A 57,671-nucleotide genomic window follows, 5' to 3' on the forward strand; every position below is an offset into this window, starting at 1 on the left:
GGCAGGCAAACGTGGGTCGGCGTTTGTCGACAAATGATGCAAGCGCACGGGTGAAGGGTGGTAAAACCTGCTGTTCAAAGGCGAGTGCAGCAGCTATCAGCCTGGCCTTGTCATGCTCAGATAATGGCAATTTCAGCTGCCGCTCGTCCCCCCCTCTGCCGGACCACTCGCAGCGTTCGAACTAATGAACAGTGGTAAACGCCAACGCTCCACCGCTTCACGCACGGTCGCTTGCAGCGCGTCCTCAGGTGTCATATACAAAGCCGAAGCGAGTGCAAGATTTACCGACGAATCCAAAGGTATGGTTTGCACGCCCTCCCACATGTCTACATCGAGCGCCACGCTATAGACGATTGTCGGTGTCATGGTTTTTTCCTTTCAGGTTCCAGCGCACTGGAGCAATAAACAACATCAGCGTCATCCAGATGAAGGTCGCCGGCCCTGCAAGTACAAACACCAAACTGGCAACCAGCCCTGAAACGGCATCACCCATGACGGCCGTGAAATAGTAGAGAGAGAAATTCCTGCCAACTTCCTGCTCACCCGACAAGCACTGGATATTGGTCACGATAGCGATATCGACAAATGCTCCAATGAAGCCGACCAGAAATAGGGCCAGCAGGAATATCCAGCTGTTGACTTGCAGTGCGATTGCGGCAGCCAAAAACAATGCGCCATACAGCAGCCAATACCGCAATACCGTCCGAGTGGTAGTGCGCGGGTTCAAACGTGTGTAAAGCACACCCCCCAGCACAGTACCTGCAGCAAGCAACGAAATTACGTAACCAACCGCCGCTTCGGAGGCAAAATGTTCCAGCACCGCAGCCGGAAGGATGAAGCGAATGACCGACGTTGCAAAAAGTGCACAGAGCGTGGTGCAGCCAATAACGGCAAATAATGGGGCGTTGTTGCTCCTGAGCTTGCTCACATTGCGTGCGGCATCGCGAATTATGGCACGCCCATCAAACACCTGATGCTTGCCTCGCCTGCCAGGTCTGAGGGCGGTGATGGAAATGGCCGACAACACTAGGCACAGCACAAAAAACAGGAAAGTCGCTTCGCGCGTCAGCAGCAGCACACATGCCGAAAAAACCAGCGGACCGACAATCGAGGCGACATCTTCGATCACCTGAACCCCACTGTTCACCGAGGCCAACAGATGCTTTTCGACAAGATCGGGAAAGTATGCTCGAAAGGTCGGCGCATAAAGGCATTCCAGTGCCGTCATGACCATCGCCAACCCAACCAGCACCGGCAATACAGACGTGTGCAGACTGAACAAGGAAAAGAAGGCAAGAGCCAAAACACCTTTGCTCACCTCGACCGCCAACAGCGTTCGTTTCTTGTCGCCGTTATCTGCCAGCCAGCCGCCCAGGGGCGAAAATACCACACTCGGCAAGTAGCGGAAGAAATAGGCAATGCCGATCAAAAGCAGGTCGGCATCGGCCATGGACACGATTGCCACGGCAAATGCAGCTTCGAAGGCAAACTCACCGCATTTGGAAAAGCAGTACCCCAACGCCAGCGAACGCGTTCCGTAATTAACAGTCAACGCCTGCATATCCGGTGCTCCTTAGCCAGCTGCATAAATCAATTCACGCTCGGTGATGTCGCGCCCTGGTACATCAAGCCGCTCGAATACCAGCTTCTTTAGAATGTCCTGCTCACCTGCCGGCATCAGGTAAAACATGATGTTGCTGTACCAAAGCCAGCCAAGCCGCGTCAGCCGATAATGGTTTGTGTCCTCCAGGACCAGGCCTGCCTGGATCAAAGCATCAAGCCGATGTATCAGCGCCTCCGGCACACGGCACATTTCAACCTGGCGTTTGTCGACCACGCCGTGATACGCCAGGCGAACGACCAGCGGCTTGACCACATCCAGCAGCGAATCATGCCCACTCACCTGGCACACGTGCTCCCCTACCGCCATGCGTTGGGTATATTTTTCGCGCAATGAAATGTTGGTAATGACGTGCCCCGCCACCGACGAGATGGCGCCCACGCCAAAGCCCAGCAGGTCATGGTCGGCATAGCCGTAGACATGTTCGTGGTAGACAAATGAGTAATCGTTAGCGAATAGCAAGCTATCGGCGCCGGGCCTGTGCACATAGCCATGGCCATTATAGGGAACATAACCATACTGGCGCAGATGCTCATCGAGCATAAATTTCATGTTGAGCTTGCGCATCGCAGGCATTACGTCCGCGAAGCGAGCCTTGATCTGCTTATGTAGTTTGACGGATGTGGCAGCGTTATTAATAGGGTAGATATCCACATTACTGACGCCCATCTCAACCGCTTTATCAATGTCGGCAAGTGTCTGCTGCTCATGGCTTCCGTTCATGCCATACAGGATGTCGCAGAGCACATGCCCAAAATGGCCGCGCAGCAGTTCGGCAGCACGCTCGATCTTGCCAATGTCCGGGTCGAGATTGAACAGGTGCCGCCATTCACGATCAGTCGTTTGCAGGCCAAATCGTGCATGAGTGATACCAATGGCAGCGAGTGCGCGAATACGCTCTTCGGTGACACTGGTGACATTGAACTCGAATGAGAACTCCTGTACATCGCGCATATCGAAATGACGATGCAGCGCCTCGCCAATGTCGTAAATGTTTCGCGGCGATAGCAGTGATGGTGTTCCACCACCAAAAAATATGGCTCTGACCGGGACCGCCTTCAAGTCCATTACTTGTGCCTTGTACTCTATTTCGCCGATCAGAGCCTGCGTATATCGGTCGATGTCCTCGGCTCGCTTGTACAGCCCTCGGGTAAACGGGCAAAACGAACAAATGGACTCACAGAAGGGGATGTGGAAGTACAACGCCCGTGAACGCGCACTCTTATTCGCAGTGACCATCATCTCAGCAAACTGATTTCGTCCCGGCTGGTAAACATTGAGTGCTTGCGTTGGAAAGAAAAAATTGTAGAGCGGGAACTGATAGTCAAACTTTAACATTCCTCTATCGAGCAACTGCATGCCTAACCCCCCCTGGATCGTTCACTGCACTTCCACGCAACAACGTTCTTCGATTGATTTGTACATCCGTACCAAAAAATTCTGAAATCCCTTCATTGATCGATTGATTACTCTTCCCACACGTATACACGTCAATACTAATGTAGCCGCGCTCAGGATAAGTATGGTAAGAAAGGTGAGACTCGGACAAAAGAAAAAGCCCGGTAACTCCCTCCCCGCCTGAGGAAAACTTGTGAATCATATCGCTTATCACGGTAAACCCGGATGCCTGCAGAGCAGATAAAAAGAAGCAATGCAATGCTTTATCATTGCTCAGCAACTGCGCATTGGCACCGGTTATATCCCAGATGGTGTGGTATCCACGATCGTTCATAAAGCGTGCTCCTTCAGGAAAATGAAGGGGCGGCACGAAGCCGCCCCCTTACTTACCACATGCAAACACCTTTCGTGTCAACGCCAGCCACATCGGTCTTGAACAGTTCGATTGCAGATTTCATATGTGAACTCCTTTCAGATTATTGAGGTCGCCCGTGTATCTGCAGGGCAACTCCAACCTAAGACTTCTTTGGGGCCACACTCAACAACCAAGTTGTAACAAGAACACGACCAACGACATGCACTGACCAAGCAAGCAGAATATTCCTACACTGCTTACATGCTTGATAAGCGCACTACCCAATATTCACCCACGGTGGGATAGAGCACTTCAATGGCGCTTACTAAAATGCGCACACTCCTCGTCCCCACAAGGAGCAATGGCATCAAATTTAAACATGTTGTTTATACGTAACGAGTTGTTACCGGCCGCCACCGCCGCCGTTTTCTGCCGGTTCGGCGCCTCACGCACAGGCAGCAGAGCCCCGTCAAGCCTCTGCTACACTGACAGAGCTGAACGGAGGATCCTGCCATGTCCGAAAGAGAGCTCACCACCCTGCTGTCGCTGATGAACCAGCGCCAAGCCTGCCTGAGCAGCGCCTGCAAGGAGATTGCCGACTGGATCGACCGGCAGGGCGATGTGCCCGCCGCCGGCAAGATCCGCGCGAGCCTCAAGGCCCTGGAGGCTGACGAGGCCCAGGTACGCAAGACCCTGACCTCGCTGACGCTCGACAGGCCGCTGCCCAAGTTTCGCAGCTGAAAAGATCAGGGCCGCTGTGCGGCCCTGTTTCAAGTGTGTCAGTGGTTCATGTGCATGTGGTCATGCCCTGCGCCCACCTCGGCTGTGAGCGCCCGCACTTCAGCCTGCACGTCCAAGGTTTCCCTGGCGCCTTTGGCATCTTCGATGGTCAGGGTCAGCGGCACTTTCTCACCCTCCTTCACCTGATTGCTCAGCCCCATCAGCATCACGTGCAGGCCATTCGGATCCAGCGTCACGGCTTTGCCGGCTGGCAACTCGACGGTTTTCACCTCACGCATGCCCATCACGTCGCCGTTCATGGTCATCTCGTGCACCTGAACGGTCTTGGCCAACTTGGATGCCACGCCCACCAACTTGCTGTCGCTGCTGGCGGTCAGGGTCATGAAGGCACCGGTGGACTGCTGGTGCGGCACACTGGCGCGTACCCACGCATCACTCACCGTGGTCTGAGCCAGAGCCGGCAAGGCGAGGCCCATCAATGCCAGCGTGGCCAGGCCGCGCTTGAACGGTTGCAGTGAAATAGCCATTAGCAAATCTCCATCAGGGTAACCAGGTCTTCGGCGCATTCCTGGGCGGTCAGGGAATGGCCCAGGCTCAGGCGCAGCGTGCCGCGCGTATCGTAGACATAGCTGGTGGACGAGTGGGAGACGGTATAGGTATCCCCGGCCGGGACCTTCTCGTAGAACACCTTGAATTCCTTCGCTACCGCGGCGATTTCCTCGGGGGTGCCGGTAAGCGCGGTGAACGACGGGTCGAACGCCTTGACGTAGGCATCGAGCACTTCCGGCGTGTCGCGCTCCGGATCCAGGGTAATCAGCACCACCTGGAACAGGTCGCGATCGCGGCCTTTGAGCAGCTTGCGGATTTGTGCGGCGCGCGCCAGCGTAGTCGGACAGACCGCCGGGCACTGGGTAAAGCCGAAGAAGATCATCGGCATGCTGCCGTAGAAGCTCGACAAGGTGACGTCGTTGCCACGGGTATCCTTGAGGCGGAACTTGCGCCCGAGGATTTCGTTGCTCATGTTCTTGCCGTACTTGAACTCGAGCCCCCGGGCCGGGCTGCAGCCTGCCAGCAGGCCGAGCCCGAGAACGCCCATCCCGGCGACGACCGCGCGCCGGGTAAACAGATCATTCATGGAACCATCCTTTACAGGGAAGGTGCCGGCCCTAGGGACAGGCCGGCCGAAAAACCGGGGCATTCTGGCATGACACCCCCAGGGCATCTACCCGACGTTGGAGGTGCAGGCCTGCAGCCCTTTAAATACGGGCTGCGGCCTGTTGTCGCAGGGGTTGAATCCGTAACAGTTTGTTGCTAGGGATCAAGGTTCTGGCAGCGCCAACCTGAATCGCCCGAGACGTCTCAGTAGTACGCGTTTTCTTTCTGGCTGTGGTCGGTCACGTCACGTACACCCTTGAGCTCAGGAATGCGCTCGAGCAGGGTACGCTCGATGCCGTCCTTGAGGGTGACGTCCGCCTGGCCGCAACCCTGGCAACCGCCGCCGAACTGCAGCACGGCGATACCGTCGTCGACCACGTCCACCAGGCTGACCTGACCACCGTGGCTGGCCAGCCCCGGGTTGATCTCGGTCTGCAGGTAGTAGTTGATGCGTTCGTTGATCGGGCTGTCTTCGTTGACCATCGGCACCTTGGCATTCGGCGCCTTGATGGTCAGTTGGCCACCCATGCGATCGGTGGCGTAGTCGACCAGCGCGTCCTCGAGGAACGGTTCGCTGACCGAATCGATGTACGCGGTGAAGCTCTTGAGCCCCAGCGCGGTGTCGTCAGGCTTCTCTTCGCCCGGCTTGCAGTAGGCGATGCAGGTCTCGGCGTACTGGGTGCCCGGCTGGGTGATGAAAATGCGGATGCCGATGCCAGGCGTGTTCTGCTTGGACAGCAGATCGGCCAGGTAATCATGGGCGGCGTCGGTAATGGTTATAGCGCTCATGGAAGTTCCTCACAGACTTGCGGCCAAGTGTACGCCAACCTGGCCTTCGAACAAAGTCCTAGTAATTGACTCGGGAAAGCGCATATGCCTGGCTTTGCTCCCGTGGCGCCGCCAGCCAGGCGTGCATCCGTCGGTACAGGCCTCGCTCAAGCCACTGGTAGCTGAACCAAGACATTAGTCCAATGGACGGCACGCAGAAGGCGAAGACCAGGTAAGGGTTCAGCTTCAGCCGCTGGCTGACGAACCAGCCGCCGTAAAGCACCAGCACATGGATCAGGTACACCGAATAGGAGCAGTCGCCCAGCATCTTGAGCAGTCGATTGCCTTTGAACCAGGGCTCTAACGCAACGAATGCCAGCACCACCAGCGCGCTCGGCAGCCCCCAGTGCAGCAGGCGCTGGGAAGCGTCCAGGTGAAACAGCGCATACCCCGCCACCGCCAGTACTGCCAGCGGCAGCCATCGCCTCTCGCGAATGAGTCCGCGGCGGTACAGCACACCCAGGCCAATACCGAGCAGGAACTCGTAGATGATGTCGTTGTTGTAGAAACGGCTGACGACACCCAATCGGCCCAGCAACTCACTCACCACCAGCAGCGCGGCGGCCACCAGCAACAGGTGGTGACGCTGGCGGGCCATAAACGCGAGGCCGAACAACGCGTAGAAGAACATTTCGTAATTCAGCGTCCAGCCAACGTTCAGGGTCGGATACAGCCCATAACCTCCCGGGTTTTCGGCCGGAATGAACAACAGCGACAACAGCAAGTGTTGCCATTGGAACACCTGGTGGGGCATCCATTGGCTGGCGACGAGTAGCAGCGTGGCCATCAGCGCCGTGTAGAACCAGTACGCCGGGACGATGCGCAGCAGTCGGTTGAGCAGGAACTGCCCAGGGGCGATGGCTTTGTCTCGGGTTGAGAGGTAGATCACCAGGCCGCTGATCACGAAGAAGATGTCGACCCCCACGGCGCCTCGCTCGCTGAGCAGGCGGCCGACAGGGCCGGTGGCATGGAAGTCGAAGAAAATTTGCATGAAGTGGTGGCAGACCACCACCCAGGCGGCGAGCGCCCGCAGTGCCTGAAGCGAATACAGCATGAAATACCTGCGATCAGCCGGTGCATTGAGGCCTCGCCCGCCCGGCTCCCACAGCACCTGCAGGAGCCGGCTTGTCGGCGATGGGGCTGCAAACCAGCCCCTGGCCACCCGACCTTTGGGACCGCAGTGAGTCCGCAAAGGTCAGTCCGGCCGATCAGAGGTTCTCGTAGCGGTTCATGTCCAGTACGCCCGCCTCGACCGGATCGGTCTGTTCGATGAAGGTGTTCAGGTCATGGAAGTAGAACCAGAACCGCGGATGGCTACGCCGCACGCCCCAGCGCATGACGATGCGTTCGAACTTGGCCGGGTCGTCGCGTGCCGCCTCCATGTCCTCGACGAACTCCGGCACGTTCGACGCCGGGATGTTGAAGATGAAGTTCGGGTAGCTACTGAGCACCCCCGGGTACAGGGTCAGGGTATCCAGACCTGGCTGGTAGCGGTACGCCTCGCCCAGCAAGAAGGCCACATTGCTGTGGGCCCTGTTGCGCAACAGGCTGTAGACCTGACGGCGGCCGCCCTCGCCTTCGATGCGCAGCATGGTCGCCTCGGGCAGTTGGTTGATCACCTTCAGCCCCGCCGCCGGACGCGACACCAGTCGGCTGAGCGACTGCTCTACATCGCGGAACTCGGCATCCATCTCCGGCCGTGAACAATAAGCGCCCTTGCAGCGGTTGATCGGGTCTGGCGCTGCGTTGAGGCTGCCGGTGCGCTGCAGCAGTTTCAGGCCAAAGTCGCGCGTCGGGTCGCGAGGGTCGAGTTTCAGCCCGCTTGGGGTGTCGGTGTCGATGTCCTCGTAGTCCATCCACATCTTCACCTTGCCGCTGTTCTGGTACCAGTTGCTGAGCACCTTGCCACGCTGATCGGCCGGCATCAGGCGCAGGAAGTTGACCTCGGCGCCGTTGCGGATCAAGTCGAAGTACAAGCGCGTCTGCAACTGGTGCGAGACGTTGCCAAACACATCGAAGTTGACCGCCAACTGATAATAAGTGCGCTCGAACAACGGGTAGTCGAACAGCCAGGTGGTCAGCGGCACATCGCCGATCAACCCCTTGGTCACCGAAGCACTGTCAAAGTGGCGGAAGATGGTCAGCAAGGCATTGTCGTTGCCCGCCCACAGGGTCGACCAACTCGGCGGCGCCATCTCGGCGTAGGCCTCGCGGCGCAGCTTTTCATATTCATTGCGCTTGTCCCGGTAGGCGTGCCACAGGGTGAGCACGCTGCCCACGTCATCGATCTGCCCAGGCATCGCCAACAGCGGCGTGGCTTCGCTGCGGTACTTGGCATCGGTGATGTAGCGGTCATGCGCTGGCTCCTGGAACAGCGCCCAGAAGTTGTCGCGGATCACGTCGGTGGCGATTTGCCCACGGCAAACTGGGCCGCGGATGAAGGTCCGCACGAAGTACTCGGCGTTATCCAGCATGAACTGATAGCGTGCCACCGCCGGAATCGCCTCGAAGGTCTCGAACGGGTTGGCCCGGTGACGTGGGCCGTAACCCGGCAGCGCGGTGGCATGCCAGTCGCCCGCGTAGAACAACTGCTTGACCCGCTTGAGCTTCTGCGGACCCATGGGGTACGTGATGTGGGTCTTGTGCACGATCACGCCCTGCACCGGCACCAGGCGGTAGTAGAAGTCGGTGCCCGGCGGGTCGTTGGGGCGACGAGTGGCGATCAGGTCGACCGGCTGGCCGCTCGGCGTGCGCGAACGTACCCATTGGAAGAAGTGGCCTTGTTCGCCGCCGACGAAATAAATATGCGCGAGGAACAGGTGCTCGTACAGCCAACGACCCACCAATGCTTCGGTGGAACCGGGACGGTTGAGCAGTTCTTCCCACTCGGCGATCTGCCTGGCTTCGACCGGGCTGGGCTGGATCGGCTGGTATTCGACTGGAGCACCGGCGGCCAGCCAGGCGCGCATGGTCTGGTACTCCTGGTCGGTCAGACCGGTGACGGCCAGCGGCATGCCTTCCTTGGGATGCGCGCCGGCATAAGCGTCGAACTCATGGGGCAACGGGCACATGTTGTTGCGGTTGAGCCCAAGCACGATCTCGTCGGGCAATTTGGCATTGGGCGTGAGCGGGGTCTTGTGACCGAGTTCGAGCATTCGAGCCATCAGTGCGGCCTGGCTGCCCTGGTTGTCGAGCACCGAATAAAAGCCCTTCTTACGCCATTCGGCCTCGCTATGGGCGTCGTAGAACAGCCGTGTGGTGGGCACCGCCTTGCTCCGGTCGCCCTGGTACACCGGCACCTTGGAGGCACCGCGCACTGCACCTTCGGGGCTTTCCAGCTTGAGCTGGCACGCGGCGTCGTTGCACGCATGGCAGGCCACGCATTTCTCGGTGAAGATCGGTTGAATATCCCGGGTGTAGGAGATGCCCGGACTCGACTGGGGGCCCTGCCCAAAGGCCACGCCACTGACGAGCAGCGCGAAGCCACAAGCCAGGGCAATAAAACAGCGATGCACCATGTGCGCGAAATCCTGGTTACAGAAAGCCATCACGTTAGCCTGGTCGTCCTTGGATGCTCATCGACCCAACATGAACAGAATTCATGCAAATGGGCAGCGCGCCTAAAAACCGCGCAGCTTTGTTATGATTCGGCACCTTCTGATTTTTGCCCGACCAGGTAGTTCCTATGTCCGACCGCAGCGCTCGTCTCCAAGCACTCCAGAACGCACTCAAAGAGCGCATCCTGATCCTCGACGGTGGCATGGGTACTATGATCCAAAGTTACCGCCTCGAGGAACACGACTATCGTGGCACGCGCTTTGCCGATTGGCCAAGTGACGTCAAGGGAAACAACGATCTGCTGCTGCTCAGCCGCCCCGATGTGATCGCCGCCATCGAGAAGGCCTACCTGGACGCTGGCGCCGACATCCTTGAAACCAACACGTTCAACGCCACGCAAATCTCCCAGGCCGACTACGGCATGGAGTCGCTGGTGTACGAGCTGAACGTCGAAGGCGCCCGCATCGCCCGCCAGGTGGCCGACGCCAAGACCCTGGAAACCCCGGACAAACCGCGTTTCGTCGCCGGCGTGCTCGGCCCTACCAGCCGTACCTGCTCGATCTCCCCGGACGTCAACGACCCCGGCTACCGCAACGTCACCTTCGACGAGCTGGTGGAAAACTACATCGAGGCCACCCGTGGCTTGATCGAAGGCGGCGCCGACCTGCTGCTGATCGAAACCATCTTCGACACCCTCAACGCCAAGGCCGCGATCTTTGCCGTGCAGCAAGTGTTCGAAGAAGACGGCGTCGAACTGCCGATCATGATCTCCGGCACCATCACCGATGCCTCCGGCCGAACCTTGTCCGGCCAGACCACCGAAGCCTTCTGGAACTCGGTGCGACACGCCAAGCCGATTTCCGTCGGCCTGAACTGCGCCCTGGGCGCCAAGGACTTGCGTCCGTACCTGGAAGAACTGGCGACCAAGGCCGACACCCATGTTTCGGCGCACCCCAATGCCGGCCTGCCCAACGCGTTCGGCGAATACGACGAAACCCCGGCGGAAATGGCTGCCGTGGTCGAGGAGTTCGCTGCCAGCGGTTTCCTCAACATCATTGGCGGTTGCTGCGGCACCACCCCGCCGCATATCCAGGCCATCGCCGAAGCTGTGGCCAAGTACAAGCCGCGGGCCATTCCCGATATACCCAAGGCTTGCCGCCTGTCGGGCCTGGAACCGTTCACCATCGATCGTCAGTCGCTGTTCGTCAACGTCGGCGAGCGGACCAACATCACCGGTTCCGCCAAATTCGCCCGGCTGATCCGCGAAGAGAACTACACCGAAGCGCTGGAAGTCGCCCTGCAGCAGGTAGAAGCCGGCGCCCAGGTGATCGACATCAACATGGACGAAGGGATGCTCGACTCCCAGGCTGCCATGGTCCGCTTCCTCAACCTGATCGCTGGCGAGCCGGATATCTCCCGCGTGCCGATCATGATCGACTCCTCCAAATGGGAAGTGATCGAAGCGGGCCTCAAGTGCATCCAGGGCAAGGGCATCGTCAACTCGATCTCCATGAAGGAAGGCGTCGAGCAGTTCAAGCACCACGCACGCCTGTGCAAGCGCTATGGCGCCGCCGTGGTGGTGATGGCCTTCGACGAAGTCGGCCAGGCCGACACTGCCGCACGCAAGAAGGAGATCTGCCAGCGCAGCTACGACATCCTGGTCAACGAGGTAGGCTTCCCACCGGAAGACATCATCTTCGACCCCAACATCTTCGCCGTGGCCACTGGCATCGAAGAGCACAACAACTACGCCGTCGACTTCATCGAGGCCTGTGCCTACATCCGTGACCACCTGCCTTTCGCGCTGTCGAGCGGTGGTGTGTCCAACGTATCGTTCTCGTTCCGCGGCAACAACCCGGTGCGCGAGGCGATCCACTCGGTGTTCCTCTACCACGCCATCCAGAACGGCCTGACCATGGGTATCGTCAACGCTGGCCAGCTGGAGATCTACGACGAGATCCCGCCTGCCCTGCGCGAGAAGGTCGAGGATGTGGTACTCAACCGCACCCCGCACGGCACCGATGCATTGCTGGCCATTGCCGATGACTACAAGGGCGGTGGCGCGGCCAAGGAAGTGGAAAACGAAGAGTGGCGCTCGCTGCCGGTGGAAAAACGCCTGGAGCACGCGCTGGTCAAAGGCATCACAGCCTTCATCGTCGAAGACACCGAAGAGTGCCGTCAACAGTGCGCGCGTCCTATCGAGGTCATCGAAGGCCCGCTGATGAGCGGCATGAACGTGGTCGGCGACCTGTTCGGTGCTGGCAAGATGTTCCTGCCCCAGGTGGTGAAGTCAGCCCGCGTGATGAAACAGGCGGTAGCCCACCTGATCCCCTTCATCGAGGCGGAAAAAGGCGACAAGCCAGAGGCCAAGGGCAAGATCCTGATGGCCACGGTCAAAGGCGACGTGCACGACATCGGCAAGAATATCGTCGGCGTGGTGCTGGGCTGCAACGGCTACGACATCGTCGACCTGGGCGTGATGGTGCCGGCGGAGAAGATCCTGCAGACCGCCCGTGAACAGAACTGCGACATCATCGGTCTATCCGGCCTGATCACCCCGTCGCTGGACGAGATGGTCCACGTCGCCCGTGAAATGCAGCGCCAGGATTTCCACCTGCCGCTGATGATCGGTGGCGCCACCACCTCCAAGGCCCACACAGCGGTGAAGATCGAACCCAAGTACAGCAACGATGCGGTGGTCTATGTCACCGACGCCTCCCGCGCCGTGGGTGTCGCCACCCAGCTGCTGTCCAAGGAGCTCAAGCCAGGCTTCGTCGAGAAAACTCGCCAGGACTATGAAGAAGTGCGCGAGCGCACCGCCAACCGCAGCGCCCGCACCGAGCGCCTGAGCTACGCGCAGGCAGTGGCCGCCAAACCGAAGTACGACTGGGCCGGCTACCAACCGGTCGTCCCGTCCTTCACCGGCGTCAAGGTGCTGGAAGACATCGACCTGCGCACCTTGGCCGAGTACATCGACTGGACCCCGTTCTTCATCTCCTGGGACCTGGCCGGCAAGTTCCCGCGCATCCTCACCGACGAGGTGGTCGGGGAAGCCGCCACCGCGCTGTACAAGGATGCCCGCGAGATGCTCGACAAGCTGATCGCCGAAAAGCTGATCAGCGCCCGTGCCGTCTTCGGTTTCTGGCCAGCCAACCAGGTGGCCGACGACGACATCGAAGTGTACGGCGAGAACGGCCAGACGCTGGCCACCCTGCACCACCTGCGCCAGCAGACCATCAAGCCGGACGGTAAGCCGAACTTCTCCCTGGCCGACTTCGTCGCACCAAAGGACAGCGGCGTCACTGACTACATGGGCGGCTTCATCACCACCGCTGGCATCGGTGCCGAGGAAGTGGCCAAGGCCTACCAGGACAAGGGCGACGACTACAGCTCGATCATGGTCAAAGCCCTGGCCGACCGCCTGGCCGAGGCCTGCGCCGAATGGCTGCACGAGCAGGTGCGTAAAGAGCACTGGGGTTATGCCAAGGACGAGCACCTGGACAACGAAGCGCTGATCAAGGAGCAGTACAGCGGCATCCGCCCTGCCCCAGGCTACCCCGCGTGCCCGGATCACACCGAGAAGGCCACGCTGTTCCGCCTGCTCGACGGCAGCGCCATCGGCGAAACCGGCCCAAGTGGCGTATTCCTCACCGAGCACTTCGCGATGTTCCCGGCGGCAGCGGTCAGCGGCTGGTATTTCGCCCACCCGCAGGCGCAGTACTTTGCCGTGGGCAAGGTCGACAAGGACCAGATCGACAGCTACAGCGCGCGCAAGGGCCAGGAAGTAACCGTAAGTGAGCGTTGGCTGGCACCTAACCTCGGTTACGACAGCTGACAGTTCATCGCCGGCACGCCGGCGCCTGCAACGATGGCGCAGAGCCTGCAGGAGCCGACTTGCCAGCGATGAGGCCAGTACCTATCACCTACACTGTCCTTGTATGCCTCTGCATTGATCAGGAGCCCCCATGGACGATTCCAGCCAAGGCAAGCCGCCCACCTTCTGGCAGATGCTGCACAGCATCCTGGCCGCAGCGTTCGGCGTGCAGAGCGGCAAGAACCGGGCACGCGACTTCACTCACGGCAAAGCCAGCCACTTCATCGTGCTGGGCACGTTGTTCACGCTGGTGTTCATCCTGGTGCTGATCGGCCTCGTGCAACTGGCCGTGCACCTCACCGCCCGCTAAAACGCAATCCGCCCGCGGAAATCCCTTCCACGGGCGGCTCAGGTTGAGTCACGGTCTGAAGACTAAGGCTACTGGTGGCTGACCCAATATACGGCAGTGACCACCACCAGGACGATCAGGCAGAGGATCGCCCAGGCATCGACGCTGCTGTCAGCTTTGCGGACCTTGGTTGAGTTTCCCATTGCATTGCCTCTTGTAGTGGTTATGGGAATGCACTTCACAACCAGCAGTTAAGACGAGCGATGCCCTTCTCTCAAGCAGGGTTTTTCAATAGTCGACGGGTGACGCAAGAAACGGATACTGGAAACCGGCCGGGCGCCCTTCGGCGCTGTAACGCTGGAAATCGATCCCGTAGTCGTCCCGATCCAGCAGCTTCAGCCAACGCCGGGCCTTGTTCTCGTCGATCGATTGCAGCGCCGGCGCCCGGTACTCATGCAGGCCATCACGATCCATCGACACCCCTTGGGCATCATCATGCAGCATCACCATGGCCCAGCCGCCCAAGGTGAAGTGCCCGCCCATCAATACCCCCAGGCGTCCATCGATTCGTGCCCGCAGTGCCTCGGGGGAGCTGTTGATCGCGCTGAACACCACGTCCCGGCCCGGCTTGCGCCCAGCCGCTTCGAACGCCTGCATGGCGCCAAAAGCCATTTCGTCATTGGCTGACCAGACCAGCTTGATGTCCGGATATCGCTCAAGCAGCACCTGGGCCTGTTCGAAGGCACGCTGACGGTTCCAGCCACCGTACACGACCTGACGCAAGCGCACCTGGGGAAAGTCCGCCAACGCCCGGCGCATGCCCTGCTCGCGCAATTGCGAGGCTGGCGTGCTCTTGACCCCGGCGAATGCCACCAGGTCCACGGGCTCGTTGCTACGGGGCAGCAAAGCGACCATCTGGTGCAGCATCTGGTAACCGGCCTGTTCGTCATTGGCGGTTAGGGTACCCAACAGCTGTGCGTATTTCTCCGGCTGCGCCTTGATACTCTGGGCCTGGCTGGCGGTCAGGCCATTGTTGACCAGGAACAACTTGACCCCGGTGCCCTGGGACAGCCGGATGATTTCCGGCGCCACGTACTGCTCGTTGACCAGCACCAGGTAGTCGGGTCGTTGCGGCCCCTGGAGAATCGTCCGGGCCTGAACCAGCGCACGCTCGGCACTGCGCTCGCTGTACTCCACCCGAAGGGTCATGCCCAGGTCGTCGGCCGCCGCCTGCATGAAACGCGAATAGCTGGTCCAGAACGCTTCGCTGGACAGGCCTGGGTTGAGAAATACCACCGAAGCAGCCTGCGCACTGGCTACCAGCGGCAGGCTCAGGCACAGGCTTTGGCACAACGCCTTGAGCATGCGGTTACACCCGTCGAAACAAAGTCGCGAGTATAAACATGTCGGCGCACGGGCGAACAAATGCCAGTCAGTCTCACATAGTCCGTTTAGTTCTTTTCATATGCAAAAACATCACTTTAGCGCATAACTACAACCTGATATCGTTCCCCGGCTCCGAAACCGGAGTGCGCGGCCGTGCGCGCGAATAGCTGCATGCAGCCTGAGACAGGACTTTTATGTACGTATACGACGAGTACGATCAGCGGATCATCGAGGACCGCGTCAAGCAGTTCCGTGATCAGACCCGCCGCTACCTGGCCGGTGAGCTGAGCGAAGAAGAATTCCGCCCTCTGCGCCTGCAGAACGGCCTTTATATCCAACGTTTTGCCCCGATGCTGCGCGTCGCCGTGCCGTACGGCCAGCTGAACTCGACCCAGGTCCGCTTGCTGGCCAAGATCGCCCGCGACTACGACAAGGGCTATGCGCACATCAGCACCCGGCAGAACGTGCAGTTCAACTGGCCTGCGCTGGAAGATGTTCCAGACATCCTGGCCGAGCTGGCCACCGTGCAGATGCACGCGATCCAGACCAGCGGCAACTGCCTGCGCAACACCACCACCGACCAATTCGCCGGTGTGGCTGCCGACGAAGTCGTCGACCCTCGCCCCTGGTGCGAAATCATCCGCCAGTGGACCACCTTCCACCCGGAATTCGCCTACCTGCCGCGCAAGTTCAAAATTGCGGTCAACGGCTCGCAGGAAGACCGCGCGGCCATCGAAGTCCACGATATCGGCCTGGAGCCGGTGCGCAACGAAGCCGGCGAGCTGGGCTTCCGCGTGCTGGTCGGCGGTGGCCTGGGCCGTACCCCGGTGGTCGGTTCGTTCATCAACGAATTCCTGCCATGGCAGGACTTGATCAGCTACCTGGACGCGATCCTGCGCGTGTACAACCGTTACGGTCGCCGTGACAACAAGTACAAGGCGCGCATCAAGATCCTGGTCAAGGCACTGACCCCTGAGGTGTTCGCCGAGAAGGTCGAGGCCGAAATGGTCCACCTGCGTGGCGGCAGCACCACCCTGACCCAAGCGGAAGTCGACCGTGTGTCGCGCCACTTCGTCGACCCTGACTACAAGGCGCTGGAAAACGTCGACTACAGCGCACTGGACCAGGAGCACCCAGGCTTCGCCCGCTGGCGCTCGCGCAACACTCGCGCCCACAAGAAGCCCGGCTACGTGGCCGTGACCCTGTCGCTCAAGCCGACCGGTGTAGCACCAGGCGACCTGACCGACAAGCAGCTGGACGCCGTGGCGGACCTTGCCGAGCGCTACAGCTTCGGTTTCCTGCGTACTTCCCACGAGCAGAACATCATCCTTGCCGACGTCGAGCAGCGTCAGCTGCACACGCTGTGGATGGAGCTGCGCGAGAACGGCTTCGCCACGCCGAACATCGGCCTGCTGACCGATATCATCTGCTGCCCGGGTGGTGACTTCTGCTCGCTGGCCAACGCCAAGTCGATCCCGATCGCCGAGTCCATCCAGCGCCGCTTCGACGACCTGGACTACCTGTTCGACATCGGGGAAATCGACCTGAACATTTCCGGCTGCATGAACGCCTGCGGCCACCACCACGTGGGCCATATCGGCATCCTCGGCGTGGACAAGAAGGGTGAGGAGTTCTACCAGGTTTCCCTGGGCGGCAACGCCGCGCGCGGCGCGAGCCTGGGCAAGATCCTCGGCCCGTCCTTCGCCCAGGAAGACATGGCCGATGTGATCGAGAAGCTGATTGCCGTGTACGTGGAACAGCGTACCGAAGAAGAGCGCTTCATCGACACTTACCAGCGTATCGGCATCGACCCCTTCAAGGAACGCGTCTATGCAGCGAATCATTAAGAACAACCAACTCGTCGACGAAACCTGGCACCTGCTGCCCAAGGAAACCACCCTCGACGAGCTGACCAACTGCGACGACTACATCGTCCCCCTGCAGCTGTGGCGAGACCATGCCCACGTGCTCAAGGCCCGCGACGGTGGCCTGGGTGTGTGGCTGGACAGCGACGAAGAAGCCGAGGAGATTGGCGACGACGTCGACCAGTTCCAGGTCATCGCCCTGAATTTCCCGGCCTTCACCGACGGGCGCAGCTACTCCAATGCGCGCCTGCTGCGAGACCGCTACAAGTTCAAGGGCGAACTGCGCGCCATAGGCGACGTGCTGCGCGACCAGCTGTTCTTCATGGCCCGCTGCGGCTTCGATGCCTTCGCCATCCGCGCCGACAAAGACCCGGAAGATGCGTTGCAAAGCCTGAAGGACTTCTCGGTCACCTACCAGGCCGCCACCGACGAACCGCTGCCGCTGTTCCGCCGCCGCTGATTCGACCGTGTTTGCCACAACGGCCCGCCTCCTTGGCGGGCCGTTGCATTTCCGCAGGCCGCTTCTTCAAGCGTGGCTGCGGCCTTGTCGACTGAGCGTATCGAGTTGCAACTGGACGGCTTGCAACCGGGCCATGGCTTCAACATCCAGCGGATTACGAAAAAGATTCAGTCGGGTCGGGTGATTTCGAATCCACTGCAGCGCCTGCTGACTCAGATCGACGATCAGGTTCTCGGCAAGGTCGACATACAGGTCAGGATGACGTTCGAGGAAAGCGAGCGGCAGCTCGGTCAGGCCAGTGGCGCGCAACGACAGGTGGCTAAGGTGATCCAGGTTGCGCAGCGCGGGAACAGTGCCGATCGGGTTGCCCCCCAGGTGCAGGGTTCGCAGTGCACTGAACGCTTCCAGGCGCTGGGCACCCGGCCCATCTATGACGATCTGGTTGCCTGTCAGGTACAACTCCTGCAGTTTCCTCAAGCGCTCCAAACCCTCGGGAATGGCGGTCAGCTGGTTGTCACGCAGGTCCAGAACGCTCAGCTGGCTTAGCTTGGCGAGGTCCCCAGGCACACGGATCAAGCGGTTGTCGCCTACATTCAACTGCCTGAGTCGGCTCAGCTCTCCCAGCCCTTTTGGCAGCTCGGCAAGCTGGTTATAAGAAAGGTCCAGCTCGAGCAGCCCTGTCATCTGCTCGATCCCGGCAGGCAGACTTTCGAATCGGTTTCCACTGAGGCTCAGGTACTGCACGCGCACGAGTCTGTGAATCGAATCAGGCAACCGGATCAGTCGGTTGTCGCTGAGGTCCAGACGAGTCAACAGGGTCATCTGTTGCAAACCCTCGACATCAGCCAAGCGGTTGCGCTGTAGATCCAGCCGCGTCAACCGCTGCAGGCCCCCCAACCCAGGTAATGCAACCAGCTCGTTGTCGTTGGCGATCAACTCGGCCAGGCCGGTAAGTTGCCCCACACCGTCGATGGCCGTCAGTTTGTTGAACTGCAAATCGAGCGTGTTCAGATGCCTCATGCCATCAAGCCGGGGCACGCCGACCAGTTTGTTGCCGCCCAGTTGCAACTGGCGCAGGTTGGGGAAGCGACTCAGAAATGCGTCATCCAGCGACTTCAGGGCCACATTGACCAAGCTCAACCGGTGTATGTGCTTGAACGCTAGGTCCGCTGGCAGCTCTGGCCAGGTGCCCATGGGCAGGTTGCGCACCACCAGTTCGCTGACACCATGCGGCCCGAAAAACTCCGGCTCCCAAGCCTCGCGAATCAACTGCCCCGCTTGTTGCCGACTGCGGTACGCAGGGTCCAGGTACACGCCTCGCCAGGCCCTGAGGCTCGACTCCAGCCTATCCACCTGCCTGGCCAGTTCGCTGAAGGCAACCCAGATCGACTGCCCGGGCCTTCGCGCCAACTGGAAAATCAGCCAGTGGATGTCCGCGGCAGAGCGGTGCGGAAACAGGTGCCATACGCCGGCACGAATCGACTGGCGCGCCTGGGCAGCGCCGGCATTGACTGCCTCGCCCCTTGGCAGCCAGCCAATCTCCCCGCCACTGAGCGGATAGCCCAGCCGGCCATCACCCAGGCGTACCGGCGGACGCACTCCCAGAGCACTCGGCGCCATGCCCAGCAGGTGAGCGGCCCGCTCGCGTTGGTCAGAGGCCCTCAGGGCAAGGGCCTGGCTCAAGGACTCGGGCGAGCGGCCCGCCTCCCCCAAGTCATGTTTCTGGGCATCGACCAACTGCAGCCACAACGCTTTGAATAAGCTGTCGTCCACCTGCGCCGAAGGCAACCCGGTGCCATGGCCATCCACTGCCTGGTAGCCCTGTCCACGTTTGATGATGTAGCCCACCTGCGTGGCATCCTGGGCAGCGCTGCGCGCTCGAAGCTCTCCAGCGACGCCGCCCAGGCGAATTTCGATGCGCAGCGTGTCCGGCCAGGCTGACCAATGGTCAATCAAACCCAGTGCTAAGCGTTCGCTGTCAGGGTTGATCGCGTCCGCCTGGTAGAAACCGACACAAGCCCGATCCAGGCGGCTGTCGCGCAGCGCCCAACGCGCCTGGGTGGCCAGCGGCAACGGAACACGGCCGCTGTTGACCAGGGTTTCGATCTGCTGCGTGCCGGCGTGCTCGACGATTTCCTGCGCGGCGCGCGCCGACAAGCCCGGAAAATCCCTACGCAACAATTGGGCAGCTGGCGTCGGTGCGGCCTGCATCGCGGCGAAGTGCTGCTCGAACGCCTCGCCGATCAGGCCAGGCTGGCGCTCGTGCAACTGGTAGCGCTGCAAGGCATCCCACAAACGCGCAGGTGCAGGCGCATGCTCCAGGTGCAACTCGCGCAGCCGGTCCTCGTCGAAACCGGCAATATGCATGACCCGTTCGGCTGTCTGCCGGTCGAGTGTGGCCCATTCACTGCCCAACCGCTGCATCAGGTAGTGCGGATCCTGCCAGTCCCGTGGCGTTTCCAACTGATGGCGCCAGCCGCCCTCACCGTTATCATCGAGCCAGGGCGAGTACGCAGACGACCTGCGAGGGTGCTGGATGCGAAAACCGCCGTGCTCCTCACGTACCTGATAAGTCGCCTGCAGGGTACGCACCCTCGTCGTGCCCGCCACCTGGGTGCGTTCACCGACCGCCACGTCCTGATCAGGCACTGCGTAGCCCGGCAGGCTGGGGTCGATCAGCCGGACCTGCTCGCCAGCCGTCAGCACCGGAACCAGCCTGTCCACCTGGGCAGAACGCTCGATCAGCCTGGCCGCAACCTGTCCAGCGCCAGCCAGGGTAATGCCTGCGGCTACGTTTTCGGCCACACCCCACACATGCTTCAAGGCCCCTTCCCGGTCACCCAATTGCCAATCCTCATAGCCTTCGAAGACCGCATCGGCGATCTGCAGGGCCGCGATGCCCAACAGGGGCAGGCCCAGGGCTGGCACGAACAGGCTAGCCAGCCCCAGTACGTTCAGGCCTGCGTTTGCGTATTCGGACATTCGCTGCTCGCGTTCGGCCTTGGCCGCCTGCGCGCTAGGGACAGCCAGAAGCGCTGCATCGTCCAGCATCGTGTCCACGCGAACCTCGCGCAGATGTCGAAACAACGGCGCATTGATCCGGTGGCTGCGGCCATCGAGTTGGATCGCCCCATGGCCTGCGGCACTTCGGATCAAGCCATCGAGTGCCTGGACGAACCCTGGACGGTCGCGCTCACTGATGAACCGCGCGAAGAAGGCCGCATAGTCCGGCGCCTTGAAACGCCGCCCAAGCCCCTGCCAGAGGGCCGCCCAGGTGTCGAAGCGTTGCAACGCGCCATGCGGATCGTCCAGAACCCACAGCACTACCCCCTGCAGCGGCGCATCCGACTGGAGGCCATGGCGAATCTCGAATGCCACGCCACCACGCACTCGCTTGCCGAGCACGCGAAAGTCGAACGGCACGGCGCGCCCGGAATTCGGGCCGACGATGGGCGCCACCGAGATGATAGGCAACAGCGAGTAGTAGGTTGCCCGGTCGATTCCGCCACTGAGCAGGGCCAGGCGCACGGAGGCCTCCAGCGCCGCACGGGCGCCCTCTTCCAGCAATTGGCGCATGTCGGCCGGCCTCGCAATAACCTCATCGAGGTGGCGTTGATAGGCATCGCCAACATCCACCTCGCGGCAAAGCTGCATGAAGGCGGCAGGTTGCAGCGCCAACGGCTCATCCTGCGCATCGACGATCACCGAGGTGTGCAGCGCGCCGGACGGCGCTGTTTCGTGTTCGGCGAAATTCTGCAGCGCAGCCGCCAGTAAAGTCACCTCACTGACCTCTTCCACGCGCCGGCCCAATGCGCCCGGAGCGCCCTGTGCGGGAACCACGATCCGGGTGTGGCGCAGTTTGGCCCTGCGGACATCCGTTCGCGGCCACGCGCGCGCTGCCAATGCCTGCCCAAGCAGCGCTTCGCCGAAGGTATCCAAAGGCGCCACCCTGGCGAAGCGAGCCGCCAGTTGGTGCTGGATGCGTTGCTGCTGCAACAAACTCGTACGCAACCTGCTCAGATCATCCAGCGAGGCAGCGGTGAGCCATTCCGGCAACCTGCTGGCGATCAGGGAGTCGACATCGTGTGGTGGGGAGGGTTCGAAGGTCATGGAGGCGGTCCTTTGGGTGAAAACCCAAGCTAAACAGGCTACCGCTCCACCCAAGCACTACTTATGTGATGCACCGGCGATTCGTGACTGCAAGTCAAATATCCTTGGCCGCGCATGCCCTTAATCATTTCCCGGGAAACCCGCACACTGCTCGCCACTGGCAACAACGACGAACTTCATTGATCAGGAGCCTACATGAGCATTCCATCCTTCGGCCTCGGCACATTCCGTCTTACCGGCCAGGCCGTCATCGACTCGGTCACCTCCGCCCTGGAGCTGGGCTATCGGGTGATCGATACCGCGCAGATCTACAAGAACGAAGCCGAGGTCGGCGAGGCCATCGCCAAGAGCGGCGTACCTCGTGACGAGCTGTTCATCACCACGAAGATCTGGGTCGAGAACTATAGCGCCGAAAAGCTGGTTCCCAGCCTGCGCGAAAGCCTGAGCAAACTGCGCACCGCGTACGTCGATCTGCTGCTGATTCACTGGCCGGCCCCCGGCAACGGTGTCGAACCGAGCGAATACATGACGGCCTTGGCCGAGGCCAAGAAACTGGGCCTGACCCGCCAGATCGGCATCTCCAACTTCAACATCGAGCTGACCCGACAGGCAATCGAGGTGGTCGGCAAAGGCGAGATCGCCACCAACCAGATCGAACTGAGTCCTTACCTGCAAAACCGCAAGCTCGCGGCGTTCCTCAAGGAACAGGGTATTACCGTCACTTCCTACATGACACTGGCCTACGGCAAGGTCTTGAAAGACCCGGTACTGTCCGAGATCGCCAACAAGCACAAGGCCACCGTGGCACAGGTGGCATTGGCCTGGGCCATGCAACTGGGATATGCGGTGATACCGTCGTCCACCAAGCGCGAGAACCTGGCAAGCAACCTGCTGGCCCGCAGCCTGCGCCTGGACGATGGCGACATGGCGCGCATCGCTACCCTCGAGCGCAACGGCCGAGAAGTCAGCCCGGACAACCTGGCGCCCGCCTGGGACTGAAACCAGCAGCGGGCTGGGCCGCGAAGCACGCTGCGCAGTGGGTGGCGCGGGCAGTGCCCGTGTTCGCGGGCAAGCCCGTTCCTGCAGTGATCACGCTCGCTTTCAGACGACACCGTTTCACCTGCGATCTTCCCTATTTTCAAACCGGAGCTGCCGATGAGCACGCTTTCCTCCAAACGGGTTCTGTTCGCCCTCGCCATCGGCGCATTCGGCATCGGAACCACCGAGTTCACCCCCATGGGCCTGCTGCCGGTGATCGCTGACGGCGTTGGGGTCAGCATTCCCAGCGCGGGCATGCTGATTACCGCCTACGCCGTGGGCGTCATGGTCGGTGCACCGATCATGACCCTGCTGTTCAGCCGCTTCGGCAAGCGTGCCGCATTGATGGGGCTGATGAGCATCTTCACCCTGGGCAACCTGTTGTCGGCGCTGTCGCCGGACTACTACACGCTGCTGGCCTCGCGCCTGGTCACCAGCCTCAACCATGGTGCCTTCTTCGGCCTGGGCGCAGTGGTGGCCGCCAGTGTCGTACCCAAGGACAAGCAAGCGAGTGCCGTGGCCACCATGTTCATGGGCCTGACCATCGCCAACATCGGTGGCGTGCCCGCCGCCACCTGGGTGGGCCAGCAGGTCGGTTGGCGCATGGCCTTCGCTGGCACCGCCGTGCTCGGCCTGCTGGCGATGGCGACGCTGTGGTATGCACTGCCCAAAGGTGAACGCGGCAGTGTGCCTCACGTGCGCAAGGAGTTGGCAGTGATTGCCCGCCCCAGCGTGTTGCTGGCCATGGCCACCACCGTATTGGGCGCAGGCGCCATGTTCACCTTATACACCTACGTAGCGCCGGTACTTTCCGAGTTGACCGGGGCCTCGCACGCCTTCGTCACCCTCGCCCTGGTGCTGATCGGCGTGGGTTTCACCTTTGGCAACAGCCTCGGCGGACGCCTGGCCGATTGGTCGCTGGACGGGGCGGCGAAAATCTTCCTGGGCGTGCTGGCCGTGATCATGCTGCTGATGCCCCTGGTGCTGGCCAGCCATGTCGGCGCCGCTGCCGCCCTGCTGATCTGGGGGGTGTTCACCTTCGCCGTGGTCCCACCGCTGCAAATGCGGGTGATGATCGCCGCCAGCGAGGCGCCAGGACTGGCATCGTCCATCAACGTGGGCGCCTTCAACCTGGGTAATGCGTTGGGTGCGGCATTGGGTGGGGCGGTGATCAGCGTGGATCTGGGCTACGCTGCAGTGCCCATGGCGGGTGGTTTGTTGGCAGGCGCCGGGCTGCTGCTGGTCTGGCTTGGCCAGCGTGGCAAGGCCGGCCAGGCCTCCCTGAGCGACGCCGCGTAAACGGCTGGCGGGGGCTGCGTTACCCGCGCAGCCCCGGCTGGTCATCCTCGCAAGCAACCGCGCATTATTCCACCGGCCGCAACTATGAAGTGCCGGTCGCGCGGATTCTCCGCCAGCGTGCGCAATAGTAGCCTTCATCGTGCCGATCGACGAAATGGCCACACATCGTCGCCAACAGATCCGTTCCTTCCCTTCATTAGAGGAATACCACGATGTCCCGTCCTCCACCGCCACCGTTCACCCAGGCCTCGGCCATCGAAAAAGTCCGTCTCGCCGAAGACGGCTGGAACAGCCGCGATGCGGCGAAGGTCGCGCTTGCCTATACCCCGGACACCCGCTGGCGCAACCGCGTCGAGTTCGCCACCAACCGTGAACAGGCCCAGGCCTTCCTGACCCGCAAATGGAACCGCGAACTGGAATACCGCCTGATCAAGGAGCTGTGGGCGTTCACCGGCAATCGCATTGCAGTGCGTTACGCCTATGAGTACCGCGACGACAGCGGCCAATGGTTCCGTGCCTACGGCAACGAGAACTGGGAGTTCGCCGAGGACGGGCTGATGCAGAACCGCCACGCCAGCATCAACGAAATGCCCATTGCCGAAGCGGAGCGCAAATTCCGCTGGCCACTGGGCCGTCGTCCGGACGATCACCCAGGCCTCAGCGACCTGGGGCTCTGATCAATCGATCGGCAACGTGACCCTGACCTGCAGCCCACCCTCTGGGCGGTTGGTCAGGGTTACGCTCCCCCCTTGCTCAAGCACGATCGCACGCACCGTCGCCAACCCAAGCCCCACCCCTCCGGTAGTCTTGTTACGCGAGCCTTCGATACGGAAGAACGGCGCGAAGACCTGCTCATGCAATTGCGGGGCGATGCCTGGCCCACGGTCGAGCACTTGGATTTGCAACTCATCAGCGCTCACGCGCAATTCAAGCCTCGGCTCCCGGCCATACTTGGCGGCGTTGTCGATGAGGTTGACCAGCACTCGCTTGAGCGCAATCGGCCGCCCGACGTAAACCCAGTGACGCGGGCCGTCGAAAGCCACCTCCACACCGGCATCCTTGTAATCGTCCACCACCGTCTGCAGCAACTCGCCCAGGTCGAATGCTGTGGTCTGCTCGAACCGCGCATCGTCCCTGAAGAACTCGAGTGCGGCGTTGACCATGGACTCCATTTCGTCCACATCCTTGAACAGCTTCGCCTGCAATTGGCTGTCTTCGACGAACTCGCCACGTAGTCGCATCCGTGTCAACGGCGCCCGCAGATCATGGGAAATGGCGGCCAGCAGCTGCGTGCGGTCATTGAGAAAATGCTTGAGTTGCGCCTGCGTGGCGTTGAACGCGAGTATCGCCTGGCGCAGGTCATGGGGGCCGACCACCGGAATGGGCGGTGCGTTGAAGTCCTTGCCGAATCGCCGCGCACCTTCGGCAAAGCGCTCCAGTGGACTTGCCAGGTAGCGGCCAGCCAGCACGGCCACGGCAACGCTGGACGCCAGCATCAGTACGAGGATTATCAGGTAGCGGGGCAACTCATCCAGCCCCCAATTGCGCGAGGGAGCGCGAAACACCACCCATGAACGATCCGACAACTCGATCATCAGCGCATAACCCTGCCCCGCCAGCTCGGGCGGCAGGTTCGGTGGCCCGTAGGCTTCGATCCTGGCATCGGGCCGACCCAGCAACGCACGCAAGATCGGCTCGCCCTCGGGAAAGCCTGCATCCCTCACCCTGGGGATACCCGCGTCGGCATGCCGCTGCAGCCATTGCACGCGGTAGGTAGTGTCACCGGCCGCTTGGGCAATCGTCGCGCGCTGCTCCACAGGCGCGACGTCGAGGATGCGAGTGACGGAAGCGATTCGCTCGATGATTCCGCTTTGCAGCAAGGGCGGTTGCGCCCAGGTTTCCAGCACGAGACTGAGCAGGCCACGCACGGCCAGCAAAGCCAGCATCGCGACCAGCGTCGTCATCGCGATCCAGCGGGTGATGGTGATGCGGGGACGCCACCCTTTCTGACGGCCTAGCGCCCTTGCCTTCACCGCCTTACCACCGTTGGCGTGAACAGGTAACCGACGTTGCGCAGCGTGCGGATGAGCGGTTCGACCTGGCTATCGGTCTCCAGCTTGCGACGCAAGCGACTGACCTGCACATCGACGCTGCGGTCATACGCTTCATGCGTCTCACCGCGCGCAAGGTCGAGCAGTTGCTGACGGCTCAGCACTCGCCGTGGGTGCTCGGCGAACACCAACAGCAATTCGAACTCGCCATTGGACAGCGGTATCATCACCTGCTGGGGAGAGCGCAGTTCGCGCCTCACCACGTCCAGCTGCCAGCCCGAGAATTCAAGAATCGTGCGCGAATTGCCCGCCGGCACCGGGGCTTCACCGGCACGTCGCAAGACCGCCCTGACCCGGGCCAGGAGCTCACGAGCGGCAAACGGCTTGGTCAGGTAGTCATCCGCGCCCAGCTCCAGCCCTACCACGCGATCACTCAGCTCGCCCATGGCGGTGAGCATGATCACTGCCAACTGGTGCTCGGCGAGCAGTCGCTGGCACAACACCAGGCCGCTTTCGCCGGGCAGCATGACATCGAGGATGACCAGATCCGGTACCCGTCGCGCCAATGCCCGCCACAGGCCTGCACCATCGCTGGCCACCTCCACGTCATAGCCGTGCTGGCGGAGGAATTTCTGCAGCAGGTCCAGCACTTCGACATCGTCGTCGACAATCAGCAAATGACTCACACAATGGCACCACGGGAATAGGCAAGATGGCGTATTTAAGACCATCCGACCGGTGCCGTCATATATTTCAACCCGGAAACAATGCATCAGGACGGAGACAAAGCGGACATGCCCAGGCAAAAAAGCACCCGCAGCATCTGCACCCGTTCTCGTCAGGAATGCATCCATGTCTGCTTCTGTTTTGCTATCGGCATCTGCCCGCAGTGCGCTGCTGGCCCTCCTGTTGCTCAGCGCCGGGGGCTGTAGCCAACGGGCCGCTTCAACGACCCTCGCGTGCAGCGACCCCCGCTACCAGATCAGTGACCCCGCCGAGCCGGCCAACCGCGCGGTGTTTGCCTTCAACCGAGGCGTCGATGACTACATCGCGGCGCCGGTCGCCCGTGGCTATACCCAACTGCCCGAAGCCGCCCAGCAGGGCGTGCACAACTTCGTCGCCAACTTCGGTGAACCCAAGGTATGGGTAAACGACTTGCTGCAAGGCAATGTCGAACGCTCGATGACTACCCTGTCGCGGTTCATCTTCAACACCACCTTCGGCCTGGCCGGCCTGATCGACGTTTCCGGGAAGATGGGCCTGGAGCGCCACAGCGCGGACTTTGGCCAGACCTTCGGCGTCTGGAGCATCGGTGCCGGGCCTATCGTGGAACTGCCGCTGCTGGGCTCGCATAACCTGCGCGACGCCACGGGACGCGTACTGAGCCTGGCCATCGACCCGTTCGGCGACAACAGCGACACGGTCCAGACCCTGAACACCGTTGCCATGACCGGTGGCGCAGTGGCAGGACGCGCCCAGGCGCTTGCGCTGACCGACGTGCTGCAAGAGGCGCCGGACTATTACCGCGCCGTGCGCGACTACACCGCGATGGTGCGCGCCCACTATGTGGCCGAGGGCAAGGCCGGCAAGCACATTGCGTGGGTTCCTAGCTGCCGGGAGCAAGGCGATGAGTGACCCAGCCAATGCGTCGATGTTGCTGTTCAGACGCCTGGAACGTGCCGCATCGGAGTCCGTTCTGCTGCATGAATTGCAAGCCAGGGTGTCCGACGATGGCCAACACCTGATCGTGAGCCGCTACCGGGAGCATCGCACCGCACAAGGCCGTCCGCACTGCCGCGAGGTTCATCGCAGCGTGCCGATCACTGCACTGCTCAAGTGGATGGCCAAGCAAGGCGCGGTTTTGAACAGCCTCTAGAACCCGCCACAGGGCCCAGCCCGCCCCAACAGGTGCGGGCTGTTTTGCATTATCATGGCGTCATTCCTTTACACGAGTTGCCCATGAAATTCGCAATTGCGGTGTTTTCCCCGGCCCACGCGCCCTCCTCGCGTCGCGCCCTGCGCTTTGCCGAGTCGGTGTTGGCGGGCGGGCATGAAATTGTCCGACTGTTTTTCTACCAAGATGGCGTGCACAGCGCCTCGGCCAATATCGTCGCACCCCAGGATGAACTGGACTTGGCCGGCCAATGGCGCACCTTCGTCGAGCGACACCAGCTCGACGCCGTGGTGTGCATCGCCGCCGCCCTGCGTCGCGGCGTGCTCGACGATGCCGAAGCCAACCGGTACCAGCGTCCGGCGGTCAACCTGCCCAAACCCTGGGCATTGTCGGGCCTGGGCCAGTTGCACGAGGCCGCTCAGCTCGCCGATCGCCTGATCTGCTTCGGAGGCGACTGAGATGAGCAAGTCCCTGTTGATCATCAGCCGCCAGGCACCTTGGAGCGGGCCCTCGGCCCGAGAGGCGCTGGACATTGCACTGGCCGGCGGCGCGTTCGACCTGCCATTGGCCATGCTGTTTCTCGACGATGGCGTGTTCCAGCTCACCCCAGGCCAGCAACCGTCCACCGTGCAGCAAAAAAATCTTGCCGCCAACCTGCAGGCCTTGCCGATGTTCGGTGTCGAAGCGCTTTTCGCCTGCGGCCACAGCCTGAACCGGCGCGGCCTGAGCGACCAAGCCTTGGCGCTGCCAGTGCAAGTAATGGAAGACGAGGCCCTTGCTGAACTGATCGCCCGTTTCGACCTGGTGGTGACCCTCTGATGACGACCCTGCATGTTATTGCCCACTCCCCCTTTGGCGATGACCGCCTGAACAGTTGCCTGCGCCTGCTGGGTGCCGGGGATGGCTTGCTGCTGTGCGGCGACGCGGTGTACGCCCTGCGCCCGGGCAGCGAACCCTATGCTGCGCTGCAGGCCAGCGGCCTCGGACAACGCCTGTTCGCCCTCGAAGAAGACCTGCAGGCGCGCGCCCTCGATAGCGACCTGGCCAAGCCTGTCGATTACCCGGCTTTCGTCGCGCTTTCGCTGGAATATGACAAGGTCAACAGCTGGCTATGAGTACCCTGACTGTCGGTGATCGCGACATCGCCCTGGACAAAGACGGCTTCCTGGTCGACCTGCAAGACTGGTCGCAGCCGGTTGCCGAAGCCCTCGCTAGCCGCGAAGGCATTTCCCTGACCGCGGATCACTGGGAAATCCTCGCTTTGCTGCGTCAGTTCTATGAGGAATACCAGCTGTCCCCCGCCACCCGCCCGCTCATCAAGTACACCGCGCTCAAGCTGGGCCCGGAGAAGGGCAACAGCCCGCACCTGAACCGCCTGTTCAATGGCACGCCCGCCAAACTCGCCGCCAAGCTGGCGGGCCTGCCCAAGCCGACCAACTGTATATGACCGAGCCGATGACCAACAGCCCGCGCCCACTCACTCTGCAAACCCCGGCCGAGCACCCTTTCGCCGAATTCGTACGCATTCTGGGCAAGGGTAAGCGCGGCGCCCGTAGCCTGACCCGTGAGGAAGCCCGCGCCGCGATGGCCATGCTGCTCGAAGGCCAGGTCGAGGACACTCAGCTGGGTGCATTCCTGATGCTGTTGCGGCACAAGGAAGAAAGTGCCGAGGAGCTGGCCGGTTTCACCGAAGCCCTGCGGGCACACCTGCAAGCACCCTCGATGGCCGTCGATCTGGATTGGCCCAGCTATGCCGGCAAGAAGCGCCACCTGCCCTGGTTCCTGCTGTCGGCCAAATGCCTGGCCCAAAACGGTGTGCGCATCCTGCTGCACGGCGGCGGCGCGCACACTGCCGGACGTCTGTACACCGAGCAACTGCTCGACCTGCTGCACATTCCGCTGTGCCGCGACTGGGCAGCGGTGTCCAGTGCCCTGGACCAGCAGCAACTGGCGTTCATCCCACTGCAAGACTGGGCCCCCCAGTTGCAACGCATGATCGACCTGCGCAACACCCTTGGCTTACGCTCACCGATTCACTCCCTGGCCCGGGTGCTCAATCCTTTGGGTGCCCGCTGTGGCCTGCAGAGCATCTTCCACCCCGGCTACCAGGCCGTGCATCGCGAGGCCAGCCGCCTGCTTGGCGACCATGCCGTGGTCATCAAGGGCGATGGAGGCGAAATCGAGGTCAACCCCGATGTCATCAGCCACTTGTACGGCACCTCCGCCGGCGAGGCATGGGACGAGGAATGGCCGGCACTCAGTGAGCGCCGTCATGTCAAGCCAGCCAGCCTGCAACCGGAACATCTAATGACGGTATGGCGGGGCGAGGCACAGGACAGCTATGGCGAAATGGCCGTGGTCGCGACGATGGCCTTGGCGTTGCGAGGGCTTGGACAATCGCGGGAGGAGGCCTTCGAAACCGCTCGCCACTACTGGACCGCGCGCAAACAATCGAAATAGCCGATCAAAGCCCCCCAGTCTTTGCGCTATTTATTCGAACGTTTTCACCTAGACTGGGCTCCAACGACAAACACTTTGTTCCGAGGAGCTCAGCATGGGCCTTTTGATCGACGGCCGCTGGCACGACCAGTGGTATGAAAACGGCAAGGACGGCGCCTTCAAACGTGAAAACGCCCAACGCCGCAACGCGCTACCCGCTCCTGAAGCCGGCCGCTACCATCTGTATGTCTCGCTGGCCTGTCCATGGGCCCATCGCACCCTGATCGTACGCGCCCTCAAAGGGCTCGAACCCCTGATCGACGTGTCGGTGGTGAGCTGGCTGATGGGCGAAAACGGCTGGACTTTCGACGTCCAGAACGGCTCCACCGGCGATCACCTGGACGCACTGAGCTACCTGCACCAGCGCTATACCCAAGACGATCCGCATTACACCGGGCGCGTCACCGTGCCTGTGGTGTGGGACAAACAGCAAAAGCGCATCGTCAACAACGAGTCGTCCGAGATCATTCGGATCTTCAACACGGCGTTCAACGAACTGACCGGCAACCTGCTGGACCTGTATCCCGAGCCGCTGCGCCCGACCATCGACGCGCTCAATGCCCGTATCTACCCTACGGTGAACAATGGTGTTTACCGCGCAGGCTTCGCCACCACACAAGAAGCCTATGAGGCTGCGTTCGACGATGTGTTCAATGAACTGGACGCCCTGGAAGACCTGCTAAGCCGCCAGCGCTACCTGGCCGGTGAGTACCTGACCGAAGCCGATGTGCGCTTGTTCACCACGCTCATACGTTTCGATGCGGTGTACCACGGCCACTTCAAGTGCAACCTGCGTCGTCTGGCCGACTATCCGAACCTGTCCAACTGGCTGCGTGAACTGTACCAATGGCCCGGCGTTGCGCAGACGGTGAACATGGAGCACATCCAGAAGCACTATTACATGAGTCACAAGACCATCAACCCGACAGGCATCGTGCCAAAGGGGCCGCTGCAGGACTTCAACCTGCCACACGATCGGCAACGCTTGGTGGGTAAAGGCATCTGGAAAGACTGAAATAACGGGGGCCGCTAAGCGGCCCCGGTTACTCAATCTTGCTGCGACCCTTCGAACCAGGCCAGCTTCTCACGCAATTTCACCACCTCCCCCACGATCACCAGGGTCGGCGCATGCACTTCGTGCCGGGCCACAAGCTCTGGCAGATCTGCTAGGGTGCCGGTGAACACCCGCTGATTTCGCGTAGTCCCCTGCTGCACCAGCGCCGCAGGCGTGCTGGCCGCACGGCCATGGCGAATCAGTTCGGCGCAAATGGTCGGCAACCCCACCAACCCCATGTAGAACACCAGCGTCTGGGCAGGCGCGACCAAGTCATTCCAAGGCAGGTTGCTGGTGCCGTCCTTGAGATGGCCAGTGACGAAGCGTACCGATTGCGCATAGTCACGATGGGTCAACGGAATACCGCCGTAGGCAGAGCAACCACTGGCCGCGGTAATGCCCGGTACTACCTGGAACGGGATACCCTGTTCGGCCAGCTCCTCGATCTCCTCGCCACCGCGGCCAAAGATGAACGGATCACCGCCCTTGAGCCGCAGTACACGCTTGCCCTGGCGGGCCAGATCGACCAGCAGGCGGTTGATCTGGTCCTGCGGCACGGCATGGTCGGAGCGGCGCTTGCCCACGTAGATACGCTCGGCATCACGCCGGCACATCTCGATGATCGCCGGGGCCACCAGACGGTCGTACAACACCACATCGGCTTGCTGCATCAGGCGCAAGGCACGGAAGGTCAGCAAGTCTGGATCGCCAGGACCGGCCCCCACCAGATACACCTCACCACCCTGCTGCACCGGCGCGCCCTCGACCATGGCCTGCAGCAGGCGCTCGGCCTCGGCGCCCTGCCCGGCCAACTGGCGCTCGGCGATGGGGCCTTGGAACACCGTCTCCCAGAAGCCCCGACGCTGATTGACATCCGGATACAAGCCCTTGACCTTGTCACGGAACCGCGCAGCCAGGCCAGCGAGTTCGCCATAGGCCGACGGAATCCAGGCCTCGAGCTTGGCGCGGATCAACCGCGCCAGCACCGGGGCATCGCCGCCACTGGAAACCGCCACCACCAGGGGTGAGCGGTCGACGATCGCCGGGAAGATCACTGTGCACAGCGCCGGGGCATCCACCACGTTGACCGGCAGGCTGCGTGCCTGGGCATCGGCCGAGACCTGGGCGTTGAGCGCAGTGTCATCGGTCGCGGCAATAACCAGACGGCAGCCGTCCAGATCGCTCATGCGATAGCCACGCACCTGCACCTCGCCGCCACCTTCATGGGCCAGCGCGGCCAACTGGCTGTCGACCTCGGGCGCGACCACCCGCAGCACGGCGCCGGCATCGGCCAGCAGGCGCGCTTTGCGCAAAGCGATTTCGCCACCGCCGACGACCAGTACGCGGCCGCCTTGCAGCTTGTGGAACAGGGGCAGGAAATCCATTTAGCGGATGACCTCGACACCACCCATGTATGGCTTGAGCACCTCGGGCACGCGGATCGAGCCATCGGCCTGCTGGTAGTTCTCCAGAACAGCCACCAGGGTGCGGCCGACCGCCAGGCCAGAGCCGTTGAGGGTGTGCACCAGCTCAGGCTTGCCGGTTTCCGGGTTACGCCAGCGCGCCTGCATGCGTCGGGCCTGGAAGTCACCGCAGTTGGAGCACGAGCTGATTTCGCGGTACTTGTCCTGGCTAGGCACCCACACTTCCAGGTCGTAGGTCTTCACCGCACCGAAGCCCATGTCGCCGGTGCACAGCGCCAGCACGCGATAGGGCAGTTCCAGCAGCTGGAGCACGCGCTCGGCATTGGCGGTCAGGCCTTCCAGCGCTTCCATGGACTTGGACGGCTCGACGATCTGCACCATCTCGACCTTGTCGAACTGGTGCTGACGGATCATGCCGCGGGTGTCGCGGCCGGAGGCGCCCGCTTCGCTGCGGAAGCAAGGCGTGTGGGCAACCAACTTGAGCGGCAATTGCTTGGCATCAAGAATCTGGTCGGCCACCAGGTTGGTCAGCGACACTTCGGCGGTAGGAATCAGGTAGAAGTCGGCTTCGCCATCGCGGCTGATCTTGAACAGATCTTCCTCGAACTTCGGCAACTGACCGGTACCCTGCAGGGCCGGGGCTTGCACCATGTACGGGGTGTAGTGTTCCTCGTAGCCGTGTTCACCGGTGTGCAGGTTGATCATGAACTGCGCCAGGGCGCGGTGCAGACGGGCGATCGGGCCACGCAGCACGGCGAAGCGGGCACCGGACAGCTTGGCTGCGGCTTCGAAGTCCAGGCCTTTGCTGATTTCGCCCAAGGCCACGTGGTCCTTGATTTCGAAATCGAAGGCACGCGGCGTGCCCCAGCGGCGCACTTCGACGTTGTCTTCTTCGCTCGCGCCGACCGGTACGCTGGCATCCGGCAGGTTGGGGATGGTCAGAAGAATGCCGTCCAGCTCAGCCTGGATACCATCGAGTTCAGCCTTGCCAGCGGCCAGCTCGTTGGCCATGCGCTCGACATCGGCCATCAGCGGCGCAATGTCCTCGCCCTTGGCCTTGGCCTGGCCAATGGACTTGGAGCGGGCATTGCGCTCAGCCTGCAGTTGCTCGGTACGGGTCTGCACCGCCTTGCGGCGCTCTTCCAGTGATTCGATGCGCGCGACATCCAGGCTGAAGCCACGGGAGGCCAGGCGATCCGCCACTTCCTGAAGTTGGCCGCGTAACAGTTTGGCATCGAGCATATCGTTCTCTCGTTATGTTTAGGTTGGTTCAGAATCGAGTCAGGGACAGGCCGGCCCAGGTTGCGAGCAAGCCCCCCATCACGCTAATACCGGTATAGCCCAAGGCGAGCGGTACCTGCCCGCTTTCCATCAGGCGCACGGTATCGAGCGAGAAAGAGGAAAAAGTTGTAAGGCCGCCGAGGAAGCCGACAATCAGCCCGGCGCGCAGCTCGACCGGCGCCAGCGGCTTGTGCAGGAACAGGCCGTAAAGCAGGCCGATCAGCAGGCAACCTACCAGGTTGACCGCCAGCGTACCGAGATAGAAGTGCCGTGGCCAGTGGGCCGATACCCAGTTCGAGGTGGCGAAGCGCAGCAGTGTGCCAGCGATGCCACCCGCACTGACGGCGGCGATGAGTGCGATCATGGTTTTCTCCGCTGCCGTGGGCTGTTGCGATCCAGGTCAGCCAGATGGCGAAGCTTTTCGCCGATTTTCAGTTCCAGGCCGCGGGGCACCGGCTGGTAATACTGGCGGGGTTCAAGCTGCTCGGGGAAGTAATCTTCACCAGCGGCGTAAGCATCCGGCTCGTCATGGGCATAGCGGTACTCTTCGCCATACCCCAGTTGTTTCATCAGCTTGGTCGGCGCGTTGCGCAGGTGCAGCGGCACCTCCAGCGAGCCATGCTCGGCGGCCTCACGCAACGCCGTCTTGAAGCCCATGTAGACGGCGTTGCTCTTTGGCGCGCAGGCAATGTAGGTGATGGCCTGCGCCACCGCCAGCTCACCCTCGGGACTGCCCAGGCGTTCCTGGACATCCCAGGCCGCCAGGCACAGGCTCAGCGCACGAGGGTCGGCGTTGCCGATGTCCTCACTGGCCATGCGCACCACCCGGCGTGCGATGTACAGCGGGTCGCAGCCGCCGTCGAGCATGCGCGCGAACCAGTACAGGGCCGCGTCGGGATTGGAACCACGCACCGATTTGTGCAGCGCCGAAATCTGGTCGTAGAACGCCTCGCCGCCCTTGTCGAAACGGCGACGGCTGTCGCCGAGCAGGCTTTGCAGCAGGTCGACACCGATCTCTCCACCGTCCTCTGCCAGGTCCGAGGCGTTTTCGAGGAAATTGAGCATGCGTCGGCCATCGCCATCGGCGGCCGCCATCAGCATCTTGAAGGCATCGTCGCCTACCCGCAGGTTGCGCTTGCCCAGGCCGCGCTCTTCACTCAACGCGCGGTCAACCAGCTTGCGCAACGCCGGCTCGTCAAGGCTCTTGAGCACATACACCCGCGCCCGCGACAGCAAGGCGTTGTTCAATTCGAAGGACGGGTTCTCAGTGGTAGCGCCGATGAAAATCAGCGTGCCATCTTCCACATATGGCAGGAAGGCGTCCTGTTGGGACTTGTTGAAGCGATGCACCTCGTCGACGAACAGGATGGTGCGCCGACCGTACTGCCCCGCCTGCTGCTTGGCCACCTCAACCGCCTGACGGATCTCCTTGACCCCAGCCAGCACCGCGGAAACCGTTTCGAAGTGAGCATCGCAGAACTGCGCCAGTAACCGCGCCAGGGTGGTCTTGCCCACCCCGGGCGGTCCCCAGAAAATCATCGAGTGCAACGCACCCTGCTCCAGCGCCTCGCGCAGCGGCTTGCCGCGCGCCAGCAGGTGCTCCTGGCCGACGTACTCGTCCAGGTTCGCCGGACGCAGGCGGGCCGCCAGGGGCTGGGCGACGGGTTCGCTTCGAAACAGGTCCATGGCGGGCTCTGGTTACTCCTTGATGACGTCCGCGCCTTTCGGGACGTCGAACTTGAACTTGCTGTCCGGCACCGCCTGGTTGGCCTTCACCCCGTTGAACAGGATATTGGTGCGCTGGCCGACACTGTCGATCAGTTGCATGTCGTTGACCAAACCCTTGCGGAAGGAAATACGCAGGGAATCGAACAGGGTGTCCTTGGTCTTGGGCTTCAAGGTGAAGTCCATGACTTCGCCCTGCTCCTTGGAGGTGATGTCGAAACTCTGGCTGATCTTCGACACATCACCGGACAGCAGCAACGCCGGGGTCTGGTTCAGGCGCACGTCGAGCTTCTTGATGGTCGCCTGCTCAAGGTCAGGGTCCCACAGGGTGACGTTCTTGCCGTCGGAAACCACCACCTGCTCCTGGGGTGCGTCGGTGTGCCAGTAGAACAGGCCGGGACGTTTTACCGTCATTTTGCCGCTGGTTTCCTGCAGGCTCGTGCCACTGGCATCCAGGGTCAGCTGAGAGAAGTTGGCCTCGATGGTCTGGGACTTCTCCAGCAATTGGGTCAGACGCTGTACATCCTGCTCACCAGCGTAAGCCGACAGGGAGCCCAGGGTAAGGGCAGAAACCAACAGCATGCGAATCGCGCGCATGGGAATCCTCATTGAGCATTGAATAGGCCGGATGCCACCGTTGGCACCCGGCAAGGTGTGATCAATCGCGTGGGCCGCCCGGGGCAATCACTTCGCGGGAACCGTTGCTGTTCATCGGGGTGACGACACCGGCCATTTCCATCGCTTCGATCATACGCGCGGCACGGTTGTAACCGATCTTCAGCTTGCGCTGCACCGCCGAAATGGAGGCGCGCCGGCTCTCGAGCACGAACTGCACGGCCTCATCATACAAGGCATCGCTTTCCGAATCGTCACCGTCGCCGCCACCGCCGCCGCCTTCGAAGCCGCTTCCGGCTTCTTCGACGCCGTTGAGGATGTCGTCGTTGTAGTCCGGCGCCCCTCGGAGCTTCCAGGCCTCTACCACCCGATGCACTTCATCGTCGGAGACGAACGCACCGTGCACGCGGATCGGCAGGCTAGTGCCCGGAGGCATGTAGAGCATGTCGCCGTGGCCCAGCAATTGTTCGGCGCCACCCTGGTCGATGATCGTCCGCGAGTCGATCTTGCTCGATACCTGGAACGCCATGCGGGTCGGAATGTTGGCCTTGATCAAGCCGGTGATCACATCCACCGACGGGCGCTGGGTCGCGAGGATCAGGTGAATGCCCGCGGCACGTGCCTTCTGGGCAATACGGGCGATCAGCTCTTCGACCTTCTTGCCGACGATCATCATCATGTCGGCAAATTCGTCGACGATCACCACGATGGTTGGCAGGGTCTTCAGCGCTGGTGGCTCGTCGTCCATGCTCTCGCGACGGTACAGCGGGTCATGGATGATTTCGCCGGCTTCCTGGGCGTCCTTGATCTTGCGGTTGAAGCCCGCCAGGTTACGCACGCCCATGGCCGCCATCAGCTTGTAGCGCCGCTCCATCTCGGCCACGCTCCAGCGCAGGGCGTTGGCGGCGTCCTTCATGTCGGTGACCACCGGGCACAGCAGGTGCGGGATGCCTTCGTAGATCGACAGCTCAAGCATCTTCGGGTCGATCATGATCAACCGCGCGTCTTCGGGGCTGGACTTGAACAGAATCGACAGGATCATCGCGTTCACACCGACCGACTTACCGGAGCCGGTGGTACCGGCCACCAGCAGGTGTGGCATCTTGGCCAGGTCGGTGATCACTGGCTTGCCGCCGATGTCGTGACCCAGGGCCAGGGTGACCGGCGACTTCTGCTCATCGTACTGCGGCGTGGCGAGAACCTCGGAGAACCGCACCATCTGCCGGTTTTCGTTGGGGATCTCGATACCCACGGTAGTCTTGCCAGGAATGACTTCGACCACCCGCACGCTGGTTACCGCCAGGGAACGCGCCAGGTCCTTTGCCAGGTTGGCGATACGGCTGACCTTGACCCCGGCCGCAGGTTGTATTTCGTAACGGGTAATGACCGGGCCCGGGTGGATCGAGTCCACCGAGACTTCCACGCCGAATTCCTTGAGCTTGATTTCCAGCAGTTGGCCGACACCGGCCAGGGACTCTGGCGAATACTCGATCTTCTTCTGCTCGGCCGGGTCGAGAATGGAAATCGACGGCAAGGTGCCTTCCACGGCGCTGTCGACGAACAACGGCGCTTGTTTTTCCTTCATCACCCGCTTGCTCGGCTCTGCTGGCTTGGCCGGCGTTGGCGCAATGATCACCGGTGCCGTTGGCTGCTCGCGCGACACTGCGGGCTCACGCGCCAGCACGGGCCGAATCGGGGTCTCGTCGCGTTCGACGCTGCGCTCGCGCGGTTGCGGTTGTGGTTGCTGCGGTTTGGCCGGCTCGCGCTTCTCGGCGGCCATCGGCGCCACATCGAAGACTGGCTCGTCGACCTCACGCAGTTGCGCCACCAGGCGCTTGCGCTCGTTGCGGGCTTCCCACCAGCGATTGGCTGCGCCCTGCACCAGCTCGAACAGGTCAAGGGTGATCTTGCCGGTCATGTCCATCACCTTGAACCACGACAGGTCGGTGAACACGGTCAGGCCGAACAGGAACAAGGCAATGAACATCAGCGTGCTGCCCTGCACATTCAACAGATTGCGCGCCAGGTCGCCGAGGCTTTCGCCCAAGGCCCCACCCGCGGAAAACGGCAGGCTCTCGGGCGGATGGAAATGGATATGCGCCAGCGCCGCACCGGACAGCACCAGGAACACCAAACCGATCAGGCGCCAGGAGAACAGCCAGCCGCTCCACTGCCAGGGCTGGTGGCGCTCACGGAAGATCTGCCAGGTCTTGATCGCCAGCAGCAGCGGGAAGATATAGGCGAAATAACCCAGCACCATGAACAGGATGTCGGCGAAGTAGGCACCGGCGCGCCCAGCGGCATTCTGCACCTGCTCGACGTTGCTGGTGTGGCTGAAGCCCGGGTCCGAGGTGTCGTAGGTCAGCAGGGCCATCCACAGGTACAGGCACAGGGCGCCGACAGCGATCAACGCACCTTCCTTAAGGCGGTAGTGCAGCTGCTGCCGCCACTGGGGCACTGGCAAAGGGGCTGGAGTTGCGGTGGATTTCTTCAAAACGCGTCTATTCCTGCGCGTGGTGCGCGTCCAATAGTGATCGGCCGGTCACTGGCCAATGAACCACTACTTTTAACATTACTGCCCGCCTGCCGCCATGGCGGCACGCCGTATGGCCGGCTTAGCGGGCGACTTTCGTATAGGTGCAATTTGAGCACGCATTTTCTTTCGTGACAAAGGCTTATGCTGTGTTTTTGCACAGGTGTGACAGCAAATGTGGTGGATGGTGCCGATGGGAACATGAATGTGTAGGAAATTACCGGCAGCCCAGCCAGACAGCGCTGGCATTGACCCCATACGCCTGGCGCGCCATGCTGCCCTCTCCCCTCCCCCACCGCACGATAGACCATGCTGACCTGGCTGACCCGCGACTCGCTCACCTTCCCTCCCCTGGAAAAGGCCCTGCATGACCCCAATGGCCTGCTGGCCGCCGGTGGCGACCTGAGCCCCGAGCGCCTGGTCCAGGCTTACCGACATGGCTGCTTCCCGTGGTACCAGGATGGCCAGCCGATCCTGTGGTGGTCGCCCGACCCCCGCACGGTGCTGTTTCCAGACGAGCTGCACATCTCCAGGTCCCTGGCCAAGCTGATGCGCCAAGGCCGCTACCAGGTGAGTTTCGACACCGACTTTCCTGCCGTCATCGCCGCCTGCGCGGCACCTCGGGATTATGCCGACGGCACCTGGATCACCGACACCATGCGCGCCGCCTACTGCGAACTGCACCGGCGCGGCATCGCGCACTCGGTGGAAGTGCGCCAGAACGGCGAGCTGGTGGGTGGCTTGTACGGCCTGGCCATGGGTCGACTGTTTTTCGGGGAGTCGATGTTCAGCCGTGCCGACAACGCCTCCAAGGTCGGTTTCGTGACGCTGGTCAACCACCTGCGCCAGGCCGGATTCGTGCTGATCGACTGCCAGATGCCCACCGACCACCTGCATAGCCTTGGCGCCCGCGCCATCAGCCGCGCCGAGTTCGCAAGCTACCTCAACCGCCACCTCGACCAGCCCAACAGCGCCACCTGGGTTCCCTAGGCGAGTTCTGCCAGCTGGCTTACACTTAAAGCAAAGTCTCACCGAGGGGGTTGATCATGACAGAGCTGGCGCGGTTGAAGTTTTATGCCACTCAACCCCACTCCTGCAGCTACTTGCCGGACGAGCAGGCGACAACGCTGTTCCTCGATCCCAGCCAGCCGATGGACGTGCATGTCTATGCCGACCTGTCGGAAATGGGGTTTCGTCGCAGCGGCGACCACCTCTATCGCCCCCATTGCCAGAACTGCAATGCCTGCGTGCCAGCGCGCATCCCTGCCGCCCGCTTCCTCCCCAATCGCCAGCAGCGGCGCATCCTGAAGCGCAACGCAGACTTGACCGTGACCGCGGCGCGCCCGGCGTTCAAGGAAGAGTATTTCGACCTGTACCGACGCTACATCGAAACCCGACACGCCGATGGCGACATGTACCCACCGAGCCGTGACCAGTTCTCCACCTTCCTGGTACGCGACCTGCCTTTTTGCTGGTTCTACGAATTCCGCCTGGGCGAACGCTTGCTGGCTGTGGCGGTATGCGACCTGCTACCCAACGGTCTGTCAGCCGTTTACACCTTCTACGAACCTGAGGAAGAGCGCCGCAGCCTTGGCCGATACGCCATCCTCTGGCAGATCACCGAAGCGCTTCGCCAGAACCTTGAAGCGGTTTACCTGGGGTATTGGATAAAGAACTGCAAGAAGATGAACTACAAGACCCAATATCGCCCTATCGAGCTGCTGATCAATCAGCGCTGGGTCACCCTCAACTGAAAGCATTGGCTTGACACACAGTTATCGGGCATAATCCACGCCACTTTTTTGCCCGGTGCAGTCATTGCGTCGGGCCAACACTGGATACCGAGGGCTTTACTGCATGTCGAAAGAAGACAGCTTCGAAATGGAAGGTACTGTCGTCGACACCCTGCCCAACACCATGTTCCGCGTGGAGTTGGAAAACGGGCACGTCGTAACCGCGCACATCTCCGGAAAGATGCGCAAGAACTACATTCGCATTCTGACTGGTGACAAGGTCCGCGTCGAACTGACGCCATACGACCTGAGCAAGGGCCGCATCACTTACCGTGCGCGCTAAGCTCAAGCCATGAAAAAGCCCGGCCATGTGCCGGGCTTTTTTGTACCTGCCAGTTTGGCAAGGGCCGCTGCGCGACCCCGCTTTCACGCCACCTCTGCCGTGGTCTCGAAGTCGAACACCAGTTCGCCATCGCGCAGGTCGATGTGCACGACACCGCCATGCTCGGCCAGCTCGCCAAACAAGATCTCCTCGGCCAGCGGCCGCTTGATCTTGTCCTGGATAAGCCGCGCCATCGGCCGCGCACCCATCTGCACATCGTAGCCGGTGGTAGCCAGCCAGCCGCGAGCCGCATCGCTGACTTCCAGCAGCACACGCTTGTCCTCCAGTTGCGCCTGCAGTTCGATGAGGAACTTGTCGACGATGCTCTTGATCGTCTCGTGGCTCAGGCGGCCGAACTGGATGATGGTGTCCAGGCGGTTGCGGAACTCCGGTGTGAAGCTCTTGCGAATGACTTCCATCGCGTCGGACGAGTGATCCTGGTGCGTGAAACCGATCGAGGCCCGCGCAGCGGTTTCTGCACCGGCGTTGGTGGTCATGATCAGAATCACGTTGCGGAAATCGGCCTTGCGCCCGTTGTTGTCGGTCAGCGTGCCGTGGTCCATCACCTGCAGCAGCAGGTTGAAGACTTCCGGGTGGGCCTTCTCGATTTCATCGAGCAGCAACACGCAATGCGGCTGCTTGGTAATCGCCTCGGTCAGCAAGCCACCCTGGTCGAACCCGACATAGCCAGGTGGCGCACCGATCAGGCGCGACACGGTGTGGCGCTCCATGTACTCGGACATATCGAAGCGTACCAGCTCGACACCCAGCGCCTTGGCCAATTGCCGCGCCACTTCGGTCTTGCCGACACCGGTCGGACCTGCGAACAGGAACGAGCCGACTGGCTTGTCCGGCGCCTTGAGGCCCGCCCGCGACAGCTTGATGGCCGTGGAGAGCGAGTCGATCGCCGCATCCTGGCCGAAAACGGTCAGCTTCAGATCACGCTCGAGGTTGCGTAGCAGTTCCTTGTCGGAGCTGGTGACGTGTTTGGGCGGAATACGCGCGATTTTGGCGACGATGTCCTCGACCTGCGGCACATCGATGCGCTTGACCCGGTTGGCTTCCGGCTGCAGACGCTGATAGGCGCCGGCCTCGTCGATCACGTCGATGGCCTTGTCCGGCATGTGCCGGTCATTGATGTAGCGCGAGGCCAATTCGGCGGCGGCGCGCAGCGCTTCGTCGCTGTACTCGATGTTGTGGTGGCTTTCGAAGCGCCCCTTCAGGCCACGCAGAATGCCCACAGTATCTTCGACCGATGGCTCGGAGACATCGACTTTCTGGAAGCGCCGCGCCAAGGCACGGTCTTTCTCGAAGATGCCACGGAATTCCTGGAAGGTGGTCGAGCCTATGCAGCGGATGTCACCCGAAGACAACAGCGGCTTGAGCAGGTTGGATGCATCCATCACCCCACCCGAAGCCGCACCGGCACCGATGATGGTGTGAATTTCGTCGATGAACAGAATGGCCTGGGGACGCTTGCGCAGTTCGCCGAGCAACGCCTTGAAGCGTTTTTCGAAGTCGCCGCGGTATTTGGTCCCGGCCAGCAGCGCACCGAGGTCTAGCGAATACACCACGCTTTGCGCCAGCAGGTCGGGCACCTGGCCGTCGACGATGCGCTTGGCCAGGCCTTCGGCGATGGCGGTCTTGCCGACACCCGCCTCACCCACCAGCAACGGGTTGTTCTTGCGACGGCGAGCGAGGATCTGCGCAACACGCTCGACTTCCTGCTCACGCCCTACCAGCGGATCGATGCGTCCGGCCCGGGCGAGTTCGTTCAGATTGCTGGCATAGGCATCCAGCGGGTTGCCCGAGGCCGACGTTTCGCCGCCCTCTTCGTCCTGCATTTCCTGGTCGTTCTCGGTGTGCGAACCATGGCCCGGCACCTTGGAGATGCCGTGGGCGATGTAATTGACCACATCGATCCGGGCCACGCTCTGCTGTTTGAGCAGAAAGACTGCCTGGCTTTCCTGTTCGCTGAAAATCGCCACCAACACGTTGGCACCGGTCACTTCGCGCTTGCCCGAGCTTTGCACATGGAACACGGCGCGCTGCAAAACGCGCTGGAAGCCCAAGGTCGGCTGAGTTTCGCGATCTTCGTCATTGACCGGAATCAGGGGTGTCGTGGAGTCGATGAACTCTTGCAGGTCGTGCTTGAGTTTCTCGAGATTCGCGCCACAGGCGCGCAGAACGGTCGCGGCAGCCTCATTGTCAAGGAGTGCTAGCAGCAGGTGTTCGACGGTCATGAACTCATGACGCTTCGAACGAGCCTCCTTGAAGGCCAGATTGAGGGTGACTTCGAGCTCGCGGTTTAACATAGCTTCACCTCATACCCAAGTGGTCGGCGATTAACCGTCCTTCTCGATTTCACAGAGTAGCGGATGCTGGCTTTCCCTGGCGTATTGGTTGACCTGCATGGCCTTTGTCTCGGCGATGTCACGGGTAAACAATCCGCACACTGCCCGCCCTTCGGTATGGACGGTCAGCATGATCTTGGTCGCCAGCTCGCGGTTCAGATTGAAGAACGTTTCGAGCACTTCGACGACGAAATCCATCGGTGTGTAGTCATCGTTGAACAAAACCACCTTGTACATCGGTGGCGCCTGCAGGATCGGCTTGGCTTCCTGAACCGCAAGACCTGAGCCGTCGTCCTCATTCGATTGCGGGCGATCCTGATTGAATGTTAGTCGAATCTCACTAGGTGCATGCATGGAAAGAATTTCATCATGATCGACAAGTTAAGGTTGTGGGTTGACCGCACAGGCCACCAACAGCGCACGCGCCGGCTGACCTTGACTATCGGCAAAACGGTGTTACAACCAATAAGAACCCACCGTGGTCGATAAAGATCCGCGCAGTCAACCAGATTTTTCGCACGGTTCGTATGCGGATGAAGTGGATGATACTCCAGTGATGGAGTCCTTTGCAGAGGGACATAGGGATGGCAAGCGGTAAAGTCAAGTGGTTCAACAATGCCAAGGGCTATGGATTCATCAATGAGGAGGGCAAAGACGAAGATCTGTTCGCCCACTATTCGGCGATCCAGATGGACGGCTACAAGACGCTCAAGGCCGGACAGGCCGTGACGTTCGAGATCATCCAGGGCCCCAAAGGCTTGCACGCGACCAACATCAGCAGCGCTGGCGCCACCCCCTCACCCGGCATACAGACCACGACCGACGATACCGTGAATGCCTGACGCACCCTACTCTGCCGGTAGACGAACAAGCCGGCCGCTTCTTTGAACGGAAGCGGCCGGTTTTCATTTAACCATCCCCCTGCAGGAGCCGGCTTGCCGGTGATGGTGCCGGCAGCCCAGCCCCCCAGGGCACAGCATTACATGTGCTTGATCATTTCATCACCGAAACCTGAGCTGCTCACCAGCGTCGCCCCCTCCATCAGGCGCTCGAAGTCATAGGTCACGGTCTTGGCCGCAATGGCGCCATTGGTGCCCTTGATGATCAGGTCGGCCGCCTCGGTCCAGCCCATATGGCGCAGCATCATTTCGGCCGAAAGGATCACGGACCCTGGGTTGACTTTGTCCTGCCCGGCATATTTCGGCGCAGTGCCATGGGTAGCTTCGAACATGGCCACGGTATCCGACAGATTGGCCCCCGGCGCGATACCGATACCGCCCACCTCGGCCGCCAGGGCGTCGGAGAGGTAATCGCCATTGAGGTTAAGCGTGGCGATCACGTCGTACTCGGCCGGGCGTAGCAGGATCTGTTGCAGCATGGCATCGGCGATGGCGTCCTTGACGATCACTTCGCGGCCGGTCTTGGGGTTCTTGAACTTCATCCATGGGCCGCCGTCCAGCAGCTCGGCGCCGAACTCGTCCCGTGCCACTTCGTAGCCCCAGTCCTTGAAGGCCCCTTCGGTGAACTTCATGATGTTGCCCTTGTGCACCAGAGTCAGCGACTCACGGTCGTTATCCACCACATACTGCAAGGCCTTGCGCACCAGACGCTTGGTACCTTCCCTGGAGACCGGCTTCACGCCGATGCCGCAATCCTGGTCGAAGCGGATCTTGGTGACGCCCATTTCCTCCTTGAGGAACTTGATCACCTTGTTGGCTTCCGGCGAGCCAGCCTTCCATTCGATACCGGCATAAATGTCCTCGGAGTTCTCACGGAAGATCACCATGTCGACATCGCCAGGCTTCTTGACCGGGCTGGGCACGCCCTGGAACCACAACACCGGGCGCAGGCATACATAGAGGTCAAGCTGCTGGCGCAAGGCCACGTTAAGCGAGCGGATGCCGCCACCGACCGGGGTGGTCAGCGGCCCCTTGATCGACACCACGTAATCGCGCACCGCATCCAGGGTTTCCTGGGGGAGCCAAGTGTCCTGATCGTAGACCTGGGTCGCCTTTTCGCCGGCGTAAACTTCCATCCAGGCAATCTTGCGCTTGCCGCCATAGGCCTTCTGCACGGCGGCATCGACCACCTTGATCATCACCGGCGAGACATCCACGCCGATACCGTCGCCCTCGATGTAAGGAATGATGGGGTTGTCGGGAACGTTAAGCGAATGGTCGGCATTGACGGTGATCTTGGCGCCGTCGGTCGGAACCTTGATTTTCTGGTATCCCATGCTTGCACTACTCCGCTGTCGGGTGTGATTGGACATCATGCGATCCACTGAGCCTAAACCACATCCGCTGACCTGCAAGGCGTTGCGCGTGCGTCGACGAGACAGGGCACGTCGCCGGGCAGGCCGTTTCCCGCAAGAAATCCGCCGCACCGCACGGCCTTGCAGGCCCCGTACGAGCCTGCGGCAACACGCCACATTGCCCCTACGTCTTTGGTCTTATAAATGCGCAGATATCACTTCGCCTTGCTGAATAGCCCGCATGGTTTGGTATACTGCGGCGCGACCGTAGGGTCATCGGGGCGAACCCTTGGAAAAATGCGGCTCGCCCTTGGCCATCGACGGCCACTAAGCCTGGGTTGTTACCGCAGCTCAGCACTTGACGCTCGACTGATGCATCCACCATCACCGCTCGCAGCCTCTCGACTATCCGCTCATGGCGTTGCCAGGGCGATGCGCCTACCCTGCGCACCTCGAGACTCGAGTACGCTCAGCACATAGAGAGTTAACCCGCATGCCCACCCGTTCCAAGATCATCTACACCTTCACCGACGAAGCTCCCGCCCTCGCCACCTATTCCCTGCTGCCGATCATCGAAGCGTTCACCGCATCGGCCGATATCGCCGTCGAAACCCGCGACATCTCCCTGGCCGGCCGTATCCTCGCAGCCTTCCCGGAGCAATTGGGCGCCGAGAAGCAGGTAGGCGATCACCTGGCGGAACTGGGCCAGCTGGCCACCACCCCCGAAGCCAACATCATCAAGCTGCCGAACATCAGCGCCTCGGTACCGCAGCTCAAGGCCGCGATCAAGGAGCTGCAAGGCAAGGGCTTCAACATCCCTGACTACGCCGACGAGCCGGCCACCGAAGCCGAGAAAGAATCCCGCGCCCGCTACGACCGCATCAAGGGTAGCGCCGTGAACCCGGTTCTGCGCGAAGGCAACTCCGACCGCCGCGCCCCGCTGTCGGTCAAGAACTACGCACGCAAGCATCCGCACAAGATGGGCGCCTGGGCCGCTGACTCCAAGTCGCATGTTGCCCATATGACCCAGGGCGACTTCTACGGCAGCGAGAAAGCCGCACTGATCGAAGCTGACGACAGCCTGCGCATCGAGCTGGTCGGCAAAGACGGCACCACCACCGTCCTGAAAGAAAAGACCGCGGTCAAGGCCGCCGAGGTCATCGACTGCGCCACCATGAGCCGCAAGGCCCTGAAAGCCTTCATCGCCGAACAGATCGCCGATGCCAAGGCCTCCGGCGTACTGCTGTCGGTGCACCTGAAAGCCACCATGATGAAGGTCTCCGACCCGATCATGTTCGGCGTGATCGTCGAAGAGTTCTACAACGACGTGCTGACCAAGCACGCCACCGCATTGGCCGAAGTCGGCTTCAACGCCAACAACGGCATCGGTGACCTGTACGCCCGCATCAAGGACCTGCCCGCCGAGAAGCAAGCCGAGATCGAAGCCGACATCCAGGCCCTGTACGCCGTGCGCCCAGCCCTGGCGATGGTCAACTCCGACAAAGGCATCACCAACCTGCACGTTCCGAGCGACGTCATCGTCGACGCTTCGATGCCGGCCATGATCCGCGACTCGGGCAAGATGTGGAACACCGCTGGCGAACTGCAAGACGCCAAGGCCGTGATCCCGGACCGTTGCTACGCTGGCATCTACCAGGCCGTGATCGAGGACTGCAAGGCCAACGGTGCATTCGACCCGACCACCATGGGCAGCGTACCGAACGTCGGCCTGATGGCCCAGAAAGCCGAAGAATACGGTTCCCACGACAAGACCTTCCAGATCAAGGCCGACGGCGTCGTGCGCGTGGTCGATGGCAAGGGCAACGTCGTTCTGGAACAGAACGTCGAAGCTGGCGACATCTTCCGCATGTGCCAGACCAAGGACGCGCCGATCCAGGACTGGGTCAAGCTGGCCGTCAACCGCGCCCGCCTGAGCAACACCCCGGCGGTGTTCTGGCTGGACCCGGCTCGCGCCCATGACGGCGTGATGATCGAGAAGGTGCAACAGTACCTGAAGGACCACGACACCTCCGGCCTGGACATCCGCGTCCTGGCTCCGGTCGACGCCATCAAGTTCTCCCTGGCCCGCATCCGCGAAGGCAAGGACACCATCTCGGTAACCGGTAACGTACTGCGCGACTACCTGACCGACCTGTTCCCGATCATGGAACTGGGCACCAGTGCCAAGATGCTGTCGATCGTGCCGCTGATGAACGGCGGTGGCCTGTTCGAAACCGGCGCCGGTGGTTCGGCTCCGAAACACGTGCAGCAACTGGTCGAAGAGAACTTCCTGCGCTGGGACTCGCTGGGTGAGTTCCTGGCCCTGGCCGCTTCCCTGGAGCACCTGGGCAACACCTACGACAACCCGCGCGCCAAAGTCCTGGCCAACACCCTGGACCAAGCTACCGGCAAGTTCCTGGACACCAACAAGTCGCCATCGCGCAAAGTCGGCGGTATCGACAACCGCGGCAGCCACTTCTACCTGACCCTGTACTGGGCCCAGGCCCTGGCTGCTCAGACCGACGACGCTGCGCTGCAGGCGCGCTTCGCCCCGCTGGCCAAGACCCTGACCGAGAACGAAGCGACCATCGTCGCCGAGCTCAACGCCGTTCAGGGCAAGCCGGCCGACATCGGTGGCTACTACGCCCCGGATGCCGAGCTGACCGCCAAGGTGATGCGCCCAAGCCAGACCCTGAACAGTGCCATTGCCGCCCTGTAAGGCTCGCTTGAAGTAACCACACAAACCCCGGCCACGCACCGGGGTTTGTGCTTTTCAGGTACACACCCAGAATCCGCAGGCGCCAGCTTGCCGGCGAGGGCAGCACAGCGGCCCCAACGATCGAAGGACTCCACCATGACCTGGCAACCCCACATCACCGTCGCCACCATCGTCGAGCACGAAGGCAAGTTCCTCCTCGTCGAAGAATTCAAAGCCGGCCAGCACGTCTTCAACCAGCCTGCTGGCCACCTCGAACCCAATGAGACCCTACCCCAGGCCGCCCTGCGCGAAACCCTCGAGGAAACCGCCTGGGAAGTCGAGCTGACCGGCGTGGTCGGCATCTACCTCTACACCGCCCCGAGCAACGGCGTAACCTACCAGCGCATCTGCTTCGCCGCCCGCCCCGTGCGCCACCACGCCGACCTGGCGCTGGACAGCGATATCGTCCGCGCCGTCTGGCTCACCCGCGAAGAATTGCTGGCCGACTCCACGCGCTGGCGCAGCGAGTTGGTACCACGCTGCATCGACGACTACCTGGCCGGACCATTGCACAGCCTCGACCTGCTGCGTGACTGACGTACGTGCGCGGGTTTGATAGAATCGGCGCTTTTCCCCCTGAAACACATCGGTAGCCATGACCAGCCCAGCATTCAAAGACCCCGCCAAGACCCGCGTCATCGTCGGCATGTCCGGCGGCGTGGACTCTTCCGTCTCCGCCCTTCTGCTCATGGAGCAGGGGTACCAGGTGGAAGGTCTGTTCATGAAGAACTGGGAAGAAGACGACGGCACCGAATACTGCACTGCCCGCGAAGACCTGGCCGACGCCCAGGCGGTGTGCGACCGTATCGGCATCAAGCTGCATACCGCCAACTTCGCCGCCGAATACTGGGACAACGTGTTCGAGCATTTCCTCGAGGAGTACAAGGCCGGCCGTACGCCGAACCCGGACATCCTCTGCAACCGCGAAATCAAGTTCAAGGCGTTCCTCGACTACGCCCTTTCCCTGGGGGCCGACCTGATCGCCACCGGCCACTACGTGCGCCGCCGCGATACCGGCGACCTCACCGAATTGCTCAAGGGCCTGGACCCGAACAAGGATCAGAGCTACTTCCTGCACGCGGTCGGCGGCAAGGAAATTGCCCGCACCCTGTTCCCGGTCGGCGAACTGGAGAAGCCCGAAGTCCGTGCCATCGCCGAGAAACACGGCTTGGCCACCGCCAAGAAAAAGGACTCCACCGGGATCTGCTTCATTGGCGAACGCCGCTTCAGCGACTTCCTCAAGCAGTACCTGCCCGCTCAGCCTGGCGATATCGAGACCACCGAAGGCGAGGTGATCGGCCGCCATCACGGCTTGATGTACCACACCATCGGCCAGCGCCAGGGCTTGGGAATCGGCGGCTTGAAAGATGCCGGCGACGAGCCGTGGTACGTGCTGCACAAGGACCTGGCTCGCAACGTGCTGGTGGTGGGCCAGGGCAACGAACATCCGTGGCTGTTCTCCCGCGCCCTGCTCGCCTCGGAAATCTTCTGGGTCAACCCGATCGACCTGAGCAGCCCGCGTAAACTCACCGCCAAGGTCCGTTACCGCCAGAGCGACCAGCAATGCACCCTGGAGCGCACCGAGACCGGCTACCGCGCAGTGTTCGACGAGCCGCAACGGGCTGTCACTCCAGGCCAGTCGGTGGTGTTCTATGACGGCGAGGTCTGCCTCGGCGGCGGTGTGATCGAAACCGCCGAGCCGTGGAGCCCGCGCGCATGAGCAACCTGCAGGAGCAACTGGTCGCCCTGGGCGGCGTGTTCCAGGCCGCGGTGCTGGTCGACCGCATCGCCCGCACCGGGCAGGCCAGCGAGGCCAACATTGGCTGCATGATCGGTAGCTTGCTGGTCCGCGACCCGAAGGACACCCTGGAAGTGTTCGGCGGCGACGACCTCAACCTGCGCGATGGCTATCGCGCCCTGGTCGGCGCCCTGGAGCGCGACCCCAGCAGCCTGCAGCGCGAGCCCCTGCGCTATGCCCTGTCGATGCTGGGCCTGGAGCGCCAGCTGAACAAGCGCGGCGACCTGCTCGACACCATCGGCAACCGCTTGCCCCAGATCCAGTCGCAGGCCGAGCATTTTGGCCTGGTCCACGAAAACGTCATCGCTTCCAGCGGCGCGTTATACCAGGACACTCTGAGCACCCTGCGCCAGCGCATCCAGGTGCATGGCGACATGCGCTTCCTGCAGCAGGCCAGCAATGCCTCGAAAATCCGCGCCCTGCTGCTGGCTGGCATCCGCGCCGCGCGCCTGTGGCGCCAGCTGGGCGGGCACCGCTGGCAATTGGTGTTCAGCCGGCGCAAGTTGCTGAACGAACTGTACGACATGATGCGCAACCCTTCCTGAGGGGGGGGGTTGACCGTTCCGGCCCTCATCCCGGCAAGCCAGCTCCCACAGGAACCGCACTCGCCTCGAGCGCGGTGCAAGTCCTGTGGGAGCTGACTTGCCAGCGAGAGGGCCGGAACAGGCAATACGCAATGCCGCACCTGATAAATGGCCTGACCTTTGGTCAGCCACCCGACCTGAGCGCATTTTTCATGTATGATATGCGCCCTTCCAAAAGCCTGACTGTCCGAGAACACCCCATGCAGCTCTCTTCGCTCACTGCGGTTTCCCCTGTAGACGGCCGTTACGCCGGCAAAACCCAGGCCCTGCGCCCTATTTTCAGCGAATACGGTCTCATCCGTTTCCGCGCCCTGGTCGAAGTCCGCTGGCTCCAGCGTCTGGCCGCCCACCCGCAGATCGGCGAAGTGCCGGCGTTCTCCGCCGAAGCCAACGCCCTGCTGGACAGCCTGGCCACCGACTTCAAGCTCGAGCACGCCGAGCGCGTCAAGGAAATCGAGCGCACCACCAACCACGACGTCAAGGCGATCGAATACCTCCTCAAGGAGCAGGCCGCCAAGCTGCCTGAGCTGGCCAAGGTCAGCGAGTTCATCCACTTCGCCTGCACCAGCGAGGACATCAACAACCTGTCCCACGCCCTGATGCTGCGCGCCGGTCGTGACGAAGTGCTGCTGCCGCTGATGCGTCAGATCGCCGACGCCATCCGCGCCCTGGCTCATCAGTACGCCGACGTGCCTATGCTGTCGCGTACCCACGGCCAACCGGCATCGCCGACCACCCTGGGCAAAGAGCTGGCCAACGTCGTGTACCGTCTGGAGCGCCAGATCGCCCAGGTTGCCGCCGTACCGCTGCTGGGCAAGATCAACGGTGCCGTGGGCAACTACAACGCCCACCTGTCGGCCTACTCGCAGATCGACTGGGAAGCCAACGCCCGCGCCTTCATCGAAGACGAGCTGGGCCTGGTGTTCAACCCCTATACCACCCAGATCGAGCCGCACGACTACATCGCCGAGCTGTTCGACGCCATCGCTCGCTTCAACACCATCCTCATCGACTTCGACCGTGACGTCTGGGGCTACATATCCCTGGGCTACTTCAAGCAGAAGACCGTCGCTGGCGAAATCGGCTCCTCGACCATGCCGCATAAGGTCAACCCAATCGACTTCGAGAACTCCGAAGGCAACCTGGGTATTGCCAACGCACTGTTCCAGCACCTGGCCAGCAAACTGCCAGTCTCCCGCTGGCAGCGCGACCTGACCGACTCCACCGTGCTGCGCAACCTGGGCGTGGGCTTCGCCCACAGCGTCATCGCCTACGAGGCCAGCCTCAAAGGTATCGGCAAGCTGGAAATCAACACCCAGCGCATCGCCGCCGACCTGGACGCCTGCTGGGAAGTCCTGGCCGAGCCGATCCAGACCGTCATGCGTCGTTTCAACATCGAGAACCCCTACGAGAAGCTCAAGGAGCTGACCCGTGGCAAGGGCATCACGCCTGAAGCGCTGCTGACCTTCATCGATGGTCTGGACATGCCAGCCGAAGCCAAGGCCGAGCTCAAGCAGCTGACCCCGGCGACCTACATCGGCAACGCGGCAGCCCAGGCCAAACGCATCTAAGCTGAGCGTCGCGTACAACGCCCGGCTTGGCCGGGCGTTTTTATTCCCGTACGAAAATTACGTTTTTTCAATAGGTTGAACATGAATCCTGATACTCCACTGCAGCTGCTCGGCGGCCTCACGGCCCGCGAATTCATGCGCGACTACTGGCAGAAGAAGCCCCTGCTGGTGCGCCAGGCGTTCCCGGACTTCGAAAGCCCTATCGACCCCGACGAGCTGGCCGGCCTGGCCCTGGAAGACGAAGTCGAGTCCCGCATCGTCCTCGAGCACGGCGCGCACCCATGGGAGCTGCGCCGGGGCCCGTTCGAGGAGGAAACCTTCGCCGAGCTGCCGGAGAAGGATTGGACCCTGCTGGTGCAAGCCGTCGACCAGTTCGTTCCGGAAGTCGCCGAGCTGCTGGAGCACTTCCGCTTCCTGCCAAGTTGGCGTATCGACGATGTGATGATCAGCTTCGCCGCCCCCGGAGGCAGTGTCGGCCCACACTTCGACAACTACGACGTGTTCCTGCTGCAAGGCCACGGCCAGCGCAACTGGAAGATCGGCCAGATGTGCAACAGCGACAGCCCGCTGCTGCCGCATGCCGACCTGCGCATCCTCGCCGAGTTCGAGCAAAGCGGCGAGTGGACCCTGGAACCGGGTGACATGCTGTACCTGCCACCGCGCCTGGCCCACTACGGCGTGGCCGTGGACGACTGCCTGACCTACTCGGTAGGCTTCCGCGCCCCGAGCGCCGCTGAGGTCCTGACCCACTTCACCGACTTCCTCGGCCAGTTCCTGCCCGACGAAGAGCGCTACAGCGACGCCGACGCGGAGCCTGCCAGCGACCCACACCAGATTCAGCACGATGCCCTCGACCGCCTCAAGGCGCTGCTCGACAAGCACATGGGCGACAAAGACCTGCTGCTGACCTGGTTCGGCCAGTTCATGACCGAGCCACGCTATCCGGAACAGGTCGTCGGCGAAGAGTTGTCCGAAGACGAGCTGATCGAGGCCCTTGAAGACGGCGCGATCCTGATCCGCAACCCGAGTGCACGCATGGCCTGGTCCGAGCTCAACGACGACCTGATGCTGTTCGCCAGCGGCCGCAGCTGCCCGCTGCCGGGCAAACTGCGCGAACTGCTGAAACTGGTGTGTTCCGCCGACGCGTTGCATATCGACAACCTTGACCAGTGGCTGCAGGACGAAGATGGCCTTATGCTGGTACAGCAGTTGGTCAAACAAGGAAGCCTGGGGTTTGCCAATGAATAAGATCAGCGTTCGCCTGGCCGACTGGCACAAAGACAACGCCGATATCCGCCGCATTCGTGAGGCGGTATTCGTCGCCGAACAGCACATCCCGCCGGAGCTGGAGTTCGACTCCGAAGACCAGGACGCCCTGCACTTTCTCGCCCTGGAAGGCGACTACCCGATCGGTACCGCCCGCCTGCTGCCCGACGGCACCATCGGACGCATTTCAGTGCTCAAGGACTGGCGCGGACTGAAGGTTGGCGATGCGCTGATGAAGGCCGTGATCGCCGAAGCGCAGAACCGCGACCTCAAGCAACAAATGCTCAGCGCCCAGGTCCATGCCACCCCCTTCTATGAGCGGCTGGGTTTCCGCGTTGTCAGCGAAGAGTTCCTCGAAGCGGGTATCCCGCACGTGGACATGGTCCGCGATTCGCGCGCCTGATGCACAACCGGCAGCGGCCCTATCACGGGTTTACCCGCGAAAGGGCCGCTGCCGGCCAAAGACATGCCTGCCCGACACAAAAACCTGTACATCCATCCAGATAAAGCTTGCCTGCGCGCCCTCGCTTGCGCATCCTAGTGCCCATCTTTCCCGATGAAGCGTTCCCGGCCATGCGCCTGTTCCTCTGTGAAAAACCCTCTCAGGCAAAAGACATCGCCAAGGTGCTAGGTGCCAATCGCAAGGGCGACGGCTGCTGGCAAGGCACCGATGTCTGCGTGACCTGGTGCATCGGCCACCTGCTTGAAACCGCACCGCCCGACAGCTACGACGCTCGCTACAAACGTTGGAACCTGGCCGACCTGCCGATCATTCCGGAAAAATGGAAAATGCTGGTCAAGCCCAAGACCGCCAGCCAGTTCAAGGCGGTCAAGCGCCTGCTGGGAGAAGCCCGGGAGCTGGTGATCGCCACTGACGCCGACCGTGAAGGCGAGATGATCGCCCGCGAGCTGGTCGAGCACTGTCGTTATCGGGGTCCGATTCAACGCCTATGGCTGTCGGCCCTGGACGATGCGTCGATTCGCAAGGCCCTGGCCCGGCTGCTGCCGGGCCAGGACACGTTCAGCCTTTATCACTCGGCACTGGGCCGCTCGCGGGCCGACTGGCTGATCGGCATGAACATGAGCCGGCTGTTCACCCTGCTCGGTCGCCAGTCCGGCTACCAGGGCGTACTGCCGGTAGGCCGTGTACAGACGCCGACTTTGCGTCTGGTGGTCGACCGCGACCGCAGCATCGCCGACTTCGTACCCGTGCCGTTCTGGTCCATCGACGTGCAGCTGGAACACGCCGGCCAGCACTTCAACGCCCAGTGGCGCGCTCCAGAGGATGCCTGCGACGATCAGGGCCGCTGCCTGAACCCGGCATTGGCACAACAAGCCGCCGCCGATATGGGCAACTCAGGCACCGCGCAGGTGCTGAAGGTAGCCACTGAGCGCGTGCGAGAAGCAGCGCCCCTGCCCTTCGACCTTGGCACTCTGCAGGAGCTGTGCTCGAAGAAGTTCGGACTCGGCGCCCAGGAAACCCTCGACATCGCCCAGGCGCTGTATGAAACCCACAAGCTGATCACTTACCCGCGCAGCGACTGCGGCTACCTGCCCATGAGCCAGCACAGCGAGGCTCCGGCAATCCTCGCCGCGCTACAACGCGCCGACGCCAGTTTGGCCCCCTTGCAGCCATACCTGACGCCCCAGCGCCGTTCACGGGCCTGGAACGATGCCAAGGTCAGCGCTCACCACGGCATCATCCCCACCGCGGCCGCCAGCGACCCGTCCCGCCTGCCGGCCAAGTACAAGGCGGTCTACACGCTCATTCGTGCCCGCTATCTGGCGCAGTTCCTGCCCAATCATGAATTCGACCGCACCCAAGCCGAATTCGATTGCGCCGGCCACGCGCTGCGTGCCGTGGGCAAGCAGATCGTCGAGCCAGGTTGGCGCCGCGCCCTCCCCGAGGCACTGACCCCGAACAAAGGCCGCGAGGCGCCACCGGCCCAGGTGCTGCCAGTCCTGTCTGAAGGCCAGGTGTGCAACGTGCACGATGTGCAACTGAAGGATCAATGGACCCAGCCCCCCAAACCCTTCACCGAAGGCGACCTGATCAAGGCCATGAAGAACGTCGCCAAACTGGTCGACGACCCTCGCCTGAAACAAAAGCTCAAGGAAACCACCGGCATCGGCACCGAGGCGACCCGTGCCAGCATCATCCAAGGCCTGCTCGACCGCGGGTACCTGGTGAAGAACGGCAAGGCGCTGAGCGCCACCCCGGCAGCCTTCAGCCTGATCGACGCCGTCCCCCGCGCCATTGCCGACCCCGGTACCACGGCGATCTGGGAGCAGGCCCTGGACATGGTGCAAAGCGGCGAAATGAGCCTGGAGGAATTCGTCGCGCGGCAATCGGCCTGGATGGGCAAGCTGGTGCAGCGCTGCAGCGGCATGCAACTGACCATCAGCGGACCGGCGGCAGGCAAGGCAGCGACACCGTGGAAGAAGAAGCGCCGGAGCAGCGGGAAAGACAAAGCGAGCGCTGGCAAACCGAAGCAGCCTCGGCGCAAGGCATCGACATAGCCGGAGGATTGATCGTTGCCTCCTCCTCATCGCCACCCTGCGTAAGAGCGGTAGCCGCGAATCTCCCATAAAAGAAAGCTGGCGCTGTGAAAAAATAATGCTACATTTTCATGAAAATAAGCACTATAAATTTCACGAGGCATCTGCATGTTCAAGCAATCCGCTCAGCATATTGCCAGCTACTACGCCCAGACCTTCCCCACCCCCATCCCCTTGCGCCCTACCCTGCAAGGCCAGCATGACACCGATGTAGTGATCGTTGGTGCTGGCTTCAGCGGCCTGCACACTGCCCTGCGCCTGGCCTTGGCCGGTAAGCGCGTGACCTTGCTCGAATCCAGTCGTGTGGCATGGGCTGCCTCCGGGCGCAACGGTGGCCAGGCATTGCTGGGTTGGTCGTGCGACATGCCGCCGCTGGAAAAATCCCTTGGCACAGAACGCGCACGTCGGCTGTGGGACAGCATGTGCTGGGCGGCAGAAGAGATGCGTGAACTGCCCCTGCGCCACGGTTTCGACATCGACTACCGGCCCGGCAGCCTGTGGGCGGCGGTACTGCCTCGCCGTGTGAAGATGCTGGAAGAAGCCCTGCACGAGGCCGAAGACAAATGGGGCTACGACGGCTTGCGCCTGATTGGCCGCGACGAGCTGGCGCAGTGGATCGGCAGCCCGCGCTACCAGGCTGCGCTGTACGACGGCAAGGGCGCGCACCTCAACCCGCTCAAGCTCGCCCAGGGACTGGCCATTGCCCTCGAAGCCGCGGGCGGGGGCATCTTCGAACAAAGCCAAGTGGTCGACTACCAGCAGACCAACAACGGTTATCGCGTCCGCACCGAGCGCGGCGAAGTGCGGTGTGACGTGCTGGTGCTGGCCTGCAATGCCTACATCGACCGCCTCGACCGCACGCTCTCACGCAGGCTGTTGCCAGTGGGCTCGTACCAGGTCGCCACCGCGCCGCTTGACCCTGCACTTGCCGCATCGCTGCTGCCGCGCAACAGTTGCGTGATCGACAACCAGTTCGTCCCCGACTATTTCCGCCTCACCCCGGACCACCGCTTGCTGTTCGGCGGTGGCTGCACCTACCTGGGCGGCATACCCAAGGACGTGGCCAGCGCCACCCGCCCCCACCTGGAACGGGTCTTTCCTCAACTGACGGGCGTGACCATCGACTACGCCTGGGGTGGCCATATCGACTGCAGCATGCGGCGCACCCCGGACGTTGGCCGGGACGGCCAGCGCTACTGGCTGCAAGGTTTTTCCGGCCATGGTGTGCTGCCGACCCTGGCGGCGGCGAAAGCAGTCAGCGATGCGATCCTGGGTGACGATGACCTGTTGGCACTTTACCAGGGCATCGACAATGGCCGCTTTCCCGGCGGCGACACCCTGGCCGCGCCCCTGGAGGCA

At 62.0% G+C, this 57,671-nt stretch carries 52 protein-coding genes (2 of these 52 running past the window's edge); 29 read left to right on the top strand and 23 right to left on the bottom strand.

All coding sequences use genetic code 11. The annotated features are described in order from the left end of the window. The 5 genes in view from VXM67_RS16215 to speD are tightly spaced (at most 12 nt apart) and all read right to left on the bottom strand, a layout consistent with a single transcriptional unit that may run on beyond the window. Nucleotides 1–130: the 5' end (the start) of an ornithine decarboxylase gene (locus VXM67_RS16215; protein ID WP_367237164.1), read on the bottom strand. 1,685 nt of this gene lie to the left of the window's left edge; 130 of the gene's 1,815 nt are visible here — the first part of the coding sequence; the start codon lies at nt 128–130; its stop codon lies off the left edge, out of view. 2 nt (nt 131–132) lie between these two features. Beyond that, nucleotides 133–366: a hypothetical protein gene (locus tag VXM67_RS16220; RefSeq protein WP_367237165.1), complete on the bottom strand. Its 234-nt coding sequence runs from the start codon at nt 364–366 to the stop codon at nt 133–135. Continuing rightward, on the bottom strand, nt 344–1,561 hold the full coding sequence (locus tag VXM67_RS16225; protein ID WP_104883575.1) for an MFS transporter: 1,218 nt from the start codon (nt 1,559–1,561) through the stop codon (nt 344–346). Before VXM67_RS16225 ends, VXM67_RS16220 begins: the two co-directional genes overlap by 23 nt. A 12-nt stretch (nt 1,562–1,573) precedes the next feature. Continuing rightward, complete coding sequence (locus VXM67_RS16230; RefSeq protein ID WP_104883574.1) at nt 1,574–2,980, bottom strand: coproporphyrinogen-III oxidase family protein; 1,407 nt, start codon at nt 2,978–2,980, stop codon at nt 1,574–1,576. Beyond that, nucleotides 2,964–3,353, bottom strand: a complete 390-nt coding sequence (speD, locus tag VXM67_RS16235) for an adenosylmethionine decarboxylase (protein WP_202675425.1) — start codon at nt 3,351–3,353, stop codon at nt 2,964–2,966. The genes VXM67_RS16230 and speD overlap by 17 nt, the downstream gene beginning before the upstream one ends. Before the next feature lie 534 nt (nt 3,354–3,887). Here speD and VXM67_RS16240 point away from each other — a divergent pair. Next, nucleotides 3,888–4,115, top strand: a complete 228-nt coding sequence (locus tag VXM67_RS16240; protein WP_003260451.1) for a hypothetical protein — start codon at nt 3,888–3,890, stop codon at nt 4,113–4,115. A gap of 38 nt (nt 4,116–4,153) precedes the next feature. Here VXM67_RS16240 and VXM67_RS16245 read toward each other — a convergent pair whose 3' ends face one another. From VXM67_RS16245 to VXM67_RS16265, 5 genes are all read right to left on the bottom strand, one after another. Then, nucleotides 4,154–4,636, bottom strand: a complete 483-nt coding sequence (locus VXM67_RS16245; protein WP_104884064.1) for a copper chaperone PCu(A)C — start codon at nt 4,634–4,636, stop codon at nt 4,154–4,156. A 5-nt stretch (nt 4,637–4,641) separates the two neighbouring features. Beyond that, nucleotides 4,642–5,250 (bottom strand): SCO family protein, encoded by a 609-nt coding sequence (locus tag VXM67_RS16250; RefSeq protein WP_367237166.1) that lies wholly within the window; start codon nt 5,248–5,250, stop codon nt 4,642–4,644. A 224-nt stretch (nt 5,251–5,474) separates the two neighbouring features. Next, nucleotides 5,475–6,059, bottom strand: coding sequence for a Fe-S biogenesis protein NfuA (nfuA, locus tag VXM67_RS16255; protein ID WP_027907063.1), 585 nt, complete (start codon nt 6,057–6,059; stop codon nt 5,475–5,477). A 58-nt stretch (nt 6,060–6,117) separates the two neighbouring features. Further along, complete coding sequence (locus VXM67_RS16260) at nt 6,118–7,152, bottom strand: acyltransferase family protein (RefSeq protein ID WP_367237167.1); 1,035 nt, start codon at nt 7,150–7,152, stop codon at nt 6,118–6,120. 154 nt (nt 7,153–7,306) lie between these two features. Continuing rightward, the gene (locus tag VXM67_RS16265; protein ID WP_027907065.1) at nt 7,307–9,616 is read right to left on the bottom strand and encodes a fatty acid cis/trans isomerase; all 2,310 of its coding nucleotides are present in this window, start codon (nt 9,614–9,616) and stop codon (nt 7,307–7,309) included. A 167-nt stretch (nt 9,617–9,783) separates the two neighbouring features. On the opposite strand from VXM67_RS16265, the gene metH reads away from it, so the two are divergent. Further along, nucleotides 9,784–13,491, top strand: coding sequence for a methionine synthase (gene metH / locus VXM67_RS16270; RefSeq protein WP_027907066.1), 3,708 nt, complete (start codon nt 9,784–9,786; stop codon nt 13,489–13,491). 130 nt (nt 13,492–13,621) lie between these two features. Continuing rightward, nucleotides 13,622–13,840 carry a DUF2970 domain-containing protein gene (locus VXM67_RS16275; RefSeq protein WP_023381068.1) on the top strand — a complete coding sequence of 73 codons (219 nt, stop codon included), beginning with the start codon at nt 13,622–13,624 and terminating at the stop codon, nt 13,838–13,840. Nucleotides 13,841–14,107: 267 nt separating this feature from the next. On the opposite strand, the gene VXM67_RS16280 is transcribed toward VXM67_RS16275, so the two are convergent. Then, a complete protein-coding gene (locus tag VXM67_RS16280) occupies nt 14,108–15,184 on the bottom strand; it encodes an ABC transporter substrate-binding protein (protein ID WP_023381069.1) in 1,077 nt (358 codons plus the stop codon). Nucleotides 15,185–15,399: 215 nt separating this feature from the next. Between VXM67_RS16280 and VXM67_RS16285 the strand changes: the two genes are divergently transcribed. Together VXM67_RS16285 and VXM67_RS16290 are read left to right on the top strand one after the other, a co-directional pair. Then, nucleotides 15,400–17,052: a nitrite/sulfite reductase gene (locus tag VXM67_RS16285; RefSeq protein ID WP_023381070.1), complete on the top strand. Its 1,653-nt coding sequence runs from the start codon at nt 15,400–15,402 to the stop codon at nt 17,050–17,052. Continuing rightward, nucleotides 17,036–17,530, top strand: a complete 495-nt coding sequence (locus VXM67_RS16290) for a DUF934 domain-containing protein (protein ID WP_023381071.1) — start codon at nt 17,036–17,038, stop codon at nt 17,528–17,530. Before VXM67_RS16285 ends, VXM67_RS16290 begins: the two co-directional genes overlap by 17 nt. A 66-nt stretch (nt 17,531–17,596) precedes the next feature. Here VXM67_RS16290 and VXM67_RS16295 read toward each other — a convergent pair whose 3' ends face one another. Next, entirely contained in the window at nt 17,597–21,640 is a 4,044-nt protein-coding gene (locus tag VXM67_RS16295) for a leucine-rich repeat domain-containing protein (RefSeq protein WP_315694366.1), read from the bottom strand. 195 nt (nt 21,641–21,835) lie between these two features. Here VXM67_RS16295 and dkgB point away from each other — a divergent pair, with 195 nt between their 5' ends. From dkgB to VXM67_RS16310, 3 genes are all read left to right on the top strand, one after another. Beyond that, nucleotides 21,836–22,639 (top strand): 2,5-didehydrogluconate reductase DkgB, encoded by an 804-nt coding sequence (gene dkgB / locus VXM67_RS16300; RefSeq protein WP_023381073.1) that lies wholly within the window; start codon nt 21,836–21,838, stop codon nt 22,637–22,639. Between the two features lie 156 nt (nt 22,640–22,795). Beyond that, entirely contained in the window at nt 22,796–23,977 is a 1,182-nt protein-coding gene (locus VXM67_RS16305; RefSeq protein ID WP_023381074.1) for an MFS transporter, read from the top strand. Between the two features lie 212 nt (nt 23,978–24,189). Beyond that, the gene (locus tag VXM67_RS16310; protein WP_367237168.1) at nt 24,190–24,654 is read left to right on the top strand and encodes a DUF1348 family protein; all 465 of its coding nucleotides are present in this window, start codon (nt 24,190–24,192) and stop codon (nt 24,652–24,654) included. Here VXM67_RS16310 and VXM67_RS16315 read toward each other — a convergent pair whose 3' ends face one another. Both VXM67_RS16315 and VXM67_RS16320 read right to left on the bottom strand, forming a co-directional pair. Next, nucleotides 24,655–25,941, bottom strand: coding sequence for an ATP-binding protein (locus VXM67_RS16315; protein ID WP_023381076.1), 1,287 nt, complete (start codon nt 25,939–25,941; stop codon nt 24,655–24,657). Between the two features lie 65 nt (nt 25,942–26,006). Further along, the gene (locus VXM67_RS16320; RefSeq protein WP_023381077.1) at nt 26,007–26,714 is read right to left on the bottom strand and encodes a response regulator; all 708 of its coding nucleotides are present in this window, start codon (nt 26,712–26,714) and stop codon (nt 26,007–26,009) included. 166 nt (nt 26,715–26,880) lie between these two features. Here VXM67_RS16320 and VXM67_RS16325 point away from each other — a divergent pair, with 166 nt between their 5' ends. The 8 genes from VXM67_RS16325 to VXM67_RS16360 all read left to right on the top strand — a co-directional run bounded on the left by VXM67_RS16325 (nt 26,881) and on the right by VXM67_RS16360 (nt 31,436). Beyond that, nucleotides 26,881–27,663 (top strand): VacJ family lipoprotein, encoded by a 783-nt coding sequence (locus VXM67_RS16325; RefSeq protein WP_027907069.1) that lies wholly within the window; start codon nt 26,881–26,883, stop codon nt 27,661–27,663. Further along, nucleotides 27,656–27,904 carry a hypothetical protein gene (locus tag VXM67_RS16330; RefSeq protein ID WP_023381079.1) on the top strand — a complete coding sequence of 83 codons (249 nt, stop codon included), beginning with the start codon at nt 27,656–27,658 and terminating at the stop codon, nt 27,902–27,904. The genes VXM67_RS16325 and VXM67_RS16330 overlap by 8 nt, the downstream gene beginning before the upstream one ends. 83 nt (nt 27,905–27,987) lie before the next feature. Then, nucleotides 27,988–28,380 carry a sulfurtransferase complex subunit TusD gene (tusD, locus tag VXM67_RS16335; protein WP_027907070.1) on the top strand — a complete coding sequence of 131 codons (393 nt, stop codon included), beginning with the start codon at nt 27,988–27,990 and terminating at the stop codon, nt 28,378–28,380. Nucleotide 28,381: 1 nt separating this feature from the next. Continuing rightward, nucleotides 28,382–28,741: a sulfurtransferase complex subunit TusC gene (tusC, locus tag VXM67_RS16340; RefSeq protein WP_027907071.1), complete on the top strand. Its 360-nt coding sequence runs from the start codon at nt 28,382–28,384 to the stop codon at nt 28,739–28,741. Next, the gene (tusB, locus tag VXM67_RS16345) at nt 28,741–29,037 is read left to right on the top strand and encodes a sulfurtransferase complex subunit TusB (RefSeq protein WP_023381082.1); all 297 of its coding nucleotides are present in this window, start codon (nt 28,741–28,743) and stop codon (nt 29,035–29,037) included. The genes tusC and tusB overlap by 1 nt, the downstream gene beginning before the upstream one ends. Beyond that, complete coding sequence (locus VXM67_RS16350) at nt 29,034–29,369, top strand: TusE/DsrC/DsvC family sulfur relay protein (RefSeq protein WP_023381083.1); 336 nt, start codon at nt 29,034–29,036, stop codon at nt 29,367–29,369. The genes tusB and VXM67_RS16350 overlap by 4 nt, the downstream gene beginning before the upstream one ends. Continuing rightward, entirely contained in the window at nt 29,366–30,382 is a 1,017-nt protein-coding gene (locus tag VXM67_RS16355; protein ID WP_023381084.1) for a glycosyl transferase family protein, read from the top strand. Before VXM67_RS16350 ends, VXM67_RS16355 begins: the two co-directional genes overlap by 4 nt. A gap of 94 nt (nt 30,383–30,476) precedes the next feature. Further along, entirely contained in the window at nt 30,477–31,436 is a 960-nt protein-coding gene (locus VXM67_RS16360) for a glutathione S-transferase family protein (protein WP_367237169.1), read from the top strand. Between the two features lie 32 nt (nt 31,437–31,468). Here the strand turns inward: VXM67_RS16360 and cysG are convergent, their stop codons facing one another. The 6 genes from cysG to VXM67_RS16390 form a co-directional block, all read right to left on the bottom strand. Next, on the bottom strand, nt 31,469–32,860 hold the full coding sequence (cysG, locus tag VXM67_RS16365) for a siroheme synthase CysG (RefSeq protein WP_023381086.1): 1,392 nt from the start codon (nt 32,858–32,860) through the stop codon (nt 31,469–31,471). Beyond that, the gene (gene serS, locus VXM67_RS16370) at nt 32,861–34,141 is read right to left on the bottom strand and encodes a serine--tRNA ligase (RefSeq protein WP_023381087.1); all 1,281 of its coding nucleotides are present in this window, start codon (nt 34,139–34,141) and stop codon (nt 32,861–32,863) included. Between the two features lie 28 nt (nt 34,142–34,169). Next, nucleotides 34,170–34,544 carry a fluoride efflux transporter CrcB gene (gene crcB, locus VXM67_RS16375; protein ID WP_023381088.1) on the bottom strand — a complete coding sequence of 125 codons (375 nt, stop codon included), beginning with the start codon at nt 34,542–34,544 and terminating at the stop codon, nt 34,170–34,172. After that, nucleotides 34,541–35,866, bottom strand: coding sequence for a replication-associated recombination protein A (locus VXM67_RS16380; protein ID WP_023381089.1), 1,326 nt, complete (start codon nt 35,864–35,866; stop codon nt 34,541–34,543). The genes crcB and VXM67_RS16380 overlap by 4 nt, the downstream gene beginning before the upstream one ends. A gap of 12 nt (nt 35,867–35,878) precedes the next feature. Continuing rightward, nucleotides 35,879–36,502, bottom strand: a complete 624-nt coding sequence (lolA, locus tag VXM67_RS16385) for an outer membrane lipoprotein chaperone LolA (protein ID WP_023381090.1) — start codon at nt 36,500–36,502, stop codon at nt 35,879–35,881. Between the two features lie 61 nt (nt 36,503–36,563). Next, entirely contained in the window at nt 36,564–39,014 is a 2,451-nt protein-coding gene (locus tag VXM67_RS16390; RefSeq protein ID WP_023381091.1) for a DNA translocase FtsK, read from the bottom strand. Between the two features lie 348 nt (nt 39,015–39,362). Between VXM67_RS16390 and aat the strand changes: the two genes are divergently transcribed. The 3 genes from aat (at nt 39,363) to infA (ending at nt 41,129) form a co-directional block, all read left to right on the top strand. Further along, complete coding sequence (aat, locus tag VXM67_RS16395; protein ID WP_023381092.1) at nt 39,363–40,043, top strand: leucyl/phenylalanyl-tRNA--protein transferase; 681 nt, start codon at nt 39,363–39,365, stop codon at nt 40,041–40,043. Nucleotides 40,044–40,099: 56 nt separating this feature from the next. Beyond that, nucleotides 40,100–40,807 (top strand): arginyltransferase, encoded by a 708-nt coding sequence (locus VXM67_RS16400; RefSeq protein WP_023381093.1) that lies wholly within the window; start codon nt 40,100–40,102, stop codon nt 40,805–40,807. A gap of 103 nt (nt 40,808–40,910) precedes the next feature. After that, nucleotides 40,911–41,129 carry a translation initiation factor IF-1 gene (gene infA / locus VXM67_RS16405; RefSeq protein WP_002553999.1) on the top strand — a complete coding sequence of 73 codons (219 nt, stop codon included), beginning with the start codon at nt 40,911–40,913 and terminating at the stop codon, nt 41,127–41,129. Nucleotides 41,130–41,212: 83 nt separating this feature from the next. Here the strand turns inward: infA and clpA are convergent, their stop codons facing one another. Then, nucleotides 41,213–43,483, bottom strand: a complete 2,271-nt coding sequence (gene clpA, locus VXM67_RS16410) for an ATP-dependent Clp protease ATP-binding subunit ClpA (protein WP_027907074.1) — start codon at nt 43,481–43,483, stop codon at nt 41,213–41,215. Nucleotides 43,484–43,513: 30 nt separating this feature from the next. Continuing rightward, nucleotides 43,514–43,876, bottom strand: coding sequence for an ATP-dependent Clp protease adapter ClpS (gene clpS, locus VXM67_RS16415; RefSeq protein WP_013973290.1), 363 nt, complete (start codon nt 43,874–43,876; stop codon nt 43,514–43,516). 230 nt (nt 43,877–44,106) lie between these two features. On the opposite strand from clpS, the gene cspD reads away from it, so the two are divergent. Further along, the gene (gene cspD / locus VXM67_RS16420; protein WP_023381095.1) at nt 44,107–44,364 is read left to right on the top strand and encodes a cold shock domain-containing protein CspD; all 258 of its coding nucleotides are present in this window, start codon (nt 44,107–44,109) and stop codon (nt 44,362–44,364) included. Between the two features lie 137 nt (nt 44,365–44,501). Here the strand turns inward: cspD and icd are convergent, their stop codons facing one another. After that, nucleotides 44,502–45,758, bottom strand: a complete 1,257-nt coding sequence (icd, locus tag VXM67_RS16425) for an NADP-dependent isocitrate dehydrogenase (RefSeq protein WP_023381096.1) — start codon at nt 45,756–45,758, stop codon at nt 44,502–44,504. A 511-nt stretch (nt 45,759–46,269) separates the two neighbouring features. Between icd and VXM67_RS16430 the strand changes: the two genes are divergently transcribed. The 9 genes from VXM67_RS16430 to VXM67_RS16470 form a co-directional block, all read left to right on the top strand. After that, on the top strand, nt 46,270–48,495 hold the full coding sequence (locus VXM67_RS16430) for an NADP-dependent isocitrate dehydrogenase (protein ID WP_023381097.1): 2,226 nt from the start codon (nt 46,270–46,272) through the stop codon (nt 48,493–48,495). A gap of 135 nt (nt 48,496–48,630) precedes the next feature. Continuing rightward, nucleotides 48,631–49,071, top strand: coding sequence for an NUDIX hydrolase (locus VXM67_RS16435; RefSeq protein ID WP_023381098.1), 441 nt, complete (start codon nt 48,631–48,633; stop codon nt 49,069–49,071). Nucleotides 49,072–49,129: 58 nt separating this feature from the next. Next, nucleotides 49,130–50,254 carry a tRNA 2-thiouridine(34) synthase MnmA gene (gene mnmA / locus VXM67_RS16440; RefSeq protein ID WP_023381099.1) on the top strand — a complete coding sequence of 375 codons (1,125 nt, stop codon included), beginning with the start codon at nt 49,130–49,132 and terminating at the stop codon, nt 50,252–50,254. Then, nucleotides 50,251–50,877, top strand: coding sequence for a high frequency lysogenization protein HflD (hflD, locus tag VXM67_RS16445; RefSeq protein WP_023381100.1), 627 nt, complete (start codon nt 50,251–50,253; stop codon nt 50,875–50,877). The genes mnmA and hflD overlap by 4 nt, the downstream gene beginning before the upstream one ends. 239 nt (nt 50,878–51,116) lie before the next feature. Beyond that, nucleotides 51,117–52,487, top strand: a complete 1,371-nt coding sequence (gene purB, locus VXM67_RS16450) for an adenylosuccinate lyase (protein ID WP_023381101.1) — start codon at nt 51,117–51,119, stop codon at nt 52,485–52,487. Nucleotides 52,488–52,568: 81 nt separating this feature from the next. Then, on the top strand, nt 52,569–53,735 hold the full coding sequence (locus tag VXM67_RS16455) for a cupin domain-containing protein (RefSeq protein ID WP_023381102.1): 1,167 nt from the start codon (nt 52,569–52,571) through the stop codon (nt 53,733–53,735). Beyond that, nucleotides 53,728–54,156, top strand: a complete 429-nt coding sequence (locus VXM67_RS16460; RefSeq protein WP_023381103.1) for a GNAT family N-acetyltransferase — start codon at nt 53,728–53,730, stop codon at nt 54,154–54,156. Before VXM67_RS16455 ends, VXM67_RS16460 begins: the two co-directional genes overlap by 8 nt. 170 nt (nt 54,157–54,326) lie before the next feature. Next, a complete protein-coding gene (locus tag VXM67_RS16465; protein ID WP_023381104.1) occupies nt 54,327–56,273 on the top strand; it encodes a DNA topoisomerase III in 1,947 nt (648 codons plus the stop codon). A gap of 147 nt (nt 56,274–56,420) precedes the next feature. After that, nucleotides 56,421–57,671, top strand: the 5' portion of a protein-coding gene (locus VXM67_RS16470) for an NAD(P)/FAD-dependent oxidoreductase (protein ID WP_367237170.1). It continues 39 nt past the right edge of the window; 1,251 of the gene's 1,290 nt are visible here — the first part of the coding sequence; the start codon lies at nt 56,421–56,423; its stop codon lies beyond the right edge, outside the window.

The organism is Pseudomonas sp. Rh2, assembly GCF_040762985.1.
In the GTDB taxonomy this organism is placed as follows: Bacteria; Pseudomonadota; Gammaproteobacteria; order Pseudomonadales; family Pseudomonadaceae; genus Aquipseudomonas; species Aquipseudomonas taiwanensis.

Coding starts and splice junctions, on each gene's coding strand:
- VXM67_RS16285 (WP_023381070.1), top strand. CDS start 15,400: ATGTACGTATACGACGAGTACGATCAGCGGATCATCGAGGACCGCGTC.
- VXM67_RS16400 (WP_023381093.1), top strand. CDS start 40,100: ATGACAGAGCTGGCGCGGTTGAAGTTTTATGCCACTCAACCCCACTCC.
- crcB (WP_023381088.1), bottom strand. CDS start 34,544: ATGATCGCACTCATCGCCGCCGTCAGTGCGGGTGGCATCGCTGGCACA.
- VXM67_RS16250 (WP_367237166.1), bottom strand. CDS start 5,250: ATGAATGATCTGTTTACCCGGCGCGCGGTCGTCGCCGGGATGGGCGTT.
- VXM67_RS16265 (WP_027907065.1), bottom strand. CDS start 9,616: ATGGTGCATCGCTGTTTTATTGCCCTGGCTTGTGGCTTCGCGCTGCTC.
- VXM67_RS16295 (WP_315694366.1), bottom strand. CDS start 21,640: ATGACCTTCGAACCCTCCCCACCACACGATGTCGACTCCCTGATCGCC.
- infA (WP_002553999.1), top strand. CDS start 40,911: ATGTCGAAAGAAGACAGCTTCGAAATGGAAGGTACTGTCGTCGACACC.
- hflD (WP_023381100.1), top strand. CDS start 50,251: ATGAGCAACCTGCAGGAGCAACTGGTCGCCCTGGGCGGCGTGTTCCAG.
- VXM67_RS16355 (WP_023381084.1), top strand. CDS start 29,366: ATGACCGAGCCGATGACCAACAGCCCGCGCCCACTCACTCTGCAAACC.
- cspD (WP_023381095.1), top strand. CDS start 44,107: ATGGCAAGCGGTAAAGTCAAGTGGTTCAACAATGCCAAGGGCTATGGA.
- cysG (WP_023381086.1), bottom strand. CDS start 32,860: ATGGATTTCCTGCCCCTGTTCCACAAGCTGCAAGGCGGCCGCGTACTG.
- VXM67_RS16430 (WP_023381097.1), top strand. CDS start 46,270: ATGCCCACCCGTTCCAAGATCATCTACACCTTCACCGACGAAGCTCCC.
- VXM67_RS16280 (WP_023381069.1), bottom strand. CDS start 15,184: ATGCTCAAGGCGTTGTGCCAAAGCCTGTGCCTGAGCCTGCCGCTGGTA.
- VXM67_RS16290 (WP_023381071.1), top strand. CDS start 17,036: ATGCAGCGAATCATTAAGAACAACCAACTCGTCGACGAAACCTGGCAC.
- VXM67_RS16310 (WP_367237168.1), top strand. CDS start 24,190: ATGTCCCGTCCTCCACCGCCACCGTTCACCCAGGCCTCGGCCATCGAA.
- clpA (WP_027907074.1), bottom strand. CDS start 43,483: ATGTTAAACCGCGAGCTCGAAGTCACCCTCAATCTGGCCTTCAAGGAG.
- dkgB (WP_023381073.1), top strand. CDS start 21,836: ATGAGCATTCCATCCTTCGGCCTCGGCACATTCCGTCTTACCGGCCAG.
- VXM67_RS16465 (WP_023381104.1), top strand. CDS start 54,327: ATGCGCCTGTTCCTCTGTGAAAAACCCTCTCAGGCAAAAGACATCGCC.
- VXM67_RS16275 (WP_023381068.1), top strand. CDS start 13,622: ATGGACGATTCCAGCCAAGGCAAGCCGCCCACCTTCTGGCAGATGCTG.
- lolA (WP_023381090.1), bottom strand. CDS start 36,502: ATGCGCGCGATTCGCATGCTGTTGGTTTCTGCCCTTACCCTGGGCTCC.
- VXM67_RS16325 (WP_027907069.1), top strand. CDS start 26,881: ATGTCTGCTTCTGTTTTGCTATCGGCATCTGCCCGCAGTGCGCTGCTG.
- VXM67_RS16260 (WP_367237167.1), bottom strand. CDS start 7,152: ATGCTGTATTCGCTTCAGGCACTGCGGGCGCTCGCCGCCTGGGTGGTG.
- mnmA (WP_023381099.1), top strand. CDS start 49,130: ATGACCAGCCCAGCATTCAAAGACCCCGCCAAGACCCGCGTCATCGTC.
- VXM67_RS16330 (WP_023381079.1), top strand. CDS start 27,656: ATGAGTGACCCAGCCAATGCGTCGATGTTGCTGTTCAGACGCCTGGAA.
- aat (WP_023381092.1), top strand. CDS start 39,363: ATGCTGACCTGGCTGACCCGCGACTCGCTCACCTTCCCTCCCCTGGAA.
- VXM67_RS16315 (WP_023381076.1), bottom strand. CDS start 25,941: ATGACGACGCTGGTCGCGATGCTGGCTTTGCTGGCCGTGCGTGGCCTG.
- VXM67_RS16225 (WP_104883575.1), bottom strand. CDS start 1,561: ATGCAGGCGTTGACTGTTAATTACGGAACGCGTTCGCTGGCGTTGGGG.
- VXM67_RS16350 (WP_023381083.1), top strand. CDS start 29,034: ATGAGTACCCTGACTGTCGGTGATCGCGACATCGCCCTGGACAAAGAC.
- clpS (WP_013973290.1), bottom strand. CDS start 43,876: ATGCATGCACCTAGTGAGATTCGACTAACATTCAATCAGGATCGCCCG.
- VXM67_RS16305 (WP_023381074.1), top strand. CDS start 22,796: ATGAGCACGCTTTCCTCCAAACGGGTTCTGTTCGCCCTCGCCATCGGC.
- purB (WP_023381101.1), top strand. CDS start 51,117: ATGCAGCTCTCTTCGCTCACTGCGGTTTCCCCTGTAGACGGCCGTTAC.
- metH (WP_027907066.1), top strand. CDS start 9,784: ATGTCCGACCGCAGCGCTCGTCTCCAAGCACTCCAGAACGCACTCAAA.
- VXM67_RS16360 (WP_367237169.1), top strand. CDS start 30,477: ATGGGCCTTTTGATCGACGGCCGCTGGCACGACCAGTGGTATGAAAAC.
- serS (WP_023381087.1), bottom strand. CDS start 34,141: ATGCTCGATGCCAAACTGTTACGCGGCCAACTTCAGGAAGTGGCGGAT.
- VXM67_RS16435 (WP_023381098.1), top strand. CDS start 48,631: ATGACCTGGCAACCCCACATCACCGTCGCCACCATCGTCGAGCACGAA.
- VXM67_RS16380 (WP_023381089.1), bottom strand. CDS start 35,866: ATGGACCTGTTTCGAAGCGAACCCGTCGCCCAGCCCCTGGCGGCCCGC.
- speD (WP_202675425.1), bottom strand. CDS start 3,353: ATGAACGATCGTGGATACCACACCATCTGGGATATAACCGGTGCCAAT.
- VXM67_RS16240 (WP_003260451.1), top strand. CDS start 3,888: ATGTCCGAAAGAGAGCTCACCACCCTGCTGTCGCTGATGAACCAGCGC.
- tusB (WP_023381082.1), top strand. CDS start 28,741: ATGACGACCCTGCATGTTATTGCCCACTCCCCCTTTGGCGATGACCGC.
- nfuA (WP_027907063.1), bottom strand. CDS start 6,059: ATGAGCGCTATAACCATTACCGACGCCGCCCATGATTACCTGGCCGAT.
- tusD (WP_027907070.1), top strand. CDS start 27,988: ATGAAATTCGCAATTGCGGTGTTTTCCCCGGCCCACGCGCCCTCCTCG.
- VXM67_RS16230 (WP_104883574.1), bottom strand. CDS start 2,980: ATGCAGTTGCTCGATAGAGGAATGTTAAAGTTTGACTATCAGTTCCCG.
- icd (WP_023381096.1), bottom strand. CDS start 45,758: ATGGGATACCAGAAAATCAAGGTTCCGACCGACGGCGCCAAGATCACC.
- VXM67_RS16455 (WP_023381102.1), top strand. CDS start 52,569: ATGAATCCTGATACTCCACTGCAGCTGCTCGGCGGCCTCACGGCCCGC.
- VXM67_RS16220 (WP_367237165.1), bottom strand. CDS start 366: ATGACACCGACAATCGTCTATAGCGTGGCGCTCGATGTAGACATGTGG.
- tusC (WP_027907071.1), top strand. CDS start 28,382: ATGAGCAAGTCCCTGTTGATCATCAGCCGCCAGGCACCTTGGAGCGGG.
- VXM67_RS16460 (WP_023381103.1), top strand. CDS start 53,728: ATGAATAAGATCAGCGTTCGCCTGGCCGACTGGCACAAAGACAACGCC.